54 protein-coding genes, 3 tRNA genes, 1 other RNA gene and 2 pseudogenes (2 of these 60 only partly in view) are annotated in these 54823 nt (G+C 62.8%); 15 read left to right on the top strand and 45 right to left on the bottom strand.

Annotation, left to right across the window (positions count from 1 at the left end; genetic code table 11):
* A protein-coding gene (gene prpR / locus ACCQ09_RS16165; RefSeq protein WP_011036230.1) for a propionate catabolism operon regulatory protein PrpR crosses the window boundary here: on the top strand, positions 1-1362 show its 3' portion. The gene continues 240 nt to the left of window position 1, outside the view; only the last 1362 of its 1602 coding nucleotides appear in the window; the start codon falls outside the window, past its left edge; its stop codon occupies positions 1360-1362.
* A 96-nt stretch (positions 1363-1458) separates the two neighbouring features.
* Here the strand turns inward: prpR and ACCQ09_RS16170 are convergent, their stop codons facing one another.
* From ACCQ09_RS16170 to ACCQ09_RS16245, 16 genes are all read right to left on the bottom strand, one after another.
* Positions 1459-1788: a hypothetical protein gene (locus ACCQ09_RS16170; RefSeq protein WP_014506900.1), complete on the bottom strand. Its 330-nt coding sequence runs from the start codon at positions 1786-1788 to the stop codon at positions 1459-1461.
* 209 nt (positions 1789-1997) lie between these two features.
* The gene (locus tag ACCQ09_RS16175) at positions 1998-2222 is read right to left on the bottom strand and encodes a hypothetical protein (protein ID WP_040940613.1); all 225 of its coding nucleotides are present in this window, start codon (positions 2220-2222) and stop codon (positions 1998-2000) included.
* A 399-nt stretch (positions 2223-2621) separates the two neighbouring features.
* Entirely contained in the window at positions 2622-3356 is a 735-nt protein-coding gene (locus tag ACCQ09_RS16180; RefSeq protein WP_228428143.1) for an HIRAN domain-containing protein, read from the bottom strand.
* A complete protein-coding gene (locus ACCQ09_RS16185; protein WP_194734220.1) occupies positions 3353-4228 on the bottom strand; it encodes a hypothetical protein in 876 nt (291 codons plus the stop codon). The genes ACCQ09_RS16180 and ACCQ09_RS16185 overlap by 4 nt, the downstream gene beginning before the upstream one ends.
* A gap of 92 nt (positions 4229-4320) precedes the next feature.
* A tRNA-Val gene (locus ACCQ09_RS16190) sits at positions 4321-4395 on the bottom strand.
* Between the two features lie 176 nt (positions 4396-4571).
* Positions 4572-4925 (bottom strand): PilZ domain-containing protein, encoded by a 354-nt coding sequence (locus ACCQ09_RS16195; protein ID WP_011036225.1) that lies wholly within the window; start codon positions 4923-4925, stop codon positions 4572-4574.
* A complete protein-coding gene (locus ACCQ09_RS16200) occupies positions 4922-5881 on the bottom strand; it encodes a DNA polymerase III subunit delta' (RefSeq protein ID WP_040940611.1) in 960 nt (319 codons plus the stop codon). Before ACCQ09_RS16200 ends, ACCQ09_RS16195 begins: the two co-directional genes overlap by 4 nt.
* A complete protein-coding gene (gene mltG, locus ACCQ09_RS16205) occupies positions 5878-6936 on the bottom strand; it encodes an endolytic transglycosylase MltG (RefSeq protein WP_040940610.1) in 1059 nt (352 codons plus the stop codon). The genes ACCQ09_RS16200 and mltG overlap by 4 nt, the downstream gene beginning before the upstream one ends.
* 60 nt (positions 6937-6996) lie before the next feature.
* Complete coding sequence (locus ACCQ09_RS16210; RefSeq protein WP_040940609.1) at positions 6997-8352, bottom strand: aminodeoxychorismate synthase component I; 1356 nt, start codon at positions 8350-8352, stop codon at positions 6997-6999.
* A 161-nt stretch (positions 8353-8513) separates the two neighbouring features.
* Positions 8514-9749, bottom strand: coding sequence for a beta-ketoacyl-ACP synthase II (gene fabF / locus ACCQ09_RS16215; RefSeq protein WP_014506895.1), 1236 nt, complete (start codon positions 9747-9749; stop codon positions 8514-8516).
* Between the two features lie 140 nt (positions 9750-9889).
* Entirely contained in the window at positions 9890-10129 is a 240-nt protein-coding gene (gene acpP, locus ACCQ09_RS16220; protein ID WP_002814322.1) for an acyl carrier protein, read from the bottom strand.
* 155 nt (positions 10130-10284) lie between these two features.
* Positions 10285-11028: a 3-oxoacyl-ACP reductase FabG gene (gene fabG / locus ACCQ09_RS16225; protein ID WP_076056292.1), complete on the bottom strand. Its 744-nt coding sequence runs from the start codon at positions 11026-11028 to the stop codon at positions 10285-10287.
* A gap of 78 nt (positions 11029-11106) precedes the next feature.
* Positions 11107-12051, bottom strand: a complete 945-nt coding sequence (gene fabD, locus ACCQ09_RS16230; protein ID WP_228428144.1) for an ACP S-malonyltransferase — start codon at positions 12049-12051, stop codon at positions 11107-11109.
* Positions 12052-12693: 642 nt separating this feature from the next.
* Positions 12694-13671 (bottom strand): beta-ketoacyl-ACP synthase III, encoded by a 978-nt coding sequence (locus ACCQ09_RS16235; protein WP_011036218.1) that lies wholly within the window; start codon positions 13669-13671, stop codon positions 12694-12696.
* An 89-nt stretch (positions 13672-13760) separates the two neighbouring features.
* A complete protein-coding gene (gene rpmF, locus ACCQ09_RS16240) occupies positions 13761-13955 on the bottom strand; it encodes a 50S ribosomal protein L32 (protein ID WP_040940608.1) in 195 nt (64 codons plus the stop codon).
* 96 nt (positions 13956-14051) lie between these two features.
* Complete coding sequence (locus tag ACCQ09_RS16245; protein ID WP_011036217.1) at positions 14052-14561, bottom strand: YceD family protein; 510 nt, start codon at positions 14559-14561, stop codon at positions 14052-14054.
* A 111-nt stretch (positions 14562-14672) separates the two neighbouring features.
* On the opposite strand from ACCQ09_RS16245, the gene ACCQ09_RS16250 reads away from it, so the two are divergent.
* Positions 14673-15251, top strand: coding sequence for a Maf family protein (locus ACCQ09_RS16250; RefSeq protein WP_040940607.1), 579 nt, complete (start codon positions 14673-14675; stop codon positions 15249-15251).
* A 7-nt stretch (positions 15252-15258) separates the two neighbouring features.
* Here the strand turns inward: ACCQ09_RS16250 and ACCQ09_RS16255 are convergent, their stop codons facing one another.
* The 3 genes and pseudogenes from ACCQ09_RS16255 to ACCQ09_RS16265 all read right to left on the bottom strand — a co-directional run bounded on the left by ACCQ09_RS16255 (position 15259) and on the right by ACCQ09_RS16265 (position 19932).
* Positions 15259-17088 carry a hypothetical protein gene (locus ACCQ09_RS16255; protein WP_228428147.1) on the bottom strand — a complete coding sequence of 610 codons (1830 nt, stop codon included), beginning with the start codon at positions 17086-17088 and terminating at the stop codon, positions 15259-15261.
* Positions 17088-18068 (bottom strand): annotated as a pseudogene (locus tag ACCQ09_RS16260) (glycosyltransferase). Before ACCQ09_RS16260 ends, ACCQ09_RS16255 begins: the two are co-directional and overlap by 1 nt.
* 19 nt (positions 18069-18087) lie before the next feature.
* The gene (locus ACCQ09_RS16265; protein WP_016944816.1) at positions 18088-19932 is read right to left on the bottom strand and encodes a glycosyltransferase family 39 protein; all 1845 of its coding nucleotides are present in this window, start codon (positions 19930-19932) and stop codon (positions 18088-18090) included.
* A 36-nt stretch (positions 19933-19968) separates the two neighbouring features.
* Here ACCQ09_RS16265 and ACCQ09_RS16270 point away from each other — a divergent pair, with 36 nt between their 5' ends.
* Genes ACCQ09_RS16270 through ACCQ09_RS16285 form a run of 4 tightly spaced genes read left to right on the top strand, consistent with a single transcriptional unit; the run spans position 19969 to position 24358 of the window.
* Positions 19969-20922, top strand: coding sequence for an AAA family ATPase (locus ACCQ09_RS16270; RefSeq protein ID WP_040940605.1), 954 nt, complete (start codon positions 19969-19971; stop codon positions 20920-20922).
* Between the two features lie 4 nt (positions 20923-20926).
* On the top strand, positions 20927-21883 hold the full coding sequence (locus ACCQ09_RS16275) for a DUF58 domain-containing protein (protein WP_040940604.1): 957 nt from the start codon (positions 20927-20929) through the stop codon (positions 21881-21883).
* Positions 21876-23825, top strand: coding sequence for a transglutaminase TgpA family protein (locus ACCQ09_RS16280; protein ID WP_228428151.1), 1950 nt, complete (start codon positions 21876-21878; stop codon positions 23823-23825). The genes ACCQ09_RS16275 and ACCQ09_RS16280 overlap by 8 nt, the downstream gene beginning before the upstream one ends.
* Complete coding sequence (locus ACCQ09_RS16285; protein ID WP_014506883.1) at positions 23822-24358, top strand: Slp family lipoprotein; 537 nt, start codon at positions 23822-23824, stop codon at positions 24356-24358. Before ACCQ09_RS16280 ends, ACCQ09_RS16285 begins: the two co-directional genes overlap by 4 nt.
* A gap of 102 nt (positions 24359-24460) precedes the next feature.
* On the opposite strand, the gene ACCQ09_RS16290 is transcribed toward ACCQ09_RS16285, so the two are convergent.
* The 13 genes from ACCQ09_RS16290 to ACCQ09_RS16350 all read right to left on the bottom strand — a co-directional run bounded on the left by ACCQ09_RS16290 (position 24461) and on the right by ACCQ09_RS16350 (position 32658).
* Entirely contained in the window at positions 24461-24811 is a 351-nt protein-coding gene (locus tag ACCQ09_RS16290; RefSeq protein ID WP_012439070.1) for a histidine triad nucleotide-binding protein, read from the bottom strand.
* Positions 24812-24916: 105 nt separating this feature from the next.
* On the bottom strand, positions 24917-25510 hold the full coding sequence (recR, locus tag ACCQ09_RS16295) for a recombination mediator RecR (RefSeq protein ID WP_011036206.1): 594 nt from the start codon (positions 25508-25510) through the stop codon (positions 24917-24919).
* Between the two features lie 96 nt (positions 25511-25606).
* Positions 25607-25927: a YbaB/EbfC family nucleoid-associated protein gene (locus ACCQ09_RS16300; protein WP_011036205.1), complete on the bottom strand. Its 321-nt coding sequence runs from the start codon at positions 25925-25927 to the stop codon at positions 25607-25609.
* A gap of 6 nt (positions 25928-25933) precedes the next feature.
* On the bottom strand, positions 25934-27895 hold the full coding sequence (dnaX, locus tag ACCQ09_RS16305; RefSeq protein ID WP_040940603.1) for a DNA polymerase III subunit gamma/tau: 1962 nt from the start codon (positions 27893-27895) through the stop codon (positions 25934-25936).
* Between the two features lie 178 nt (positions 27896-28073).
* An RNA gene (gene ffs, locus ACCQ09_RS16310) (signal recognition particle sRNA small type) lies at positions 28074-28170 on the bottom strand.
* Between the two features lie 81 nt (positions 28171-28251).
* Positions 28252-28344, bottom strand: a tRNA-Ser gene (locus tag ACCQ09_RS16315).
* A 200-nt stretch (positions 28345-28544) separates the two neighbouring features.
* Positions 28545-28982 (bottom strand): molybdenum cofactor biosynthesis protein MoaE, encoded by a 438-nt coding sequence (locus tag ACCQ09_RS16320; protein WP_080640146.1) that lies wholly within the window; start codon positions 28980-28982, stop codon positions 28545-28547.
* Between the two features lie 2 nt (positions 28983-28984).
* Positions 28985-29230 carry a MoaD/ThiS family protein gene (locus ACCQ09_RS16325; RefSeq protein ID WP_012439072.1) on the bottom strand — a complete coding sequence of 82 codons (246 nt, stop codon included), beginning with the start codon at positions 29228-29230 and terminating at the stop codon, positions 28985-28987.
* Positions 29227-29724 carry a cyclic pyranopterin monophosphate synthase MoaC gene (gene moaC, locus ACCQ09_RS16330; RefSeq protein WP_040940601.1) on the bottom strand — a complete coding sequence of 166 codons (498 nt, stop codon included), beginning with the start codon at positions 29722-29724 and terminating at the stop codon, positions 29227-29229. The genes ACCQ09_RS16325 and moaC overlap by 4 nt, the downstream gene beginning before the upstream one ends.
* Before the next feature lie 24 nt (positions 29725-29748).
* Positions 29749-30129 (bottom strand): nuclear transport factor 2 family protein, encoded by a 381-nt coding sequence (locus tag ACCQ09_RS16335; protein WP_040940600.1) that lies wholly within the window; start codon positions 30127-30129, stop codon positions 29749-29751.
* On the bottom strand, positions 30126-31157 hold the full coding sequence (gene moaA, locus ACCQ09_RS16340) for a GTP 3',8-cyclase MoaA (RefSeq protein WP_162275431.1): 1032 nt from the start codon (positions 31155-31157) through the stop codon (positions 30126-30128). Before moaA ends, ACCQ09_RS16335 begins: the two co-directional genes overlap by 4 nt.
* A complete protein-coding gene (locus ACCQ09_RS16345; RefSeq protein ID WP_012439076.1) occupies positions 31157-31909 on the bottom strand; it encodes an MBL fold metallo-hydrolase in 753 nt (250 codons plus the stop codon). Before ACCQ09_RS16345 ends, moaA begins: the two co-directional genes overlap by 1 nt.
* The gene (locus ACCQ09_RS16350) at positions 31909-32658 is read right to left on the bottom strand and encodes a 3-deoxy-D-manno-octulosonic acid kinase (RefSeq protein ID WP_011036197.1); all 750 of its coding nucleotides are present in this window, start codon (positions 32656-32658) and stop codon (positions 31909-31911) included. The genes ACCQ09_RS16345 and ACCQ09_RS16350 overlap by 1 nt, the downstream gene beginning before the upstream one ends.
* 20 nt (positions 32659-32678) lie before the next feature.
* Here ACCQ09_RS16350 and ACCQ09_RS16355 point away from each other — a divergent pair, with 20 nt between their 5' ends.
* Positions 32679-33725: a glycosyltransferase family 9 protein gene (locus ACCQ09_RS16355; RefSeq protein WP_040940598.1), complete on the top strand. Its 1047-nt coding sequence runs from the start codon at positions 32679-32681 to the stop codon at positions 33723-33725.
* Positions 33726-33777: 52 nt separating this feature from the next.
* Here ACCQ09_RS16355 and ACCQ09_RS16360 read toward each other — a convergent pair whose 3' ends face one another.
* Positions 33778-34182 (bottom strand): DUF6165 family protein, encoded by a 405-nt coding sequence (locus ACCQ09_RS16360; protein WP_011036195.1) that lies wholly within the window; start codon positions 34180-34182, stop codon positions 33778-33780.
* A gap of 929 nt (positions 34183-35111) precedes the next feature.
* On the opposite strand from ACCQ09_RS16360, the gene ACCQ09_RS16365 reads away from it, so the two are divergent.
* The gene (locus ACCQ09_RS16365; RefSeq protein WP_162866395.1) at positions 35112-36023 is read left to right on the top strand and encodes a CAAX protease; all 912 of its coding nucleotides are present in this window, start codon (positions 35112-35114) and stop codon (positions 36021-36023) included.
* Positions 36024-36137: 114 nt separating this feature from the next.
* Here the strand turns inward: ACCQ09_RS16365 and ACCQ09_RS16370 are convergent, their stop codons facing one another.
* From ACCQ09_RS16370 to ACCQ09_RS16380, 3 genes are read right to left on the bottom strand one after another with little or no spacing between them, the layout of a single operon-like run.
* On the bottom strand, positions 36138-36518 hold the full coding sequence (locus tag ACCQ09_RS16370) for a hypothetical protein (RefSeq protein WP_197708512.1): 381 nt from the start codon (positions 36516-36518) through the stop codon (positions 36138-36140).
* On the bottom strand, positions 36515-36829 hold the full coding sequence (locus ACCQ09_RS16375; protein WP_040940597.1) for a hypothetical protein: 315 nt from the start codon (positions 36827-36829) through the stop codon (positions 36515-36517). Before ACCQ09_RS16375 ends, ACCQ09_RS16370 begins: the two co-directional genes overlap by 4 nt.
* Positions 36830-36867: 38 nt before the next feature.
* Positions 36868-37629: a hypothetical protein gene (locus ACCQ09_RS16380; RefSeq protein ID WP_040940596.1), complete on the bottom strand. Its 762-nt coding sequence runs from the start codon at positions 37627-37629 to the stop codon at positions 36868-36870.
* 179 nt (positions 37630-37808) lie between these two features.
* Here ACCQ09_RS16380 and ACCQ09_RS16385 point away from each other — a divergent pair, with 179 nt between their 5' ends.
* Complete coding sequence (locus ACCQ09_RS16385) at positions 37809-38078, top strand: helix-turn-helix domain-containing protein (RefSeq protein WP_052844697.1); 270 nt, start codon at positions 37809-37811, stop codon at positions 38076-38078.
* 115 nt (positions 38079-38193) lie between these two features.
* On the opposite strand, the gene ACCQ09_RS16390 is transcribed toward ACCQ09_RS16385, so the two are convergent.
* The 5 genes from ACCQ09_RS16390 to ACCQ09_RS16410 form a co-directional block, all read right to left on the bottom strand.
* On the bottom strand, positions 38194-40047 hold the full coding sequence (locus ACCQ09_RS16390; RefSeq protein WP_040940595.1) for a UvrD-helicase domain-containing protein: 1854 nt from the start codon (positions 40045-40047) through the stop codon (positions 38194-38196).
* Positions 40044-42359, bottom strand: coding sequence for an AAA family ATPase (locus ACCQ09_RS16395; protein ID WP_040940594.1), 2316 nt, complete (start codon positions 42357-42359; stop codon positions 40044-40046). Before ACCQ09_RS16395 ends, ACCQ09_RS16390 begins: the two co-directional genes overlap by 4 nt.
* Before the next feature lie 185 nt (positions 42360-42544).
* Positions 42545-43945 carry a site-specific integrase gene (locus ACCQ09_RS16400; protein ID WP_040940593.1) on the bottom strand — a complete coding sequence of 467 codons (1401 nt, stop codon included), beginning with the start codon at positions 43943-43945 and terminating at the stop codon, positions 42545-42547.
* A gap of 748 nt (positions 43946-44693) precedes the next feature.
* A complete protein-coding gene (locus ACCQ09_RS16405; protein ID WP_080640147.1) occupies positions 44694-45290 on the bottom strand; it encodes a hypothetical protein in 597 nt (198 codons plus the stop codon).
* The gene (locus tag ACCQ09_RS16410; RefSeq protein WP_039516323.1) at positions 45290-45919 is read right to left on the bottom strand and encodes a hypothetical protein; all 630 of its coding nucleotides are present in this window, start codon (positions 45917-45919) and stop codon (positions 45290-45292) included. Before ACCQ09_RS16410 ends, ACCQ09_RS16405 begins: the two co-directional genes overlap by 1 nt.
* Before the next feature lie 993 nt (positions 45920-46912).
* On the opposite strand from ACCQ09_RS16410, the gene ACCQ09_RS16415 reads away from it, so the two are divergent.
* Complete coding sequence (locus ACCQ09_RS16415; RefSeq protein WP_228428153.1) at positions 46913-47635, top strand: hypothetical protein; 723 nt, start codon at positions 46913-46915, stop codon at positions 47633-47635.
* A 997-nt stretch (positions 47636-48632) separates the two neighbouring features.
* Positions 48633-49049 (top strand): annotated as a pseudogene (locus tag ACCQ09_RS16420) (XVIPCD domain-containing protein); the annotation flags it as partial.
* 27 nt (positions 49050-49076) lie between these two features.
* Here ACCQ09_RS16420 and ACCQ09_RS16425 read toward each other — a convergent pair.
* A complete protein-coding gene (locus ACCQ09_RS16425; RefSeq protein WP_040940591.1) occupies positions 49077-49331 on the bottom strand; it encodes a hypothetical protein in 255 nt (84 codons plus the stop codon).
* Between the two features lie 266 nt (positions 49332-49597).
* On the opposite strand from ACCQ09_RS16425, the gene ACCQ09_RS16430 reads away from it, so the two are divergent.
* Entirely contained in the window at positions 49598-51193 is a 1596-nt protein-coding gene (locus tag ACCQ09_RS16430; protein WP_040940590.1) for a MobA/MobL family protein, read from the top strand.
* 52 nt (positions 51194-51245) lie between these two features.
* On the opposite strand, the gene ACCQ09_RS16435 is transcribed toward ACCQ09_RS16430, so the two are convergent.
* Positions 51246-51587 carry a hypothetical protein gene (locus tag ACCQ09_RS16435; protein WP_040940589.1) on the bottom strand — a complete coding sequence of 114 codons (342 nt, stop codon included), beginning with the start codon at positions 51585-51587 and terminating at the stop codon, positions 51246-51248.
* 314 nt (positions 51588-51901) lie between these two features.
* On the opposite strand from ACCQ09_RS16435, the gene ACCQ09_RS16440 reads away from it, so the two are divergent.
* A complete protein-coding gene (locus ACCQ09_RS16440) occupies positions 51902-52201 on the top strand; it encodes a type II toxin-antitoxin system HigB family toxin (protein WP_040940588.1) in 300 nt (99 codons plus the stop codon).
* Positions 52202-52206: 5 nt separating this feature from the next.
* Positions 52207-52566 (top strand): helix-turn-helix domain-containing protein, encoded by a 360-nt coding sequence (locus ACCQ09_RS16445; RefSeq protein ID WP_040940587.1) that lies wholly within the window; start codon positions 52207-52209, stop codon positions 52564-52566.
* 151 nt (positions 52567-52717) lie between these two features.
* Here ACCQ09_RS16445 and ACCQ09_RS16450 read toward each other — a convergent pair whose 3' ends face one another.
* Positions 52718-54238, bottom strand: coding sequence for a site-specific integrase (locus ACCQ09_RS16450; protein ID WP_040940586.1), 1521 nt, complete (start codon positions 54236-54238; stop codon positions 52718-52720).
* An 85-nt stretch (positions 54239-54323) separates the two neighbouring features.
* A tRNA-Ser gene (locus ACCQ09_RS16455) sits at positions 54324-54414 on the bottom strand.
* A gap of 197 nt (positions 54415-54611) precedes the next feature.
* Here ACCQ09_RS16455 and ACCQ09_RS16460 point away from each other — a divergent pair.
* Positions 54612-54823 carry the beginning of a PP2C family protein-serine/threonine phosphatase gene (locus ACCQ09_RS16460; RefSeq protein ID WP_014506874.1) on the top strand. 493 nt of this gene lie beyond the right edge of the window, so the window shows 212 of its 705 coding nt (coding positions 1-212); its start codon is at positions 54612-54614; its stop codon lies beyond the right edge, outside the window.

The following is a 54823-nucleotide window of genomic DNA, read 5'->3' on the forward strand; positions in this document are numbered from 1 at the left end:
CGGCTACCGCTGCCGCTGGCGCCGATCCAGGCCACCGGCTTCGACCTGATGGAAGCACTGGCGCGCGCGCGCCGCATCGCACCGCGCATCGGCGTGGTGACCCATGCCACCGACGTGCCGTCATTTCAGCCGTTCCAGGACAGCTTCGCGCTGGACATCGCCCACCGCCGCTTCGTCACTGCCGAGGACGCCCGCGACTGCATCGCCGACCTGCGTGCCAGCGGCATCCAGGTGATCGTCGGGACCGGCATGGCGATCGACTTCGCCGAACAGGCCGGCCTGCCCGGCGTGTTGTTGTACTCGGCCGACTCGGTCCGCCTGGCGCTCGACCAGGCGATCGCCCTGGCCACCGCGCCCAGCAGCGCAGCCCCCGCTCTACGCAATGCCACACGCCGCACGCGCAACCAACCGGCCGCACTGCTCGGCGAAGACACCGCCATGGTGCAGGTGCGCGCACTGGTGCAGCTGTACGCGCCGCACGCCAGCACCGTGTTGATCAGCGGAGAGACCGGCACCGGCAAGGAGCTGGTTGCGCGGCAGCTGCACGCCGGCAGCCGCCGCCGGGGCCGGTTTGTGGCGATCAACTGCGGCGCGATCACCGAGTCGCTGCTGGAAGCGGAACTGTTCGGCTACAGCGATGGCGCCTTCACCGGCGCGCGGCGCGGCGGCCACACAGGGCTGATCGAAGCCGCGCAGGACGGCACCCTGTTTCTCGATGAAATCGGCGAGCTCCCACTGCCGCTGCAGACCCGCCTGCTGCGTGTACTGGAAGAACGCGAGGTGCTGCGCGTTGGCGCCACCGTGCCGGTACCGGTCGATGTGCGCGTGGTGGCGGCCAGCCTGCAGCCGCTGCAGACACTCGTCGACCAGGGGCGCTTCCGCCGCGACCTGTTCTATCGCCTGGCCGCGTTGCGCATCGACCTGCCGCCGCTGCGGAATCGCCCCGACGACATCGCCTTGTTACTCACGCACTACGCGCAACACGGCAGCGAGACGGCATTGCCACTCTCGCCCGCTGCGCTGCAGCGACTGCAACAGCACGCCTGGCCCGGCAACGTGCGTGAGCTACGTAACCTGGTCGAGCGTCTGTGCATTCATTGGAAGGCGCAAGCACAGGGCCAGGTGAGTCTGGCCCAGCTCGAGGCCTGGGCTCCGGAGCTGGCCGATGCCAGCACGCCAGCGGGCTACGATTCCACATCCGCCGACGCAGCCAGCTCGCGCGCGCACCTCACCGCGACATTGGTACGTGCGGCACTGGAACGTGCGCAGGGCAACCGCGCGTCCGCAGCCAAAGCGTTGGGCGTCTCGCGCACCACCCTCTGGCGCTGGATGCAGGCACAGGAGCTCGCTTCTTCGCAGTGACCGGCGCACGCACGCGCGCTTGAGTACTAGCGCTAGAACAGATCGCCGCGGCACGGCTTTTGCGACTGACGCTGCACCTGCGCCCGCAGGCACGCACTACTTGACCGGTGTGTACTCGGATTCGCCGGTGCTTAGGTTGCCGGTCGACTGATCGATGGCGTAGTTGATCGTGCCCACGCCATTGGAAACCTGCAGCACATCGCCACGCAGTACCGCCGGATAGTTCTTGGTCTTCACCCCGTTGCCGAACAGCTCGGGCCGGGTATCGCGAATGATGAAGCTTTCGCCGTTGTGCTCGATGCTCAGCACGTTCTTCGGCGCCTTGGCGTTGACCCACTTGCCCACGAATTCCTCGCCCATGTCCTTGGCGCAACCGGCCAGCAGGAGCAGGCTCGCAGCCAATGCAGTTCCAAGCAGCGTCTTCATCGCCACTCCTTCGTTGAATCCAGGGCCGAGCAGGATGGCGGTTCTCCCACGGGCCTGCAATAAGCAGACGCCACCGCAATCCCAGTGCGGCCGGTTGGGATTCATCGGCCTGGCAAAAAGGGGACGCACGCCGCAGTGCAAGCGTCGAACGCACAGCACACCGCTACAGCGACCGCACGGCGGCTGCCCCCCCCGAAGAAGGCGCAGCGTCAGCGCAACGCCAGCTGCAGATCGCCGGGCGCAGGCGACATCACCAGATCGGCCATGTCCGCCAGGCTCTGTGCCGAGGCGGCTGCAGCGGCCAGATCATCGAAGCACACGCCCAGCTCGCCGACGGTGTAATGGCGCGTCACTGCACCCTGCTCACTGACGCGCACCTCATACACCGGAAACCGGCGTGTTCCAGCCACCATCATTCGACTTTGCGTACGCATGGGTCTGTCTCCGTCGAGTAGCGCGTCAGGGTCGCTGCGCTGCGGCCGGACTGTCGGGGGCTGCCTGCAAGTGAACCGATCGTTCCCATCGCAGCGCCTCGTCCCCACCCCATCCGCACCGCCGCCGCATCTGCGCGCCACCTTCCGCGCACCACCGCTACCGGCAGGTGAAAAACCTCTTACACGCGGGTGTACGTTGCGCGTGCATGCAACGCGCCGACGCGACCACCACCGCGGCTCGCTGACTAAATTCCTGCAACGAACGCCTGAACGAACGCATGAGTCTTCGGAGATAGCTCATCGTTGCTACCCATCCCAGCCTCCGGACTTAATTCCGTAGACGAAATCTACTAAAGCCAAGGACACCATAAGCGCATAATCAGTAAAGGCTCAAACCATCTAAGACACCGGAGCTTTCGGCACTTCATCAAACACATGGGAGCCGAAAAAATCGAAGCCCGCCGGCCAAGGTGCCACGACCTTACAAAGCACCTTATAAGCAGCAGGAGCATTATTATTAAGCCGCTCAACTGTCACCAAAAGATCCTGAGGCGGGCAAAGTTGCGCTAAACGGGAAAGGTCGTGACTGTAGTACCTCGGAGCGTACCCAACTACTGACACCGGATCTCCAGTGCGCAAAAGCAATGCCGCGGAATCCTGCTCGTTCTGAAAGTCCTTCATGACAAAGAGGCGATCACCGATTTTCAAGTCGATATCAGCGGTTCCCGGAATGTAACTGATGCCACGCACAAAAAAGAAAGCCTCAAAGCTTCCGTCTTCTTTCCTCTCTGGCGCAGGAATCAGCTCGATTTGGTCTGTAGCACGAATACCGCCAGATCTCGCCAACTCGTCAAGTTCGTCATGCTCTTCTGGTGAGAGACCAAGCCATAAAATATAATTTTGATACTCAGGCCGCGACCGAGGCAAAGTCCGATTTTTCAAGATCGGAAAAATTTCCGCAGAGCGGTACTCTTGATACAGATCTTCCATGCGCGCAAATCCGCTGAAGCCCGGCACCTCCCATGCGCCCTTCGTATACACCAGACGATAGACACCTCCGTTCTTTGTAACCTTAGCTACAGGAGACCAGCGACGACTTTCATGTTGTTGAATGGCGAGGTAGAGGGATTTCATTTTTCGTCCAAAAGTCGGTCTCTGTTGACCTTGAGGAGCTCGGCAGCAAAGCGGCGGGCTGGATCTGTAATCCAACCTACAGGAATTCTATTTAGCAGTGCCAAGAAACTACTCGGATCCAGCTCATGGAGTCGATTTAGCCAGTAAGCTCCTTTGTCTGGGCATGATCTGGCAAATGCAAAAAAAGCTTCACCTGATTGCAATGGGCCCATGCCGTCGTAAATGGGCACCTTTGCTCTCCTTGCATATCCAAGAACACCATGATCAGGATGGTTTGCGTCCAACTTCTGTATTCGCCTTTGATCTGTCTCATTCCTACCTAGACTTGAAGCGTGATCAAACGTCGGCGCGAGGTAGATTGCACCGTGTGAGTTGATGAGGCCCCAGTTCTCCTCATGCCTATCCTGATTTGCGATCAAAGCATCGAGCAGAAGATATCCAGACATCACATCTGCCGCGTTGAAAAAGGACGTCGGTGAGACCCATCCGCTTGGAAGCGCAACCTGCGGTCTATTCAGGAGGCTGCTCAGGCGGCCAATGGTGTGTGCTTGGCCCCTAGTGTGCCTACTCACCGTCTCACGGGCTGCGAAGCCAATCAGCTCATTGCCAAGGATGAGCCGCGCGCCAGATGGAACAAAGGATTCGGTAACCACACCTCGTCGGCCTTCATACTCTGCCAAGCTATACGTAGCGTGCGGCAAACCGAGGAGGGCCGCTAGCTCGGCTGCAATCACCTCTGCCCAGTTTTCCCCAGTCCCAGGTCGCCCCTCCTTAAAGAGACGACGACTGTCGTCAAACCAGAACTTCGCTTTGGTTCCCATCTGCTCTGGCAAGTCAGCAGCACCACTTGGAACTTGCACGATCTGGAACATAGAACCCCCCCTGTCCATGGCCCACTGCACTTACCTCGCATTTACGAAAAAAACCGGCCATTGGCCGGTTTTTTTCGTAAACACTACAAATATGGTGGGCGGTACAGGGATCGAACCTGTGACCCTTGCCGTGTGAAGGCAATGCTCTACCGCTGAGCTAACCGCCCGGTGACGCGAGCCGCACATTATAGGGCAGCGGCGGAGATCGTCAACAGTTGTTTACCGCGTGGCGCAACGTACTGAAACCGCGGTGCCGCCGCCCCACGATCACCACGCGCATGCAGCGCACCTGCGGCCCAGTCTTGCGCTCGCCGCGCGCCATCGGCCGCGGCAATTGCCTGCCTTACATCGTGTGGGTCGGCTTGTCGGAGGTGGTCAAACCGGCCAGCAGCGTTTCGATCTTGTTGCGCACCGCCTCGCCTTCCGGGCCGTCCGGAAACTGCACGCCGATACCAGCCGCGCGGTTGCCCTGCGCGCCCGCAGGCGTGGTCCACACCACCTTGCCGGCCACCGGGAGACGCTCGCTTGAATCAGGCAGCGTCAACAGCAGAAACACCTCATCGCCCAGCATGTAGCGCTTGGGGGTCGGCACGAAGATGCCGCCACTTTTCACGAACGGCATGTAGGCGCTGTACAGCGCGGCCTTGTCCTTCAACGCCAGCGACAAAATGCCTTGGCGTGCATTCATTGCACTCATCGAGTTCCCCTAGAACGGGCCGGGCGCTCTCCCTCGCGCCAGGCCAGCAACAATTCCGCCACCGCCAGATCGGCGCGGACGGTGGTGCGCAACAAATCACGGGTGCGATTGGCGGCGTCGAACCAGGTCGCCAGCTTGTGCAACCGCGATGGATCGGTCAAGCCGGCCGATGCCTGTGCCAACGCCAGGTCGGCAGCATGCCGCAGACGCTGATCGGCCTGGCCATCGTTGGTCCAGCGCTGCGCCACGTCCACCGCGCCGACGCGGCCACTGGCGATCTGCTCCAGGTCCTGCGCCACGGCGCGGCGCACGGCCAGGCCGTCTTCGCGCAGCCACTGGGCGGCAAGCCCGGGATGGCCACGCGCGGCCTCCAGCGCCTCCTGCGCCGCACGTTCGCTGACGCCTTGGGTCAGCAGCCAGGCCAGCGCTTCGTGGGCTGGCGGCAGCTTGAATTCCAGGCGTTGGCAGCGGCTGCGGATGGTGGCCGGCAAGCGCGCCGGCTGCGCACTGATCAACCACAGGTAGCGGCCAGGCGAGGGTTCTTCCAGTGTCTTGAGCAAGGCATTGCAGGCGGCGCGGTTGATCGCATCGGCCGGGTCGACGATCACCACCTGCGCGATGCCGTACTGCGGCGTCAGCGACAGCTTCTGCGAGATCTCGCGCACCTGTTCGATGACGATCTCGGTGCGCAGCTTGTCGCCGGTGCGGTTGGCAACGAACGACACCAGCTGCAGATCCGGATGCGTGCCCGCGGCGATCAGCTGACGGGTGCGCTGCGCCACTGCCGGATCCGGCGCACTGGCCAGCACGTGCTCGGCCAGCGCCAGCGCCACCGCGCGCTTGCCCAGCCCGTCCGGGCCGCAGATCAGCAGGCCATGCCCGAGCCGGCCGGCATCCAGCGCGGCCAGGGTCTGGTCGTAGGCGCGTTGTTGCCAGGGTGAAAACGCAGGCGTCATGGCGTGGGCTCCGGCTGACGGCGGCGCTGCAGATAGCGCGCCACGGCTGCATTGTGTTCGTCCAAGGTGGCCGAAAACGCATGCGCACCGCTGCCATCGCCCACCGCGACGAAGTACAGCGCGTTGCCCGGCGCCGGGCGTACCGCGGCCAGCAGCGCTTCGCGGCCCGGCATGGCGATCGGCGTGGGCGTCAGGCCGGTACGGGTGTAGGTGTTGTACGGCGTGTCGGTGGTGAGATCGCGGCGACGGATATTGCCGTCGTAGCTGCTGCCGATGCCGTAGATCACGGTCGGGTCGGTCTGCAGCTTCATGCCCATCTGCAGGCGGCGCACGAACACGCCCGCGATCTGCGGCCGCTCGGTGCCCAGCGCGGTTTCCTTCTCGATGATGGAGGCCAGGATCAACGCCTGTTCGGGCGAGCTCAGCGGCAGTTGCGGGGCGCGCTGTTCCCAGGCCTGCGCCAGCGCCTTGTCCATTGCCGCATGCGCGCGCTTGAGCACGTCCAGGTCACTGTCGCCGCGCTGGTACAGATACGTTTCCGGTAGGAAGCGCCCTTCCGGATGCTGGCCGGCAACGCCCAGCCGCGCCATCAGTGCGGCATCGTCCAGGCCCGCGATGGTCTGCTGCAGCGGCGTGGCCGTGCCCAGGGCCGCGCGCAGCTGACGGAAGTTCCAGCCTTCCACCAGGGTAAAGCGGTACTGGATCACCCGGCCCTGGCGCATACGCAATAACAGCGCACGCGGCGACAACGCCGGCGTCAGCGCGTATTCGCCTACCTTGAGCTTGCCGGCCGCATCCACCTGGCGGGCCAGCAACTGCCATTCGAGATCACTGCCCTGCTGCACCCCGGCCTCGCGCAGCTTGCGCAGCGTGGCCTTGAGCGAATCGCCGGGCGCGATGACCACGCTGGGCGTGCTCGCAGTGACCGGCGTCTCGGCAAAATGCACGTAGTGCCGCCACGCCACCGCGGCCGCGATCGCCAGCAGCGCCGCAAGCAACAGCACCGTCCCCAGCACGGCCAGAAATCCGCGTTTGCCAGTTACCGCCACACCCACCTCGTCATTGCTCCAGCGCCGCGCAGGATACCGCGCGCCGGTGATGTGCCGTTGAAGTACTCATGCCGGGTCCAGCGCACGCAGCACCCCACGTGCCTTGGCACGGGTTTCGTCCAGTTCCCGCTGCGGGTCAGAGTCCACCACGATGCCGGCACCGGTGCGGAACTGCACCTGGCTGCCGGCCACTTCGGCGGTGCGGATCAGGATGTTCAGATCCATGTCGCCGTCGCGGTTGAGCCAACCGAACGCGCCGGTATAGGCGCCGCGCGCGGTCTGTTCCAGCTCGGCAATGATCTGCATGCAGCGCACCTTCGGGCAACCGGTGATGGTGCCGCCCGGGAATACCGCCGCGATCACCTCGCCAGGGGTGACGCCCTGCCGCAACCGGCCGCGGACATTGCTGACGATGTGATGCACGTGCGCATAGCTTTCCACGCCCATCAGTTCGTCCACCTCCACGCTGCCCGGCGCGCAGATGCGGCCCAGGTCGTTGCGCTCCAGATCGATCAACATCACGTGTTCGGCGCGCTCCTTCGGGTGACCGACCAGCTCGCGGATGCGCGCGGCATCATCGTCGCCCGCGAAGCGTGCACGAGTCCCGGCAATCGGCCGTGTCTGCACCACCTGCCCGTGCACCGACACCAACCGCTCCGGCGAAGAACTCACCACCGCGCGCCCGGCCGCCACGAACAGGCCGGAAAACGGCGCCGGATTGGCCGCACGCAGCCGCGCATGCAAGGCGGCGGGGTCGACGGGCCGATCGAACTGCGCCTGCCAGGCGCGCGAGATATTGGCCTGGAACACGTCGCCGGCACGCAGATAGTCCAGCACCCGCAGCACCGCATCGGTGAATTGCTCGGGCGGGTCTTCCTGCACCACCGTCGGCGCTGCCCAGGCAGGCAAGGCGGGCAGGCTGGCGCAGGCGGTGATGTCGTCGTCAATCTGCTGCAGCAGGTCTTCGCGCCCCGGCTCGGCCACGGCGAAGCAGCGCCCGTCCATGCGGTCGCGCAGCACTGCCGCCGGCGCCCGCAGGGCCAATGCCGCGGGCGCGGCGTCGCTGCGCATGGGCAGGCGCAGGATCGGCTCGACCTGTGCGGCCACCTCATAGTCCAGCAGCACCGCCCAGCCACCGCGAAACGGCCAAGAACTTTCACCCTCGTGCGGCAGGCGCTCGGCCTGCCAGGCCGCATCCAGGGCGTCGAGAAAGCCGCCTTCCAACAGCTGACCATCGCCATTGCGGGTGCAGCCGTCCGGGTCCAGACGCAGTTGCGCGCCCTGCGCCAGCAGCAACACATCCCAACGCCCGTGCGCGGTGCCCGACGCGCTGGATTCCAGCAACGCGGGATACCGCTGCGGTGCCAGGCGATGCAGCGCCAGCAGGTCGATGTCCGCGTGCAGTGGTCGGGTCAGCGTCATCGGCCTGGCTTGGCGTGGAGGGACGGATGCGGCGCTGCGCGCCGGTGACAACCAGCGCGCCGCACACCGCACGGTAAATCAGCAGAAGACACAACGGGCCGAACGCGCGACGCGTTGCAGCCCATCGCGACCCTGCGCCATTGCGGCGCAGGACCAATGGCTCAGATGCGCTTGAACACCAGGGTGCCGTTGGTGCCGCCAAAGCCGAAGCCGTTGGACATCACCGCATCCACCTGCACCTCGCGCGCCACGTTCGGCACGTAGTCCAGATCGCAGCCTTCGCTGGGCTCTTCCAGGTTGATGGTCGGCGGAATGATGCCGGTATGCAGCGCCATCACCGAGAAGATCGCTTCCACGCCGCCGGCCGCGCCGAGCAGGTGGCCGGTCATCGACTTGGTCGAGCTGACCATGGTCTTGTACGCGTGGTCGCCCAGCGCACGCTTCATCGCCATGGTTTCAGCCAGATCGCCCAGCGGCGTGGAGGTGCCGTGCGCGTTGAGGTAGCCGATCTGCTCGGGGTTGAGCTTGGCATCGCGCATCGCCGCGGCCATGCTGCGCGCCGCGCCTTCGCCGTCTTCGCTGGGCGCGGTCATGTGGAACGCATCCGAACTGGCACCGAAACCGACCAGCTCTGCATAGATGCGCGCGCCACGTGCTTTGGCATGTTCGTACTCTTCCAGTACCAGCACGCCGGCGCCGTCACCCAGCACGAACCCGTCGCGCTGCTTGTCCCACGGACGCGATGCAGCGGTGGGGTCGTCGTTGCGAGTGGACATCGCCTTCATCGCGCAGAACCCGCCCACCGAACTTGGGGACGAACCGCGCTCGGCGCCGCCGGCCAGCATCACGTCGGCATCGCCGTGCTGGATCATGCGCATCGCGGTGCCGATCGAATGGTTGGAGGTGGCGCAGGCCGACACAGCCGAGAACGTCGGGCCCTTCAGGCCTTTGATGAGGCTCACCTGGCCCGGCAGCATGTTGATGATGGTGCTGGGCACATAGAACGGCGAAATCTTGCGCGCGCCGCCCTCATGGAATTTGATGGTCTGCTCTTCGATGCCGAGCAGCCCGCCGATACCGGAGCCCAGAATGGCGCCAACGCGTTCGGCATTGCTTTCATCGATCTCCAGCCCGGAATCGTCCAACGCCATGAACGAGGCGCCGACACCGTAATGGATGAACGAATCCATCTTCTTGACGTCCTTGGCGGACACAAACTGGGTGGGATCGAAATTCTTGATCTCGCCCGCGATCTTGGTGGTGAACTGCGAGGCATCGATCTGCGTGATCGGGCCAATGCCCGAACGACCGTGGATGATCCCATCCCAACTGGTGGCCAGATCATTGCCCAGCGGCGACACCATGCCCATGCCGGTAACGACAACACGACGACTCATTGCAGATCTCCTCACCACACGACGGACGGTGCTTGCGGTTTACGGTTGACGCTCAAAAACACAGGGCCGCATCAGCGGCCCCATGGGATGTCTGACGCAGCAGCAGCCAAATGCCCGCCACCGCTGTCAGGAACAACGCATCAGCTCTTGACGTGAGCCTTGACGTAGTCGATCGCCTGCTGGACCGACGTGATCTTCTCAGCTTCTTCGTCCGGGATTTCGCACTCGAACTCTTCTTCCAGCGCCATCACCAGCTCGACGGTGTCCAGCGAGTCGGCACCCAGGTCATCGACGAACGATGCGCTGGTGGTGACTTCCTCTTCCTTGACGCCGAGTTGTTCGACGACGATTTTCTTGACGCGTTCTTCGATGGTGCTCATTGAGATATCGCTCCAGATGGAGTAGTGGTGGTACAAAAAAAACGCCATCGCCGCTGCGATGGCCGCGTTGGATAGTGTAGTGGAAGCGACCGGGCCTTGCATTGCATCACAAATCCCGGCCGATCAGCCACTTAGCGCCTCCCGGCGCCGCACGCTCACGGCATGTACATGCCGCCGTTGACGTGCAGGGTCTCACCAGTGATGTAACGGGCGGTTGGGCCAGCCAGGAAGGCCACCGCATTGGCGATGTCGTCCGGCTGCCCCAGATGGCCCAGCGCGATCTGCTGCAGCAACGCCGTCTTGGCATCCTCCGGCAGCGCCTTGGTCATGTCGGTATCGATGAAGCCGGGCGCGACCACATTGACAGTGATCCCGCGCGAGCCGATTTCCTTGGCCAGCGACTTGGAAAACGCAATGATGCCGGCCTTGGCCGCCGCGTAGTTGGTCTGGCCCGGATTACCGATCACACCCACCACCGAGGCGATGTTGATGATGCGACCCTTGCGCGCTTTCATCATGCCGCGCATCACCGCCTTGGAGGTGCGGAAGACACTGGTCAGGTTGGTGTCGATGATCGCCTGCCAATCGTCTTCCTTCATCCGCATCAGCAGGTTGTCGCGGGTGATGCCGGCGTTGTTGACCAGGATCGAGACCGCACCGAACTCCTTGCCGATCGCATCGATCAAGGCATCGACCGCGGCCGCATCGGTGACATTGAGCTCCCGGCCGTGGCCGCCGTTGGCAGCCAGGCGCTCGCCGATGGCAGCGGCCCCGGAGGCGGAGGTGGCCGTGCCGATGACCGTGGCACCCTGGGCGGCCAGCGTATCGGCGATGGCCGCGCCGATGCCGCGGCTGGCACCGGTGACCAGAGCGATCTCGCCCTGCAATGGCTTGCTCATGTTGCTGTTCCTCGAGAGGGGACGTCGCAACCGCAGTTACGAGCGTCGAGGGCCGGCATCACCGGCAAATCGGTCAACTCAGTGCGCCCACGCATCCAGCGCGCCGGCGTAATCGGCCGGGGTCGCGAGCGAACGGGCATCCAGGCTCTTGTCGATACGCTTGATCAGCCCGCTCAGCACCTTGCCCGGGCCGCATTCGGCGATCCGGGTGATGCCCTGCGCGGCCAGCGCCTGCACGCAGCCGGTCCACTGCACCGGCAGATACAGCTGCTCGACCAGGGCCTGGCGGATCGCTTCGTGGCCGGCGTGCACCTGCGCGTCGACGTTCTGCACCACCGGAATCTGCGGCGTGTGCCAGGTCAACCCGGCCATCGCCTCACCCAGCTGGTTGGCCGCCTCGCGCATCAGCGGGGTGTGCGACGGCACGCTCACCGCCAGCTTGACCGCCTTGCGCACGCCGCGCTCGGCCAGCAACGCCAGCGCGCGATCCACCGCCGCCGCATCGCCGCCGATCACGATCTGACCGGGCGAATTGAAGTTGGCCGGCACCACCACCTGGCTGCCCGAGGCCTCGACACAGACCTCGCGCACCAACGCATCCTCAGCGCCCAGCACCGCGGCCATCGCGCCGACACCGGCGGGCGCCGCTGCCTGCATGAACTGCCCGCGCAGCCGCACCAGGTGGGCACCGTCGTGCAGCGACAACGCACCGGCAGCGACCAGTGCGGTGTATTCGCCAAGGCTGTGGCCGGCCAGCACCGACGGTCGCTCGCCGCGCTGCGCGTTCCACAGGCGCCACACCGCCACACCGGCGGCCAGCAACGCCGGCTGGGTGTATTCGGTGCGGTTGAGCATCTCTTCCGGGCCGCCCTGCGACAAGGCCCACAGATCGACGCCGGCGCCATCGGAGGCCTCGACGAAGGTATCGCGGATCTGCGGATGCAGTTCGGCAAGTTCAGCCAGCATGCCCAGGGACTGCGAGCCCTGGCCGGGAAACACGAAAGCGAGCGTAGATTCGGTCACGCGTTGCTGCCTACAAAAATCGAGCCGGGATGATACGTGCGAAATCGCCCGGCCGTCTGTACTGACGCGTATGCAAGGCGCCAACGCCCGCATCGCACAGGCGTCTGCCGGCAGGGTCTGAGCAGGTCAATGTCGCCGTTGAGGAGCCAGTCCAGGCACGGCATCGACAGCTTCAACGCGGTGGTCGCGTAGATCGCCGGGCGCGCTCTGGCGCGTCAGCTGGGCGTGGAGGAGAGGCGGGTCAGATGCGCGAAACGCGCGGTTACTTGACCAGCGGGCGCAGGCAGTCCGCACACGAACGCGCTGTCGCTAAGCACCAGTGGCGTGCCCCTGACAACGCTCTACCGCGCCTGCCCGCAGGCCGTCACCCGCAACACCTTGACCGCCTGAGCCCGCAGCGCGCTGCGCCGGCTACATTCCTCGCAGGCACCGCATCACCGCCACGCCGCGGCGGTGGAGGCAGGACATCCAGGCCCCAGTGGCGTGCGAGAACGTTGCGTGTGTCGATCAAGACTGCGCGGCGGTGGCACTGCGCCAGGGAGACTCACTGACACATCAGCCCGCAATGGCAAGGTTCTTTGCACCAACAGAACCTCAAACGCAAAAACACACCGCCGGCAAACGCGGCAGTGCCTGCGCAGATCAGTAGCGCAGCAGCGCCGAGCCCCAGGTGAATCCGCCACCGAAGGCTTCCAGCAGCAGCAACTGGCCACGCTGCACGCGACCGGAGCGAACCGCTTCGTCCAGCGCGAGCGGCACCGAGGCCGACGAGGTATTGCCATGCCGGTCGACGGTGACCACCACCTGCTCCATCGGCAGATCCAGCCGCTTGGCGGTGGCTTCGATAATGCGCAGATTGGCCTGATGCGGGATCAGCCAGTCCAGGTCGTGCGTGTCCAGGCCATTGGCGGCGAGGGTTTCATCGACCACCGAGTCCAGCGCCTTGACGGCGTACTTGAACACGTCGTTGCCCTTCATCAGCAACGCGCCACCGCCGTTCTTGCCTTCGCCGAAGCCAACAGACACACCGACCGGATCCCACAGCAATTCCTTCTTGCTGCCGTCGGCATGCAGATGGGTGCTGAGGATGCCGGTATCTTCGTCGGCCTTGAGCACGACCGCGCCCGCACCGTCGCCAAACAGCACGCAGGTGGTGCGATCGGTCCAGTCGACGATCCGGGTCAGCGTTTCGGCGCCAACCACCAGCACGGTCTTGGCGTCGCCACTGCGAACGAACTTGTCGGCCACGCTGAGCGCGTAGACGAAGCCCGAGCAGGCCGCGTTGACGTCGAAGGCACCGCAGCCGACATTGCCCAGCCGCGCCTGCAACAGGCACGCAGTGGACGGGAAAATCAGGTCCGGGGTGGTGGTGCCGACAACGATCAGGTCGATCTCGTCGGCAGTGACACCGGCCGCTTCCATCGCCTTCAGCGAGGCGAAGTACGCCAGATCGCTGGTGGTCTGGTCGTCGGCAACGATGTGACGTTCACGGATGCCGGTACGCGAGCGGATCCATTCATCGCTGGTGTCGACGATCTTGGACATGTCGTCGTTGGTCAACACCTTTTCGGGCAAATAGCTACCCGTGCCCGCGATTCTGGAGTAGATCCGCTTGCTCATACTGTTCCTTGGTGCAAGAGCCGCGGTGATTGGCGGCTCCGGAAGTATCGAGGGTCACCCGCCTGCAAAACTGCGGCGGGTGCCACGGATCAATCTTCTTGGACGGCCGACGACTTGGTCTTGATCACCTTCTTGCCGCGGTAGTAACCGTCAGCGGTGATGTGGTGGCGCAGATGGATCTCGCCGCTGGTCGGGTCGGTCGACAGCTGCTTGGCGGTCAGGGCATCGTGCGAACGACGCTGGCCGCGGCGGGACGGGGTGACTCGGGATTTCTGCACAGCCATGGGATTGCTCCAAACTTAAGTTCGATAACTTTTCTGTTGAGTCGAACAGGACTGTACGCCCGCGCCGACCTGTGTTTCCGCCCTTAACAGCGGCGGTTACTGTTTCTTCAACGCCGCCAGCGCCGCGAACGGACTGGCCTTGTCTTGCTCTTCCTGGGTCGGAACCCACTCGGCCTCGACTGCCTCGCTCCCCGGCGCCATCGGCACCACGGGAACCGCCAGCACCAGCTCGTCCTCCACCAGGTCCACTGCCCGCAGCATGCCGTCGTCGGGCACCAGCAAGGCTTCGTAGTCGGGCGGCAACGCGGCCTCATCGGCCTCGTCGCGGATCAAGCCGAGTCGCTGCCTGATCTGCACCGGATACAGAAAACGCTGCAGGCTGCGCTGGCATTCCAGCGGCAGCGCGACATCGATGCTGAGTTCGACATAGGCGACCTTCAACAGATCGTCCTGATCGAACTGAAGCGAATAGACACATTCGCCTTCGGTATCAACCAGGCTTCCCTGAAGACGGGTCATCGCAGATAGCGGGATGCGGCCGTCGAAGCGCCTGCGCGCTGCGACCATCCGCCAAGCATCCAGCATTTCGGGCACGTTCGCGGACATAAGCCGCAGAATGTTAAAGACCCGCCGGGGCCATGTCAAATCTGCTGCCGCTGGGATTGTGGCCCAGCGCCAGGGCCGGCAGACTCCCCTGCCCTCCCTCGCGGTGCGCCCATGATGCCACGCCTGATCCTGGCCTCCACGTCTGCCTACCGCCGCGAGCTGCTGGGCCGCCTGCACCTGGACTTCGACACCGCCCGCCCCGAGGTGGACGAGCACGCCCTGCCCGGCGAAACGCCGCAGGCGCTTGCGACCCGGCTGGCCAGCGAGAAGGCACGCGCAGTGGCGGGGCGCTTCCCCGAGGCCTGGGTGATCGGCTCGGACCAGGTCGCCGACCTGGACGGCCAGGCGCTCGGCAAGCCGGGCACGCTGGAGCAGGCGCGCGCGCAGCTGACGCGCATGTCCGGCCGCATGGTGCGTTTCCAGACCGCGGTCAGCCTGATCGGCCCGGACGGGTTTGCCGCGCAAGCGCTGGACCTTACCGACGTCCAGGTGCGGCCCCTGCAGCCGCAGGAGATCGAACGCTACCTGGCTGCCGAACCGGCGCTGGAGTGTGCCGGCAGCTTCAAATGCGAGGGCCTGGGCATCACCTTGTTCGACGCAATCCGTAGCAACGACCCTACCGCCCTGGTCGGCCTGCCGCTGATCGCAGTGGCGCGGTTGCTGCGGCAGGCGGGGTTTTCGCTGCCTTGAAGCTACCTCAGCCCGCCTGGCGCAGCGTGCAGAATTGATACGGATAGACGGCTTGCCCGATGCGTGAGGGCAACGTGCGGCACTGCGCCGGGTCCAGCGTCAGCCCGTACGCACCCAGGCGCTGCTGCGCCGCGTCGCGAATGGCCTGATCGGCCGCTGCGATATCCAGCGCCCTGGCCTTGGGCACGACCAACAGGCAGCGGCCGGGCGTGGAAGCAGCCAGCTCGGCGCGCAGACCCCGGGCGATCAGCCAACGCAGGCGTGCGCAGTCTGGCTGCGCATCCCACCCGAACTGCTGCGCCCAGCGATTCATGCGATCCACCCGAGCCTGCTGCTTGTCGCGCGCCGCACCCAGCATCGCGTAAACCTGCGGGCGTTCGGCCACCAGGGTGCGCACGCGCGCCCGATACGCATCGGTCTTGCTGATGTTGGTTGCGACCCCGATGTAACGGGCCTGCTGCGGCAACAGGGTGACGCGCCATGACTGCGGCTCATCGCCGACCAGCAAGACCGTTGCCCGTGCCGGATCGATGATCTGCGGTTGCGTGACCTCAAACGCCGCGCGCGCCCAGGGCTCGTACCCCCAATCCTTCCAGCCGGCCACCGCCACCAGCGCGCACAGCCCGATCAACCACGCAGCCTTGTGATCGGCACGTTGCGCAAACGCATGCCGGCAACAGATCCACAGCACCACCGGCGCCAGCAATTCCAGCACGACCAGATAGCGGTGGATGCTGAAGATGGCCTGCCACAACACATAGGCCGTGGCCACGAACACCAGCACCACAGTGGCCGAGCGGTCCAGCCCAACCCCGGCAACCCGGCAACGCAGCACAGCGCGCGCCGCCACGATCAGTACCAATGCATACAGCAAGGCCCACAGTGACTGCACCAATCCCAGGTCGCCGATGCGTTGCGGCTTCAACGTAAACAGCAGCGGCCAGAGCAGGTGTTCGCCGAGATTGCGCGGCAGCCAGCGCGTGTCGGCGATCGACACCGGCGCAGCCAATGGGGATTTGAATAGCCCGTTGAACTGCGGGAACAACGGGTTGCCCAGGTGCTGCCAGACCTGCCAGTACCACGGCCCGGCCACCAGCACGAACACACCGCCCGCGACGACGATCACGATGCCCAGCGCCAGCAGCCGTGCCCGCAGGCGCGCGCCATCGCACATCAGCGCCGGCACCAGCGCGAGGGCGTAGAGCGCATTGGTCAACCTGAGCGCGACCGCCAGACCCAGCAACGCGCCTGCACGCCATAGATGGAGGGCGGTTTTGCCCTGCCGCGCACGTGCCTGTGCCTGCAGAACCAGCGCCAGGGCGCCCAACACGGGCAAGGCCGTGGAGGTATCGCCCATGGTGCCGCCGAGTTCGGACAGAAATACGGCGCTGCTCGATCCTGCGGCCACCAGCAGCGGTGTCCATTGCGCACGCCGCGGATGCGCCGAAAGCACCCGCCAGGCAACCGCGGCCACCGGCACGAACACCAGCGCATGCAGTGCACCGAGCAGCACGCCAACCAGTGGCGCGGGAAGGTGCAACATCAAGGCGGCATGCATCGCATCCAGCAGCGGGCTGAAATAGCTTTGCATCTGCGCCGGCGCGAGGTCGGTCGTCAGTCGCCCGTGCAGCCAGGCATCGCCGATATACAAGTGATAGTTGCGCAAGTCCCAGTTGGCGTCCTGGCCGAGGCCGAGCGACACCAGTGCACCGAGCAGCACGATGGCAAGTACGGCGGCGGCACTATGCCGCGGGGAATGGAAACCGAAGCGACGATCCGCCCAGGCGAGCAGGCGTTGGCGGCGCGTCGCTTTCGCTGTCGCTGCACTCGCCCGCATCACGTCCGCTCCTGCGCATGTCTGGATGTAAGCGCTGCCACGCTCGGTTCGGCGAGATAGGCCAGATGCTTGGCCTCGACGAGACCACGGGTCACCGTGTCCAGAATCAGCCCGCACGCCAGCAACAGGAAGCCGAGCAGCATCAGGGCTACGCACAGGATCGCGGTTGGAAAGCGCGGCACCAGGCCTGTTTCCAAGTAAGTCTGCAACAACGGTACGGCCAGCACGATCGACAGCGCGGCACTGAACAGGAAGCCGATCGAAAAGAACAGCAGCGGACGCTCGGCCTTGAACAACTTCACGATGGTGGTAAGGATCCGCCACCCGTCGCGCCAGGTATTCAACTTGCTCTGCGAGCCCTCCGGCCGCACACCGTAGACGGTGTCGACTTCGGCGACCGGCATGCGCAATTGCAACGCGTGCACCGCCAGTTCGGTTTCGGTTTCGAACCCATGCGCATGCGCGGCAAAGGATTTGACTTAGCGGCGCGAAAACACCCGGCAACCCGACAACATGTCTTCGAAACTGCGGCCGCACAGCAGGCCTGCGCAGCGTGTCAGCAGCACATTGCCCAGCCGATGTCCGGGCCGGTACGCGGCCTGCTGTTGATCGCGCCGCGCGCCGACCACCATGTCCAGTTGCTCGCTGAGCAACTTGCGCACCAGCGCGGGCGCGGCAGCCGCGTCGTACGTCGCGTCGCCATCGACCAGCACATAGATGTCGGCGTCCACATCGGCAAAACCGCGGCGCACCACATTGCCCTTGCCCTGCAGCGCCACGCGCCGCACCTGCGCGCCGGCCGCTACGGCGATCGCCGCGGTGGCATCGCTGGAGTTGTTGTCCAGCACATGGATGGCCGCCCGCGGCAACGCCACGGCAAAATCACCGACCACTGCGGCAATGGTGGCGGCCTCGTTGTGGCAGGGCAACAGCACGGCGATGCGGATCCCGGCAAAGGTGTCGGGACAATCGGTACTCATCACGTAGGCCAGTCTCCGGTCAGGGGACGGGAACGGTGAATGGCTGCTCCCACCAGTCCTCGACGCTGCCGTCGTGGCCGTGCAGGCGCAAGCCCAACCAATGCGTGCCGGGCGTCAGCGCGCGCGTGTCCAACGTGGCAGTAAAGCCGACGCGGGGATGTTGCGGGTCGTTAGAGATTTTCCAATACGGGCGCACGTCCAGGGTGGCACCGTAGTCGGCGCGTCCAGCGGGGCGACCATCGACCAGCAGCTCGACGCGCGACAGGCCCACGCCGTCCTTGAAGGCCCAGCCACGCACCTGCATGGTGGTCGTGGCGGCAACGCCAGGCAGCGGCGTATCGATCCACGCCATCGCAGGCGCGATGCAGGGGCCGGGCTGGCGTTGCGCCGGCAGCGCGAACAGCAGGAAGCGCTGATAGCCGTGGTCGGTGGAGACCACCTTGGGCGGCGGCAGCGGCCCGACCATGGCGCAGATGGCGTGGTAACGCGTGAGCAGATCGCGGTAGCGCTGATCGCTGGGCGAAAGCACCAACAGGCGCGGGCCGCTGCGCTCGCCATGGCTGAGCAGCCCCCACTGGGCCAATTGCGCCGAGCGGCCATGCTTGTCGTTCAGATCAGCCTGCAGCACTTCGATCTGTGCATCGTGCAATTGGAAGCCGAGCTCGGCGCCTACCTTGAAGTTTTCCGCCAGCACGCGGGTGCCGGGCGGCAGCTGCGCCAGTTCAGTCTTGACCGCGCGCGCCAGGTCTTTCCAGCCGGCGAAATTGCGCGGGTAGTATTTTTCGCCCGCCGCTTGCGCACGGATCGCCGGCACCGACACCGCCAGGTAATAACTGTAGGCGCCCAGCATGCCGAGCAGCGCGATCAGCCAGGTGGCACGCCGCAGCGGGCGCGGCCAGCGCATCAGGATCACCGGCGCGGCGACCAGCAGGGCGAGATAGCCAGGCAACGGCCAGTGGAAGCTGATCCGCTCGGCATCGCTGAAGAACCCCAGCACAAAGATCGCCAGTGTGGAGATGCCGCCCAGCAGGCCGAAGTAGCGCCACTGCGCACGCGAGCCGCCACTCCCGGCACGGGTGCCGGCCAGACTGACCTTGACCATCGCCCAGGCCAGCAGTGGCGTCACCAGCGCGGCCTGGATCAGCAAAAACCACAGCCCGGTGATCTGGAACGTCCACGGATGCCGGTCTACCAGCTGAAAGCGCAGGCCCGCCTCGTCATGGTCGGTGTTCCAGAACAGCAGCGGCAGCCAGCTCATGGCGCCTACCGTCAGCGCCATCCAGATGCGTGGGTCGCGCAAGACCGCACGCCCCTGCGGAATGCACAGCAAGGCAATGCAGCCCACCCCGATCACACCGACAAAGCGGTAGTGGCTCAGTGCACCAATGACCAGGCCGATGGCGAGCTCCAGCGCGCTGGTGGCATCGACCTCGCGCAACAGCCGCGCGCCCGCATCCATGCACAGCACCGCTGCCAATGCCATGGGCACATCGGGCACCGCCAGGATGCCAAGCGTGGCCGACAGCGGCATCAGCAAGGTCAGGCTGCCAGCCTGCCAACCCAGCGTGGAGCCGAACCAGCGCGTGGCGATGTGCGCAACCAGCCACGGCAGCAGCGCAGCGATGGCCAGAAACGGCAACCGCAGCGCCAGTAAATGGTGCCCGCCAAGTTCCACGCCCAGGCGCGTCAGCCACGCGGTCATGCCCGGCAGATCCGAATACGCCGCTGCCAGATGCTGGCCTTCCTGCCAGTAAAACGCCTCGTCCACGAACAGCGGCAGACGCGCGGCAATCAATAGCTTGACGGCCGTCGCCAGTGTCCACAGGATCACGAAGGTGCGATGTGCGCGTTGGTCCCCTGGCATTGCCCTGTGCACTCTTCTTCCACCTACGGATTTGTGATGTCGACACCGCTGCGTTCCACGGAAATGCTAACCGATGCGCTGCGCCAATCGCTGCGGCGCGCACAGGACCAGGTCAATTCGCTGTTGCTGGGCAAGGCGCAGGAAGTGCGCCTGGCGTTCGTGGCGCTGCTGTCCGGGGGACATCTGTTGATCGAGGACCTGCCCGGCCTGGGCAAGACCACCCTCGCCCACGCCATGGCGTCCAGCCTGGGCCTGGGGTTCCAGCGCGTGCAGTTCACCTCGGACCTATTGCCGGCCGATGTGCTGGGCGTGTCGGTCTACGACGCGGCCTCGCGCCAGTTCCAGTTCCATCCCGGCCCGGTGTTCACCAACGTGCTGCTGGCCGACGAGATCAACCGCGCGCCGCCACGCACGCAGAGTTCGCTACTGGAAGCGATGGCCGAGCAGCAGGTCACCCTGGACGGGGTGACACATGCGCTGCCGGAGCCGTTCTTCGTGATCGCCACGCAAAACCCGGTCGATCTGTCGGGCACCTTCCCGCTACCGGATTCGCAACTGGACCGCTTCCTGCTGCGGCTCAGCCTGGGCTACCCCAGTGCAGATGCCGAACGGGCGCTGCTGTCGGGCGTGGATCGCCGCGAGTTGATCGCCCAGGCCACACCGCAATTAAGCGATGCCGATGTCGTGACGTTGCGCGCGGGGGTCAACCACATCCACACCAGCGACGCCTTGATCACCTATGTGCAGGCGCTGCTGCTGCGTAGCAGGCAGCATGCCGGCGTGCGCGTGGGCCTGTCGCCGCGTGCGGGGATTGCGCTGTTGCGCGCAGCCAAGGCCTACGCCCTGCTGCTGGGGCGCGAGCATGTGCTGCCGGAAGACGTGCAGGCGTTGTTCGTGGCGGTCGCCGGGCACCGCCTGGTGCCGGAAGCCGAATCATCGTCCGGGCCGGCGCTGGCCAAGGCGTTGCTGCACAGCGTGCCGGTGGACTGAGCACGTGCGTGCGCACCTGCGTGGCATGGGCCGACGGCTCAGCCTGCTGGCCCGCCCGCGCGGGCCGGAAGCCTTGCCGATCGTGCTGGATCGGCGCCGGATCTATGTGCTGCCCACGCGATTTGGCCTGTTTCTGGCGGCCTTGCTGATGGCCATGCTGCTCGGCGCGCTGAACTACAACAACAACCCGGCGTTGTTGCTGGCGCTGCTGCTGGCCACCGCCGGCATCGCCAGCAGCATCGTGGCGCACCTGCAATTGTCGGCACTGCGGATCGAAGCGGTCTCCGCCGAACCGGTGGTGGCCGGCGAGCCGCTGCGCATGCGGGTGTCGTTGGCCCGCCGCGACACCCGCGCCCGCCGCGGATTGCGCCTGGATCATCTGGAGCACAGCGGTTTTTGCTCGCTCACCGACTACGACAACGCGGACGTGGATCTGCTGGTGCCCACCGTGCGTCGCGGCTGGCAGGACATCGAGCGCATTCGGCTGTCCAGCACCCAACCGCTGGGGCTGGTGCGCGCCTGGTCATGGGTCTGGCCGGAAACACCGCTGCTGGCCTACCCGGCCCCGGAAGCGCACGGCCCCGCGCTGCCCGATGGCGCCGGCTCGCCCAATCAGACCCGTCTGCATGCACAAGGCGAGGAGCTGCACCAACTGCGTCCGTACCGGGCCGGCGACGCACCGCGCACGATTTCGTGGAAGCACTCGGCGCGCCGCGATGCGCTGTTGGTGCGCGAATACGAGCAGCCGCTGGGCGTGGAAGTGACCCTCGACTGGCGCAGCCTCAGCGCACTGCCCTACGAACGCCGCATCGCGCGGCTGACGCGCTGGGTCAACCTTGCCGAACGCGATGGCCGCCGCTACCGGCTGCTGTTGCCGGGCCAGCCACCGCTCGGTCCTGCACAGGGCCCGTCGCACCATCATCTGTGCCTGCGTGCGCTGGCGCTGCTACCGCATGACTGAGCCTACCGCCCCGATCACCCAGGCCAGCCGCGGCTGGGTACTGGCCACCACCTGGCTGGCGCTGGCGCCGCTGCTGCTGCAGTTGCCCGGCCTGCTCGCCGGCACCATCGCCGTCGCCGCGCTGCTGGTCGGCGTGATGAGCTGGCGTGGCAGCCTGATGGCACCGGTCCGGTTGCTGTTGGTCATCGCGATGCTGGCCGCGGTGTACTGGCAGATCGGCATGCGCTTCGGGCGCGACACCGGCTGCGCGGTGCTGGCGGCGATGCTGGCGATCAAGGCCTCCGAATTACGCACCCTGCGCGATGCGCGCAGCCTGCTCGGCTTTGCGTTGTTCGCACCGTTTGCCGCATTCCTGCTGGACCAGGGTCCGGCCACCATGGGCCTGGCGTTGCTCGCGGTGCTGAGTGCGCTGTTGTGCATGCAGCGCCTGGCCGACGAGGAACACCGCACCGGCACGCCAGGGCTGCGCCTGCAATTGCGCAGCATCGGCAAGCTGGTGGCCATCGGCGTGCCGCTGGCCCTGGTCACGTTCTGGCTGCTGCCACGTTTGAGCTCGCCGCTGTGGGGCGTGCCGGAGCGGGCGCTGTCGCGGCCCGGACTGTCGGACAACATGTCGCCGGGCGAGTGGATCGACCTGATGGCCGATGACAGCCCCGCCCTGCGCGTGCAATTCACCGGCAAGGCGCCGCCACCGGAGCAGCGGTACTGGCGCGGCCCGGTGATGTGGGATTTCGATGGCCGCACCTGGCAGCGCGCGCGCTGGACCGGCCGCGGGCAACCGGCCGCCTTCGCCGCCGGGCCGGCAACGTATCGCTACCGCCTGGACTACGAGCCCACCGACCGCCGCCAGCTGGTTGCGCTGGATCTGCCGGTGCAAGGCGTCGCGAACGCCGAGCTGTCGCCCGATTACGAATTGTTCGCGCAGCGCCCGTTGAGTGCGCTCACCCGCTGGGACCTGCAGTCCGCACCACCGGCACGCTTCGACACCGATCTACCGGCGCCGCTGCGCGCACGCGCATTGGCGCTGCCACCCGGCTTCAATCCACGCACCATCGCCCTGGCCCGCCAGTGGCGTGCCGAAGCGGGTCGTGACGATGCCGAAGTGGTGCAACGCGCGCTGCAATGGATCACGCGCGAATTCGCCTACACGCTCGACACCCCGCTGCTCGGGCGCAACAGCGTCGATGAGTTTCTGTTCCAGCAGAAGGCCGGTTTCTGCGAACACTTCAGCTCGTCGTTTGTGGTGCTAATGCGCGCAGCCGGCATCCCTGCGCGCGTGGTCACCGGCTATGCCGGCGGCACCTACAACGGGCTGGGCAATTACTGGGTCGTGCGGCGCATGGACGCGCATGCGTGGAGCGAGGTGTGGCTGGCCGGCCGTGGCTGGGTGCGCGTGGATCCCACCGCCGCCGTGGCACCGGAACGCATCTACGACACGCTGGAGGATCGCCTGCAGGCAGGTGGCGGCGGTGGCGGCCAGCTGGGCACCTGGGACAGGCTGGGCGAGGTCAGCGACTGGCTGCGTCGCGGCTGGAACGAGCTGGTGCTGTCCTTCGACGCCGACCGCCAGCAGCGGCTGCTGCAACCGTTCGGCATCGACCGCCTGGACACCAACCAGCTCGCGGCCATCTTCGGCGTATTCGCGGTCAGCGCATTGGCCTGGATGGGGTGGCTGCTGGCGCGCGGCGAACGCGAACGCGACCCGCTGCTGCGCGCCTGGCACCGGCTCGGGCGCCGTTACCGCAAGCTCGGCCTGGCCCGCGAACCGCACGAACCGGCCACCACCTGGGCGCAACGTGTGGCACAGCACGATCCCCACACGACACTGTTGGCACTCAGCCAACGTTTCGCTGCGGCGCGCTACGCTGGAGCTGATTCGGACAGCGCCTCTCTCATCAAAGATCTGCAGCAGCATCGCCCGCGAACCGGAGCTTCCTCATGAGTACCCGTTTTCTTCTTCCAGTCATCGCTGTCCTCGGGCTCGCTGCCTGTGCCACGGCGCCCAAGCCGTTGCAGGGCCAGTTCCCCACGGTCAGCCCGAGCGACTCGACCGCCAGTGCACAGGTCGGCACCTCGGTGCGCTGGGGCGGCAAGATCATCCAGACCAAGCCCGTTCAGGGCCAGACCTGCTTCGAGCTGATCTCGCGCCCGCTCAACGCCAGCGGCCGCCCGGACCGTAGCGCGGTGGATGCCAGCGATGGCCGCTTCCTCGCCTGCCGCGCGGGCTTCTACGACCCGGCAGTGTTCGAGCCAGGCCGCGAAGTGACCTTCATCGGCAAGATCGAAGGCTACGAAACCACCAAGATCGGCGAGTACGACTACAAGCTGCCCAAAGTGGCCGCCGATGTCGTCTACCTGTGGCCGCAGGTGCGCGAGGTCGATGTGGTGCCGGCCTACCCGTACGGCCCCTGGGGCGACCCGTGGGGTCCGTGGGGCCCGCGCTGGGGTGGCGGTTGGGGCCGCGGTTGGTGGTAACCAGCCACTGCTGAGATGACACAAAAACGCCGCTCACAGGGAGCGGCGTTTTTGTATGTGGCGTCCGATGCAGCAGGATCCTCTGGGCCTAACCACATCTGATCACGGCGTGCCGAAACGCCCCAGCGGCGCACCGGCCAGCAGATGCAGATGGATATGGAACACCGTCTGCCCAGCATGCTCGCGGCAGTTCATGACAATGCGGTAACCGTCCTGCGCCAGCCCTTGTTCGCGCGCATATGCCGCGGCCGCCAGCGCCAACTTGCCGACCAGCAGCGCCTGCTCCGGCGGCACATCGTCCAGGGTCGGGATCGCATGCAACTTGGGAATGAAGAGCACATGCACCGGCGCCTGCGGTGCGATGTCCTCGAATCCCAGCACCTCGTCGTCTTCATAGACGATGGTGGCGGGAATTTCGCGACGAATGATCTTGCCGAAAATGGTGTCGGTCATAGGAGGGGAATCGAGAATCGGGATTGGGGAATCGCAAGAGCTTACCGCGCGGGCTTCTTACTTTGCTTCTCCGATTCCCCATTCACGACTTACGATTCCCGGCGCTTAAAGCACCTCACTACGCGTGCCGAACGCATGCGACAGCGTGCCGCGATCCACGTACTCCAGCTCGCCGCCCAGCGGCATGCCTTGTGCGAGCCGGCTGGGGCGCACGCTGTGTTGGCGGGCCAGTTGCGCCAGGTAATGCGCGGTGGCCTCGCCCTCGACGGTGGCGTTGGTGGCGATGATCATTTCGGTGACCTCGCCCGCTGCCAGACGCTCGGCCAGGCGGTCCAGCCCCAACTCACGCGGGCCGATACCATCCAGCGGCGACAAACGCCCCTGCAGGATGAAATACACCCCGCGGTAGCCGGTGGCGTGCTCGATCGCCAGGCGATCGGCGGGCGATTCCACCACGCACAGCTGCTGCCGATCACGGCCGGAATTGGCGCAGATCGCGCACACCTCCGACTCGGTGAAGTCGCGGCATTGCACGCAATGGCCCACCTTCTCCACCGCATTGGCCAACGCCGCCGCCAGCCGCCGCCCACCCTCGCGCTCACGCTCGAGCACGTGGTACGCCATGCGCTGCGCCGACTTCTGACCCACACCGGGCAGCACCCGGAAGGCTTCGATCAGTTGTTCTAGAAGGGAGGACATGTGCTCGGGAATCGGGAATGGGGATTGGGGAATCGCAAGAGCAAAGGTGCAGGTTGCTTCACGATTCCCGATTCCCTACTCCCGATTCCCAGCCTCTCAGAACGGCAGCTTCATGCCAGGCGGCAACTGCATGCCGGCCGTGGCCGAGCCCATGCGCTCCTTGGATTCGGCATCGATCTTGTTGGAGGCGTCGTTGAAGGCGGCGGCGATCAGATCCTCGGCCATCTCCTGGTCGGAGAGGATGCTCGGGTCGATGCGCACCTTGCGGCATTCCTTGGCACCGGTGAGCGTTACGCTGACCATGCCGCCGCCGGCGCTGCCGGTGACTTCCAGCTTGGCCAGTTCTTCCTGGGCGCGCTGCAGGTTTTCCTGCATCTTCTGCGCCTGCTGCATCAGTTGGGCAATATTTCCACGCATGCGGGGTTACTCGTCGTAAGGGCGGATGGAATCGGGAACGACCCGCGCGCCCTGCTGCTGAATCAGCTGCTGCACATTCGGGTCATTCATGAAGGCGGTTTCGGCCGCACTCTGGCGCTCGCCTTTCTGGCGATTGGCGCGCTCGTGCAGGGTCTCGACGTCGGCGCTGCCGGTCTCGATCACGATGCGCGGCGTGTTGCCCAACTCCGGCGCCAGCGCCTGCGCAAGATTGGCGATGGAACGTTCGGAGTTGAGATATTCAAAGCCCGGCGCGAGCGCCAGGCGCAGCACGCCTTCGCGATGGCCGATGAAGGCCGCATTGGCAGCGAGCTGGCGCGAGGGGCCATTCAAACCGCTGCGCGTGACCAGCTCCAGCCATTGCTCGGCATCGGCGATGTGTCCGTCGTCGAACGCAGCGGCCGGCGGTGTCACCGGCGCGGGCGCGGACGGCGGGGCCACAGGCACCACCGCATCCATGGCAGCAGGCGCCGCGTCGTCGGCCACGGTCGCAGGCGGCGCCATGGCCGCTTCCGGCGCCATCAACGGCACAGCAGCAGGCGCCTCGGCAGCGGCACGTTGCGGTGCAGCCTGTGCACGCACCGGTGCGTCGTCCACCGCCCACGGCGGTGTGTCATCCGTGCGCGCAGGCGGCGCTGACGGCGCAGGTTCGGCGGCAGGCGTGGGCAACACCACCACCGGCGATGGCGCGGCAGCGACGGGGGGCGCGGACACCACGGGGGCTGGGCTGATGTCGGCCGCCTTGGCCGATGTCGCCGCCCGTGCAGGTGCGGCGGCCGCAGGCGCCGCCTGCACGCCGGTGGCCGTTCCACGCGTGTTGCTGCCAGCGCTGGCGCCACGTCCATCGTCGCCGCTGCCTGCCGGCACCGCGGCAGCCGGCCGGAAGGCGAGCATGCGCAGCACGGCCATTTCAAACCCGGCGCGCGGACTCGGCGCCAGGTACAGATCGCGGCGCCCGTTAAGCGCCATCTGGTACCAGAGCTGCACCACTTCCGGCCGCAGCTGCGCGGCAAAGCCGGTCGGGTCGATGCCATCGCCCACGAACGCCACCGACGGCACCAGCTGCTGTACCTGGATGCGATGCAAGGCCTCCGCCAGCGCCTCCAGCACGCCGCTCCAGTCCGGCGAGAATTCCGCCAACGCGGCAACCACCTTCAACAACTGCGCGCCGTCCCCATCGGACAGCGCCTGCAACATCGCGCCGACCTGGGTGCGGTCGACCGTGCCCAGCATCGTGCGCACCACGTCTTCGCGCAGCGCACCGCCGGCATAGGCGATGGCCTGGTCGAGCAAGGACAGCCCGTCACGCAGCGAGCCATCGGCCGCCTTGGATAACTGCACGATCGCCGACGGGTCCGACTCGATTTCCTCGGCTGCCAGGATGCGGGTCATCTGACCCTGGATCTGGTCTTCGTCCAGCCGCTTGAGGTTGAACTGCAGGCAGCGCGACAGCACCGTCACCGGCAGCTTTTGCGGGTCGGTGGTGGCCAGCAGGAATTTCACGTGTTCCGGCGGCTCTTCCAGCGTCTTCAGCAGCGCATTGAACGCTGCCTTGGAGAGCATGTGCACCTCGTCGATCAGGTAGACCTTGAACTTGCCGCGCGAGGGCATGTACTGCGCGTTTTCAATCACTTCGCGCACATCGTCCACGCCGGTGTTGGATGCGGCGTCGATCTCCAGCAGGTCGATATAACGCCCGGCATCGATGTCCAGACAGGCCGGGCACGTGCCGCACGGATCGGCACTGGTGCCCGTCTCGCAGTTCAGCGATTTGGCGAAAATGCGCGCGATGGTGGTCTTGCCCACGCCGCGGGTGCCGGTGAACAGGAACGCGTGGTGCACGCGGCCACTGTCGAGCGCATTGCTGAGCGCGCGGACCACGTGTTCCTGGCCAACGAGTTCGGCAAAACGCTTCGGGCGCCACTTACGGGCGAGAACGAGATAGGACATCGGGAAACCAGCGAACGTTGAACCGATATTGTGCCACGCCGCGCACTCTTGATCGTTCAGCGAAGGGCCGTCGGCCGCAGACACGCACCGGTCGGATCGACAGCGGCACAGTGCCGGCAGCGTGACGCGCGCGCAGCGCCAGCTGTCGCTGCGGCATTTAGACCTGAAGGGGGTGGTGTCCCCGCCGGTTGACCTCGGCGCCCGCATCAATCGATACCGTTGCTGCCTTCCGGCCCTGGCGGGATTTTCGATCTAGCGTCGCGAGGGACCGACGGGGCCACCATAAGACGTGGGCCACCGGCGTGGCCCTGGATGTCGGCAACGTGCACAAGCGCGCAACGCAGACATCATGAAACTGGCGGAGAGAGGGGGATTCGAACCCCCGAAGCGCGGTTTAGACGCTTACACACTTTCCAGGCGTGCTCCTTCAACCACTCGGACACCTCTCCGTGCCTGTCGGGCGGCCTGGCCGTCGACAGAAGCGGAATTCTAGCTGCCGCGCGCGTCTTTAACAAGGTGAGTCTTGGCGCGGCCCGCAGAGGGCGCTAAAGAATTGCGGCGCCGCAGAGGAACCGACCCGCGCGGGCGCCTGTCGATTCAAACACCAGCCGTGCTCGCCTGGCAGCTGCACCGCAGGTGAGGCGTTGCCTTACTGCGACTCCGGATGCAGCCAGCCGGCATCGCCTTCCAGGTAGTGCTCGTGCTTCCAGATCGGCACGCGCGCCTTGACCTCGTCGATGATGAAGCGGCACGCCTCAAATGCGGCGCCACGGTGCGCCGCGCTAACGCCAACCCACACCGCCATTTCGCCGATGCCCAGCTCGCCCACGCGATGCACGCAGTGCGCCTGCAGGATGGAGAACCGCGTCATCGCCTCGTCGAGCACCCGCTGCCCTTCGGCCTGCGCGAGCGCGGCGTAGGCTTCGTAGCGCAGCCCGGCAACGCTGCGGCCATCGTTATGGTTGCGCACCCAACCCTCGAAGCTCGCAAACGCACCAGCGCGCGGGTGCTCCAGCGCCTGCCGCAGCGCTTCCACCTGCAGGGGCGCGTCTGACAGCGCGAAGCTTGGCCTGATCTGCTCATGCATGCTCAACCTCCAGAGACCGGCGGAATGAAGACCACTTCGCTGCCATCACGCAGCGGGTCGTCCCAACGCGCGAACGCGCCGTCCACTGCCACGCGTAACTGCGCCGGCGTCCAGCGCAGCCCATGCCGCGCATCCAGTTCCGCATACACGCCGCGCAAATCGGCTGCATCCGAGTGCACCTGCTCGCTGGCGATGCCGGCAGCCTCGCGCAAGCTGGCGAAGTACAACACGGTGATGGTGGCGCTCATCGCGCAGCTCCGATATCGCGCTTGCCGCCGCGTTTGGACAACAATTTGGTAGGGCCGATCCGCATGCTGTGCGAGAGCGCCTTGCACATGTCGTAGACCGTCAACGCCGCCACGCTGGCACCGGTCAGTGCTTCCATCTCCACGCCCGTGCGGTGTACGCAGCGCACCGTGCAGACGATCTGCAGCACCTGCGCGCCCGCCCAATCGATCTCGAAGCGGCAGCCATCGATGGGCAGCGGATGGCAGAACGGAATCAATTCATGCGTACGCTTGACCGCCATGGTGCCGGCGATCACCGCCGTCTCCACGATGCCGCCCTTGGCGCTGCGCAAGCCGTTGGCGCGCAGTTGCGCTGCCACGGCCGCTGGAAAGTGCACGCGGCTCTCTGCGGTGGCACTGCGTGCGGTGACCTGCTTGTCCGAGACGTCCACCATGGTGGGCAGCCCGGCGTCGTCCAGGTGGGTGAGACGTGCGGAAGGGGTCTTTGCTGGCATGGGAAACGACACGGGAACAGAACGTCAGGATGCGGGATTGTCGGTGAACGGGGTGGCTTGATGGAACAGCATCCGCCAGCGCGCACCATCCAGGCGCCATAGCGAACTGCGCAGGGCACACCGCACCACGCCGTCGGCGTGCACGCGGGTGCGGTAGCGCAGCTGCGCAAGCTGTGGGGCCAGCAGCACGCAGCTGAAGTCGTCGGTCACGTAATCGGCAGCCGCCGCACTGGTGGTCAATGCGGCGATGACCTCCCCGCGTGTGTAGCAGCGGCCCGACGCACCGAACTCGACGAACGCGGGATCCAGCAACGTCTCCAGTTCGGCCGCTGAGCCACGTACCTGTGGATCGAGCAGACGCAGCTCCAAGTCGCGCAACTGCGTCAGCAGCGCAGCGGCGCTCATCCGCCGATCAGGAACATCTCGACCGGCTTACGACGCCGGGACGTGGATGCGCGCACTTCGCTGTAGCGGTCCGCACGCACGCTCCAGCGCTGGCGCAGATGCGTGGCCAGGCCCTGCTCGCCCTCGGCCAGTGCCGGCTTGAGGTCATGCCCGTGGCTGGCGAAGAGGCAGGTGTACAGGTGCCCATCCGCAGAGACGCGCGCACGCTGGCAATCGCCACAAAACGGCACGCTGACCGAACTGACAAAGCCCACCTCGCCCAGCCCGTCGGCAAATGCGTGCCGCTGCGCCACTTCGCCGGTGTAGTTGGCATCCAGCGGCGCCAACGGCCACCGCGCATGGATCCGGTCGCGCAACTGCGCGGAGGTCACCACCGCCTCGGGCCGCCAACCATTGCAGCTGCCCACATCCATGAATTCAATGAAACGCAACACATGCCCGGTGCCACGGAAGTGCTCGACCAACGGCAGCACCTGGTCTTCGTTGACGTCGCGCTGCACGACGCAATTGATCTTCAGGCGCTTGAACCCGGCCTGCTCGGCCGCGGCAATGCCGGCCAGCACCTGGTCAATCTCGCCACGCCCGCCACTCATCTGGCGGAACAGCGCAGGCTCCAGGGCATCCATGCTCACGGTGATGCGGCGCAGCCCGGCCTGACGCAGGGCCACGGCCTGGCGGGCCAGCAGCGCTCCATTGGTGGTGAGCGCCAGGTCCTCGATGCCCTCGATCGCTGCCAGTCGCTGGATCAGCACCGGCAGGTTCTTGCGCAACAACGGCTCGCCGCCGGTCAGGCGCAGCTTGGTCACGCCCACCGCCACGAAGGCGCGCACCAGGGTTTCCAACTGGTCAAAGCTCAGCCGCTGGTCAGCGTCCAGCCCGTAATCGTCCGGCACGCGGTCGGCCGGCATGCAGTAGCCACAGCGAAAATTGCAGGCCTCGATCACCGACAAGCGCAGGTCGCGCAGCGGCCGGCCATAGCGGTCCTGCATCGGTGCGGCGCTCAGGTCCGGCAGCATCAGGGCACCCATCAGCGCGGCGCCATGGCGGCAGTGGGCGTTGCCAGCGCAAGCACCTGGCCAGGCACAGCCACGCGATGGCCACGTGCCCGCAGCACGTCGCCGTCGGCGTTGCTGGCGTAGTGATACAGCCACATGCGGCTCAACAGGTCCTGCGGGTATTCCCGCTCCAGGTCATCCACACCAGTATGCGACGGGTTGCCGTGAACGCCGCAGTCATGCGCGATGAGCTCGCTGTCATCGGCATAGCGCGCCAGCATCTCCGGGATCGGCCGGGTGTCGCCGGTCCAGACCAGCGCACCCTGCAGGCGCAGCCCGTAGGCGGTCTCCGGCCAGTGGTGGCGCACCGGGAACACTTCCAGGCGCACACCGTCATGCCAGAAGGCCTCGCCCACCGGCACCAGCTGAAATGCATCCCAGAAGTTCGCACCGCCCTCGGCCAGCACGTTCGGGTAGTCGGCCAGCCGCCGCTGCAGCAGCGGCACCACCGGCGCCGGCACGTACAGGCGGGTGCGGCCGCGGCGTTCGGAGAAATAGCTGTCCACGAACAAGCGCTCCAGCCCGCCCACGTGGTCCAGATGCACGTGGGTGATGAAGACCGCCTGTGGCATCTGGGCGTAATGGGCCTGATAGCTGGTGAGCCCTTCGCTGCCGCAGTCGATGGTCAGCCACGGCGCACCGCCACGCTCCAGCGTGGCCATCGGCGACCCCAGCGCCACGGCCGACGCATTGCCGACCCCCTGCACCCGCAAAGCCCACTCCATCAGTAGCCCCGGCCCCAGGCCAGCTCGTAGGCGCGGTGCAGGCGCTCGTAGTCCTTGTCCACGTCTTCGCGGGTGCGGTTGCCGCGCAGCTTCAGCAGCGAACGATGCAGGCGGGCCAGGTTGCGCTCGCGCCAGCGAGTGGCCGGAATACGCAGCACGCCGCGGTCGAAATCGATCAGCCAGCCATGCCCGCCGGCATCGAACAGGATGTTGTGCGCATTGAGATCGGCGTGATCCAGGCCGGCGCGGTGGAAACGCGCGATCAGCCGCCCGGTGTCTTCCCACGGCGCGCCGCGGCCAGCCACCTGTGCATGGTCGGCAAGCGACCGCACGTTCTCCAGCCGCTCCATCAACAACGCAGCGCGGTAGCCGAGGCCTTCGCGCAGATAGCAGGCCGCCAACGGGCGCGGCACCGGCAGCTTGCGCTTGAGCAGCTCACGCATCAGCCGGAATTCGGCAAAGCTGCGCGTGCGCCCGGCGCCTTTCCAGAGGTATTGGTCGCGACTCACGCGTGCGGCCATGCCGCCGCGCCGGTATTGGCGCAGCACGCTGTGGCCAAACGGGGCATCCACGAACCACGCGCCACCGCGCCCGCCCTCGTCCACCGGACGCGCCCTATCGCCCCAGCGCTGTGGCGAGAACAGCCCGGCGTCGGCTTGCCGCAGCCGTTCGCGGTCGAACAGAATGGCGCCGTACCCGCGGCCTTCGCGGTATGGCGTCAGCGCTTCAGTGGCGTCGAAAGAAACCATCCATCGAGTCTAACAACACCATGGCTTCTACGCCTGCTTCGTTATGCCTGCTGCGCCTGTCCGCCCTGGGCGACGTCACCCACGTGGTGCCGCTGGTGCACACCTTGCAGGCGGGCTTTCCGCAGGCGCAGCTGCACTGGATCATCGACAAGGCTGGGCTGAAACTGCTCGACGGCCTGCCCGGTGTGCACTTCCATGCCTACGACAAACGCAGCGGGTTGGCCGGCATGCGCGCAGTGCGCCAGGCGCTGGCCGCGCATGGCCACTTCGATGCCTTGCTGCAGATGCAGGTCGCGTTTCGTGCCAACGTGCTGTCGGCGTTCGTACCGGCGCGCCGGCGCATCGGCTACGACCGCAGCCGCTCGAAGGACCTGCACGGCCTGTTCGTCAACGAGCGCATCGCCGACCGCCCGTGCATCCATGTGCTGGACGCCATCGGCAGCTTCGCCGAGCCACTGGGCCTTCGGCAGACCGAGGTGCGCTGGAACCTGCCGGTGCCTGCCGACGCACATGCGTGGGCCCAGGCGCAGTGGCAAGACGATGGGCGCCCGGTGTTGATGATCTCGCCGTGTTCCAGCCACGTGCGGCGCAACTGGTACCCGGACCGGCACGCTGCGCTGGCCGACCATGCTGCCGCGCAGGGCTGGCGGGTGGTGCTGTGCGGCGGGCGTAGCGGGCTGGAGCGCAGCACTGCCGATGCCATCATCGCGGCGGCAAGAACGCCGGTACTGGATCTGGTCGGCAAGGACACGCTCAAGCAGCTGCCCGCCCTGCTCGCCCGTGCGGCGCTGGTGGTCACACCGGATTCGGGGCCGATGCATATCGCCAACGCGATGGGCACCAAGGTGCTCGGCCTGCATGCGGCCAGCAACCCGCGACGCAGCGGCCCGTATTCGGATGTGCGCTATTGCGTGGATCGCTACGACGACGCCGCACGCAAGCACCTGGGCAAGCCGGCCGCGCAGCTCAAGTGGGGTACCAAGATCGAGTTCGAAGACGTGATGACCTTGATCAGCGTCGACGATGCCATCGCCGCGTTCGAGCGCTATCGCGCAGATCACCACTGACCTATCGATCAGCGTCGGCGCGCCTGCAACACGCGCCGACGATCAGCCCGCATCAGGCGCCGCTGGCGCGGTAGTCCTGGTAGGACTTCTCTTCCACGTACGAAGACCCCAACGCCAGGTTGATCTCCTTCTTGATGCGCGCGCGCTCGTCGTTTTCGATATAGACACTGCGCGCCAGCTGCACGAAGGCATCGTCGAAGGACTGCGCCTGTTCCTTGAGGCGAATGTCGTCCTCGATCACCCACAACCGCTCGTTGACCGCTTTCAGCTCCGCGCGTAGGCGAACGATGTCGTGGCCAGCAGCCGGATGCGCCATCCAGCTGGTTTCCAGCGCCGACAGCTCATTGCGCACGTTGGCCAACTTGGCCGCGTCCTGCATGCGCTCGGACTTGATCTGCAGAATCGCGATCTTGTCGAGCAGCTCACCAAAGGACACCGGCACCAGGATCTCGGACATGACAGACCTCCAACGAAGAATCGGCAATTGTAGGCATCGCGCCGGCGGGCTGCGACCTGAAAACAAAAAGCCCCCTTGCGGGGGCTGATGTAGCGATGACGCAGAGTGCGCAGAAAACAGAGGCAGCATCGAAAACGCGTCACCACGATCCGGCGGAGAGGGGGGGATTCACTCGGCACTACGTGCCTTCGCCCTTTGGGCGGCTTCGCCGTGCAGACGGCGATGCCGTCTGTCGAACCCGGGGCTTCTCACCCCCCAATGACGCCGGCGAAACTCACGCGGCACTGGCACAACGCGTCACCACAATCTGGCGGAGAGGGGGGGATGTACTGATCCCCTTCAATGTCTCGACTCTCCTACAGCCACGCAAACCAGGAAAGTGTCCTGCTTTGTGGTCCGCCATTATAGCGTGTTAGGCGTTCCCGCCGCTAGCCTGAACAGTGGACCGCGAGGCGCCCTGTCTTTTCAAGCTTCAGATGAGATTGAGGGGTTGGGCAGTGCCAGGCTTCTGCCACATCAACGCCTCACTCCTGGAAGAAGCAAGCGTATCGGCATTCACGACTGGAGTTCCTACTGGGCATTGGACCCGGCAGACGGTCTTGGAGAAGTTCTACATCGACCTGTTGAGCCTGCCTGACAGGTTGGAAATTCTTGCGAGGCTCAGCCTCGTTCGTTTCTCTTCCGGAATACGGGGCCGAAGGTTAGCCCAAGCCTAAGCTCAAAGCGCTATTAGCAGCATTGAGTCGTTTGCCACCGAGGATTGTCAAATTCTCTTGGCCCAGAAACGAAAATCCCCGGCTCTAGTCCGGGGCGGGTGTTTCGCGGCCTCCAACAGGACAGTCCTGCTCCAGCCATGTGCGTCAAGCGTATCCCTTTTCTTCCCCCACGTCAAGCCTGTACTCTGAGCTTAAATATCGGGAGATGAGGCGATGCCAAGGACGATACCGTACCGACCGGTACTGATTGATGAACTCATAACAACAAGCCGTATTTATAGCTATGAAAACGTTTTCACATACAGGGACGATGCTGAGCTTGTAGGTGCATACCTCTGGAACGCAAATGCTTGTGCCGGGCTGTATCCGCTTGTTCAGATGGTGGAGGTTTCCCTTAGGAACGCAATCGATTCGGCTTTGTCATCGAACAATAACCGATTGTGGTGGGCTAGAGGGCGATTGAGATATGCAAGCTTTCAACCGGGCACCAGCGAACCTGTCAAGATAAGAAATATTAGATCTCACTTTGAAGGTGCCGCAAATAAAGTGCGGCAAGACAAGCAAGAGCGCTATGGAAGCAGAACCTATCCAACCCATGCTGAAATCGTGGCTAAAACTGATTTTGTAATGTGGGAATGGATGCTGGACCCTGAATTTTATGGAAATTCCCTATTTTGGCCGGGACACCTTAACGCAGTTTTTAGAGGGGACTGGCAAGGAAGGACGGATTTGGAGCAGCTCACTCATGCTCGTGATCAGATTCGCTCCATCAGGAAGTTCCGAAATCGTCTATTCCATCACGAGCCGGCCTGGAAGAAGTTTGGAGTAAATGGGGCTCATGACGCTGTAAATCATCTTCAGGAGCGGGTTGGCCAGTTGTCTGATTTTCTGAGCCTTATGCACCCGGATCTACAAGCTCTCGCCGTTAAAAGTCATCTCATCTCATTAGCTCAAATAGCGTGTTCTGCTGGTGAGCTTAGAAGATTTCAATACCAAGTTCGGGAGCACACGATTGGATCAAAGCGAGGGCTCAAAGAACTAGTCCGGAAGTGCGCATTGGCGCAAGAGGTGGCAGTTGCCAGAGCACGCGGGAACTGTCCTGGATTTTTGATTGTTCCATTGTGAATTTTATCTCGATTTTCTCCTCTGATCTTTTGCTAGCTAAAAAGCTGCTGGTGATGCCTGAGATGCAAAAGAAGGCTAGACATCCCTGCTATTGAGATGACAAACCAGGCCCGCTCACTGTGTAAGCTGCACCCACAACACCAGCATGACCATGGGGAGTCCGCTGAGCACCGAGCTGACCCAGAAAGCTCCCATGACGGTCAGCGGGGTCATGACCCACCACTGGGCAGCGGTAAACCCTTGGTCGCGCCGCCGAGCCGCGTCGGCCTGCTGCGGATAGAGCCGCTCCGCTTTCCGCAGTCCTCGCCGAGCCAAAAGTGGCCCGACGACGAAGCCGAAGGGGCCCAGGAAGAGCAGGCTGAGCGAGAACCACCAGAAGAATCGGTTGTGGGGCGTCATGATTTTCTTGGGAGCAGCGCGCTGCGCGCCGTCCCCATCAAGTCCTCCCGCAGCGCCGGCGGGCGTTCCTATCATCGAATTCGTTTGGGTCTTCATTTGGCGTAGGCCCTCCAAGTGCCGTCGGCCTTCGCATAGCGAAGATTCTTACTGACCGGGATGGGCACCTGCCGGCCCTCGATGTTGAGCACGGCCTGGCCGCGCGTGTCGCAGCGGTAGCCCTCCACGCCTTCCGCTTCCACGCAGCCGGTAAGTTCGAAGTTCTGGACGTCAGTGACCTGGCCGGCGCCGCTCTGTTGAAGCAGCCTGACGAACGCTTCCTTGGCGTTGTCAGACGAGGGCTTGCCGCCGCAGGCGGTCAGGCCCAGGGCCATGGTCAGGACGACCAAGGCGATCCGTGCGTTTTTCATGTCGTTCCTTTACTGATAAGTGATGGCGAGAGGGCGGATCATTTGTCGCGGTTCCCATCGGGCTTGAACCCTGCGATCCACATGCGGCTGTCCTTGAAGGGGGTCAGCATTCCCGAAGGGCCTGGGTGCAGGTCCGCGGTCTGGATGAATCCGGCCACCCAGGCGACGCGCAGCGACACGTCCACAGCGCGGTCGGCGACCCCAGGGCGGCTCACGTTGACGACGAAGGGCTGAGCCGGCGGGTTGGGGCCCGTGGACCGCTGAGTGCCGGTGTTCGGCTTGCTGGGCGGCACGCGAATGCCGTTGAGGGCGTCCCGGCCTTTCCACAGCGCCGCGTTGTTGAGCTCCGCGGTCTCGCCCAAGTCGTCGGTTTCCACCACCGCGGCATCGAAGCAGGTGCGGAAGGTTTCAACGCTTGAAGCGGTGGGGCTGGTCCAGATGCGGGCCTCTGTCGTCCAGCAGGGCAGCGAAGCACCCCACTCGGTGAACGTGAGCGCCACTCGCGGCCAGTCCAACTTCCCAAGCTGGGCCTGCTGGTGGTTGTCGCCCTTGAAGACATTGGGCAGTTTTCCGGCGCCACTGATGGGCGCGTAGATCGAGCCAGTTCCCTGGCTGCCGGCTTTGCTGCCCGAGTTCGGCTTGATGCCGACCATCTGCTTGCCCGTGTCGGCCAACCCCTTTCCTAGTTGACGGAAAAAGCTGGACTTCTGCTCCGGCACCTCTTGAGCGTGGGCGGTAAACGGCGAGACGAGCGTCAACGCCAAGAGCGCAGCGAACGCTCCTTGTACTGCGTGCTTCATCGAAAACCCCTGCAATACCGCCCGTTTGGCTGGTGTTTGCAAATAGGGCAAATGCAGCGCAGGATTGGAAGCGGCAGACTTGGGGGTCAATTCATCCTTCGTTGGTCTTCATGCCTGCTCCGCTGCCTCCCGCATCCACCTTTGGCCGTCGTCTTCGAGAGGCCAGGCTTGCGCGAGGCATGAACCAAGCCGCCTTAGGGGCTGTTCTCGGGCTGGAGGAACAGAACTCGGCAGCTCCCAGGATTTCGCGCTACGAGCGAGGGGACCGCATGCCTGACAACGAAAGCATGGCAAAGCTGGCGGAGGCGTTGGAGCTGCCCGTGGCCTATTTCCACGCTGTCAGCGACACGATGGCTGAGGCCATTTTGGTAATGGCGCAACTCCCTCCCGAGAAGCAGGGAGAACTAGTCAAGCTCATGAAAGATTTCAGCAGCTCTGAAAAAAGCTAAGTGGCTGAGATTACTCAGCGCGGACTTTCATCTCGGCCAACTGCTGTTGGCCGGTTCATTGAGTCAGTAGTAACGGCTCTGACAGATTTAGCAGCTAGCTACTTCAGATTCCCAGCTATTGAATAGCCGTGATCACCTCTTCATCGCAGAACCAGTCGTTGTCCAGCATGAACTTCCTGACGCGCATAACGTCTTCCGTATAGGCAACGAGCGCCAGGCTTTCCGTCGCGCGGCTAGCTGTTACGTAAAAAAGCCGCCTGGTTGCTTCTAGAGTTTTCCCTTCTGTCTTTCCCCCGAAGAGATCTTCATATTTGAACATGAAGCCCCGCGCGTCATGGTCATCCATGATCACCATGACGCGTTCAAACTCCAATCCTTTCACCCCTTGGTGTGTGTCAAAGCGCGCTTTTCGAGAAAGATACTCAGCCAGAGGACCCACTTGCGAAAATGGAGTGGCTAATAACTCTCCAATGCGTTTCTGACGCTCACTGTCGATGCTTTCCTCTTCTTGGCCCGGAGGCTTTTGGACGGGAAGAACGCCATCAGAAGGGGACACCCAAGCCAAAAGACGCTCAGGAATTTCGAGCAAGTGGCGATCGGAAACACACACGAGAACTTGTTGAAGCGAAGGGTCTTGACCATCCGCCCAAAGACCAAGCAGCTCGTCCACTGCCGACTGCGCATTTCTAAGGTTCGACTGACCAGGACAGCCTTTAAGCTTCTCCGCCGTCAACAGAGGTGAAAACGACTTCAGTAGCCGCATCACGGCAAATCTATCTTTGCGCTGGTGCGCATTGACCAGTGGCAGAACTTGGTCCGTAAAAAACGTGGCCAAAGGCTGGGTGCCATTTAGCAGGCTCGTTGAGTCAATTTCATACAGCGCGACGAACACTTCCAAGCATCCGAGCCTAGCGGCTGCCATCCTGTGCTCAAGAGTCAGCGTTTTTACCGCGTCGGGTCGCCGCCAGTTCGCATCTTCTGTCAAATTAGCCATCAAGTCCGCAATTCGTTCCTCTACCCCTGGCTTGTCTTGGACGGCGGAAGGAACTACGAAGAGTCTAACAACGCCTTCGCTAGCATCTGTTCTGGCTCGCTGCTGATGAGTGTCAACAGAACCTCGAACTTTGTTCAACAAACTTACGACGCGCTTCGGGCAGCGATGGTTCATGTGCTTGCCCGGCGTGGCCCAAGTGGGGGGCAGGTCGGTTCCCAAGCCCTCTTTCCCATCAGCATAAATCTGCTGCATCGTGTCACCAATTAAGCCCAGCGAGAATGAACCTGTCTGCTGCGCTTCCACTTCAAACAGTGCGTCAACCAGATTCTTATTCGTGTCTTGGCTCTCATCGACAAGAAGAATTGGGTAGCGCCCAGCAAAAATGCTTTGCATCCGCGGCTTGGACTGCAAGAAGTGAGCAGCAATGCGGATTACTTCGGCATGGTTCAGTGCATCGCGTGTCCGATTGGTTCCAGTCGGGCTGTAGATAAAGCGCTTTATCCCGGGGAGGGATTCTAGCCTTTTGGTGTTTGCTGCGATTCTTAACTTGCGATCATCTGAGGCCTTTCCAGCGCGGCCCTTGGCTTCTTTTTCACGTAGGTCAACAAGGTCATCAGCGATTTTTTCTCTTAGCCAATGTCGTATGTCTTGGTTAAGCCCTTCGATCAATGACCAAGCAAAGCTATGGATTGTGCGCACGTCGAAAAGGGAATCGAATTGAATCCTTCGCTTGATCTCATCGGATGCTGCATTGGTGAAGGTGATAACCCCAACTCGCTTGCCTTGGCGGCGCAGCTGCTCACCCCAGTTGACTTGGACGTGCTCCAATGCAGCCACGAGCGAGCGAGTTTTCCCGGACCCAGCACCAGCGAAAAGGAAGAAGCTTTTTGGGTTGGTTGGATCGAGACATTGAGCAATCAGGATGTCGGCCGGCTGATCAATATCGTTGTTGTCAGAGTGTTGAGCCTGCCTCATTGCTTCACCTCACTTGTTGCCGGTGCCGCATCGTCTGGAGAGGTTGGTGTAAGTGGCAATTTGCCAGCAACATCATCTTCTTTACGCTTGAGCTTAGCAATCAGCCATAGAAGGCCCTTGTCGATATAGTCTGGGAGAGCCACTTCGTCCAGATCGCTGCTCTCTAATAGGGTCATTGAGAACTCTGCCTTGTCGCCATTTTTCAGAGCCTTCTGGATGCTGCTAGAGAGCTCGGTGACGTCTTTCGAATCAGCAATTGACTGCCTGATTTGCTTAGCCAAACCTCCACCCTGCAAGGATTTGAAGAAGTCGATGTTTTGGTATACCAGCGCGTCCTCGAACGTATTAGCAATGGCCTCTGCATTTTTGGTTGCGCCAAAGTCGATCTTGACCGGCTGCTGGTAGGCGACTCGGAAGCCGAACCCACTGTCATGCATCTCAGTGAGGGATGTCTCTGGCATGTCTAGTAAGAGATCAATGGACTCTTCCTGAGGAGCCCACGTTTTTATCGTCTGATTCCGTGAAGACTGTCCTGATGATCGAGCCGGAACGGCTTTGGTTCCATCATCAGCCTTTGCGTCTAAGTCTGTGATGATTAGCGTATTGAGCCCAAGTTTGGTTAGAAGGGGACGTAAGCGATGCGCGTGGCTGCCCCCGATTTCTAGCCAGGTGATGTAACAATGCCTGAGATACGCGTAGGGCGCACGGCAGCGCACCATGTGCGGGACGACTATCCTCTCAGCAGGCCCTTCCACAAGGATCGCACCGTCAGCAAAGAAAAGGTCGCAGTGGGTTGCTTTTAAATAGCGCTTCACGAAGCGAGTAGTGTCGTTCTGGGTGCCAAATATCCTTGAAAGGTTGACAACCTGGGAGATGGGGACAGAGCCTTTTATAGCTTTGACCGGCATACGCCGGAAGTAGCGCAGGGACGTGAATTCAGCTTCGTGGGCAAGATGGCTTGAGTGGGTGCTAACAACCATCTGGGTGTGATAGCCGGCTAAGCTGCCTAGGCTTTCATGCTTTCTAAGCACCGCGTAGGCATGTGCGATAAAGACCTGTTGTACTTGAGCATGGAGATGTGCCTCCGGCTCTTCCACCAATACTAAGTGCAGCGGCGGAATATTGTCGTCTGCCCATATTTTCTTCGAGGCTTTCCCAACGCGCATCCATTTGTCGCGAAAGCTCATCAACGCAAAAACCATTGAGACCAGATTTTGATATCCAAGTCCGTTTGAGTCTTCGGGCAAGCGATTGGAAAAACCAACTTCTGCGAGGTGTGTCGGGACCTCGTAGTGAACGGCCGAACCATGGTTGAGGGCGTCAAGGGGGCGAAGATCAGCCGCGTGCTTGAGCTTTGGATCTGTCAAACCTGGGTAGCCAACGGTTTCCAGCTCTTTGAGCGCTGATTCAAATGAATCTGAAAGTTGCTTGCCGAATGCAACTCTTGCTTGATGTAGCGCTTGCAGCGCTTGGAGATCCTTCGCTTCTGGTTGGTCAAAAGGGTCGAGGTGTTGCGAGTAATACTTGCGAAGCTGACTGGATAGCTTCTTCCCCAGCTGCACGGTCTCGTCTTCTTGGTCTGCATTACTGGACGCGGCCAATCCAAGTCCACGCTGAGCGCTGATCTCGTCAATGCGTATCAGGCCCTTGAAGGGGTCGCCTTCGAGCGGTTCGCTATCAGTCGGTAGCGCCTGAGGATTTGCGAATCCATCTTCTGGGTCATCCAGCATTGCTGGATCCAGTAGATAGGCCTTGACCTCAAACACCGACCGGAGCCGTCGCGACAGGAACTCAATCATCGACTTTGGCCATAGAGAGAAGGGGTCTTCACTGCTCTCGTCCGGGTCCAAGGCTGATGCCATTACTTTTTTCGTCGCCAATCTCGCATTTAGATACTCACGCTTGAAGTCGTCGGGGCTTTTCGGCTCGTAACGGAGTCGCACGCCGATAGCACTGCCATCCCAGTCAAGTGTTGGAAGAATCTTTTGAACGTAATGCAACTGATTGTCAGGAACCTGCAACCAGACATCCAATGATGGTGATATTGAGCCCCAGTCGAAGTCTATGGGCTCACCGTCTTCAGACTCTGCTTCCCAATTACTCCCGAGCTCATTGATGACAGGCCAGTGGCTCAAAGTGAAGTCATTGATGGTGAAGTCACGCTGATCCAGAAGGAAGCGTCGTAAGGCAACCATCGCTGATGTCTTGCCGCTATTATTGGCGCCGACAAAGACCGTTGATTCCTTCGCAATATCTATCCTTGTGGCAAGTAGTTTCCGAAAGTTTGCTACTTCAATAAAGTCAATGTGCACTGTTCCTCCTTCAAGCAGTGCGGCACGAAAGGCGGCTAGACGGTTTTCAACCTAACAGTTGCAAAGCGTCCTAGCCGTGCGAGGGGTTCCACGCAACTTTACGGCGTGGTGTTCCCGGGCGGAAGAGGCGCCGGGACTTGTTGAATATATGCTTGAGCTTGCTTAATTCCCTTCCGGTGGGCTTTTTAAGGGTAAAACTTGCTCGGATCAGCCAAGCACTTTGCGAACTGCCCTCGCTCATAGCGAGGCAGTTTCACGGTGGGCTGATACAGCTCCAGTGCGCTGATTTGCTTGCTGCGCGTCACCCGCGATCGCTTATGTAGGTAGTGCTCGCGCAGCACCTTGACGTGCTCCCGAGAATCGGTGCTGTGGCCCGTGACCAAGGCAATCTGCTTCTCAGGGACATCGTTGACATCGAGCTCGGGTGCCAATGTATGGCGGAAGGCATGGAACCCGATTCCCTTTTCAAATCCGAGGGTCTTCAGGTAGCGCCCGAAGTCCACCACGAACTGCTGGCTGTAACGTGCATTCGTTTCGCCTGTCGTGCGGTTCACGCCGGCAGAGAGCAGCGGGAACAAGCGGGCATGGCCCGTGGCCTTCATGTCTTCCACGAAATCCAAGAAGCCGGCTTCCAGCAGCGGCTGAGCGATGGGGATGATGCGCATGCAGCCGGCCCCCTTCATGCTTTGCCTGCTGCGCCGCTTCTTCTTCGGGTCGGCAGCCAAGTCCTTGTCCAACGTTTTCTGGAAGGCGATGCACCAGATGCCGCGTTCCTCGATGATGTCGGTCAACTTCAACTGGCAGACTTCATTGACTCGCGCCCCCGTATAGAGGCCAATCATCGGCGCCCACCAATACTGCGGCTTCTTGGCCCAGGGCAGAAAGTTGGCCGGGTCAAAGATCGTTTGAAGGTCTTCGTCTTCGAACAGGCGGATGGCCTTTTCTGGATCGATGGTGTCGTCCTTCTTGGGCTTTCGGAATGCCTTCATCGGTGACACGTCGATGGCTTGTCCGTTGACCAAGTGGTTGAAGAAGGCGACCAAAAATCGGCGGTGTCGCTCCTCGGTGGCAGGCGCCAGCGGCGGCACGTCTTGCTCTTTACCCAGGGCGATTGCCTCGTCAAAGGAGAGGTCCTTCAGCAGCGGATCCGACACCAAGTTCCTCGGAGCCCAGCGCAGCAGCGTCCAGAGCGCTTGGATGTGGTAATAGTCGACTCGAGCTGCCGAGATGTTGCCGCAGGTGAGCAGCAGCAGTTTCAACGTGCGCTCTGTGGACTGCACAGTCTTCGGGTCGAGCTGCCGGCGGCGCATGTCTTCGAGGTGGTCCTCGATTTCCTTGGCCAGTGGGCGTGACGGTGTGCCCTTGGGCAGCTGCGCGGGGTAGCGTGTGTTGTTCTTCAGGCCGCTCTTCCGTCCGGTTTCGTCGAGCGCGGCGAGGATGCATTCTTGGAGATTGATGGCGGCTTCCCGGCCTCGGATAATAGCGAGGTCAATACGGTAGCGACCAATGTGGATGCCTTCCAAATGCAGGAGGCCGAAGGGCGAAGCAATGTAATCGTTGAGTGCTGCGGAGGGGTTGCTGGTCATGGGTCACTTCCATCGAAAGATGGAAGTAGGGATATGACAGGACGAAAATTCGTCAACGGGGGCGATACAAAAATCTGCGGTGGCGGCGCAGTCCTCAGGTGTTGGGGTGTTCCCTCTGGGGTGCTTCCCGGATCCGCCAATTCGTTATCCGGCGAGAAGCCTTGTAAACAAAGGGTTTCAGAGAATTTTGTGTCGATTTATCGCAGTCAATTGCGTACTGTTTGCAGTAAATAAGCTAACTAAATGAGCTTATCGCTCGATTTTTAAAATGAATTTAAGTTAAATGTTATCCTATTATTGTTAGTCTGAATTTATATTAAAAGCAGCGATATACCTGGATCGGAACTTTCTGACATTCGATAGGGCGCGACACCGATGGCGCGACGATTGCCAGGAATGCAGGGCAAAGACGAGGACCACGCGGAATTGGTATCGCTTATTCGTCAAGAACATCAGGTCCAGATCGCTCAATGTTTGGAGCAGCATCAAAGCCCAGCTGAGTCGCTCAAAGTCACGCTCGCCGATGCGCGATCATTGGTTGGGCCACGTGACTGGTCATCTGGTGAAGGGAGATGAAGTCCAAGTTTTGGAGGCGGCAGGGAAGTGGCGGTGCGTGCAGTCAGTCGATGAAGAAGGAGGATTCTTCGTTGGATGGATGCTCAATAAGCACCTACGTCACCTACCTGTTGAACCCTAATCTCTCAGTCCAAGATGTTGGAGAAGGTAAGCATTTCGGCTTGACAAAGGTCTACCGCGCTTTGCTGTCGGATTGAGGAAGGACAACGGAAACAGGCCGCTTGCCATCCGAGGCTCGGGATGCGCCAGGCCAAAAGGCGATAGCGCCAGCAGCACAGCTGCCTCTTTCGCATTGGACTTCGATTGCCCCGGAGTTGCCAGGGTGAATTGCTGCCGCAGCTGTTGCTACCGCCAAGCTTCCACCCAAATACCAGTAGAGATTCACCGACTGCTTCCTGGCGAGCAGCACAGACAGAGAAAAGAGAGCAGCAAAGAAGCCTGCTCCGAGAAGCGCTTTAAGCCAAGTGTCCAAGAAAAACGGCGCTCGCCCGAAACCAGAGAAAGCGTAGGCGGCAACGACTGAAAACGTCAGCCAAGCCGCCGCAGCGATGGCGAAGGCCGCACCTGCTTTTTTGTGTCCACGCCAAGCTAAATCCGCTTGCAGCACAAAAAATGCTAACAGCAGAATTGGGGCTACTGCGTAGCCAAGCAACCCAACCTGGTTTCGAGTCAACAGAAAGAGCGCCGAGCAAGTCAGCGTGCCAAGGAGCAGAACTGCTTCACGGGAGCGCAGGCTAAGCCTGCGCTCCTTGATACGGACTGTGCTCATTACTTGACTTGGACCACATCGCCGACAAGGACGGTTCCGCTACCTACGCTCACTGTGCCTCCAGAAATGGTCGCTGCGCCGCTTGATGTGAGCCAGTCTATCCCGCGCTGGTAGTCAGGTCGAGATGATGCGTCCGGGCTCTCGTAGGAACTGTAATCGACGTTGATAGGCTCGCTGCTAGAAGTCCCAATGAGATTGCCAGCGGAATCGTAGGCTTCAACGTAAACAATGGCTCGCTTGGCGGAATCGTAGGCGAAAATCGCCCTGCTTTTGTCGTTGAACGTGGTGTCGATGCGAATGCTGTAATCCTCCGAGCTCCTCCACTTGTAGGCGTTGGACAGAACCTGTTGGATGAAGAAAATGAAATTTTCACCGGTGTTAGGCACTTGCCAATCGTTTGCTTCAAGCCACTGTATGACCTGTTGACGCGTTGCACCTTCCCGACGCACGTCAAATGCACTGGCGAATGCTGCTGATTGGTCTGCTGCAGGTGCAGCCATCTTCCTGGCTGAGTTGGGTGTGACAGTTCCATTAGCTAGGTCGATCTTCACGTTGAGCGTGCCGATGTTTCCGTAGCTCCGATATACGGATGAGTAGATGGCGAACTGGTCGACATCTGCCTGTGCCACAGGTCGCTCTTGAATCCCGGGCGGGGCCACAGAGACGGGTCCGTTTACCGTATTGACCGTGTAGAGGTAGGGAACGCCAGTCATGCGGTCACCGATGTAGGCTTGACCGAGACCAGAAGTCAGCTGATTTGCAAGCGCTCCTCGCTGGGCCTGTGTGCAGGAATCACAGAAGTGGATCTCATTTGCAGTGGCTTGTCCAATAAATCCTGCGAGCATCAGGCTGCCGAACATCGCAATCGTCTTAATCATCAAAAACTCCTTTTCGGTCCCCTGCTATATCAGGGTCACACCCGTCACTTCCTGTCGTCAAACCTTAATCCAGTCGTGATTTCTGAAGGTAGAGCTCGGTCACACTTGACGGCTACTTTTTTTTTAGAAAGTTCTGGATTTGTCCGATCTTGGCATGTTCAAAAAATTTCCTTGAGTGTCCTATGTCAGAAGTTTCTGACACCCCAATGAGGGATGGGCCTAGGGCGAGAAATGTTCAGTTGTAATGCTACTTTGACGAACGCGGGGTCGAACGTCGCTCACCCCACGCGACGCTTTCGCAGCGTCATGCCAGCACCCACAAAAAATCCGAAGGTTGCTCATCCACGGGAATCCTGAAGCTCAACTCGGTGCCGGGATAAGGCTCAAAAACCCCATAGCAGAACTGTTTCCATGGCATGAGTTTCTTGGCTCTCCCCGGCTACTCGGAGTGGTAGCTTTCCGCCTTCCAGGCGCGTAAGAGGCAACACCTGGTCAGCGGTGATCCAAGGCGTGTTGGCGTCGGTGGCTGCTGAGTCGAGATTGCGGCTTGCTTGGGACATGAGCGCATCAATGGAAGCATTTCACTCAATGTAGCCCAGCGATCGAAACGTGGCCCACGAGCGCCTCGCTATACCGGGAGATTTGTCACACAACCATGGGGTGCGTCCGACAATTCTCACGTTTGACCTGCTGGGCCACTGTGCGGATAGACTGAGCCTCCCAACTCTTTACATGAGCTGGCTTATGGACTTCAGCCGCAACGGACGCCCCCTCTCCTGTGCCTTGGTCATGACATTGGCCGCAGGGGTTTTGACTTCGGGACTGGTGGCGTGCGCTCAACCTTCGGCCTTGCCCCAGGAGACCACTGTGCAAAACCCACCAAGCCAGGCCTCGATTGAGGCGGAGCAGAACAAAGCTGCTGCGGCATCCGATATCGCGGCGGATGCCGCGGCAAAGGTCACGCCTCGGCTTGTCGATGAAGACGACTACCCCGAGTTGCAGCCGGGGCCCACGTTGACTGCCCCCGCACTCATCAAGGTCATAGCTCAGTTGGCACAGGCTCTTCGCTCCCAAGCCGACACGGCCCCCGAAGCCGTTGAGCAGGCCACGGGATTGAAGTTGCCCCCCGATGCCAAGGGGCGACGCCATGGGGCTAGGGGCGCTTTGGAGAAGGCGGGCTACGAGGTAGCGGTTTGGAAGCCTTACGCCAAGCACCCTGGCTATTTGATAGAAGTGTCAGTCATTCCGCCTGGTTCATGCGAACTCACCATGGACGCGGTGCAAGCGCCGTTGTTGTCGGCAGGCTTTCGGATGACCAAGCCGGGTTTTGGTGACGACCATCGGATCATGTTCGACAAGCAGGCCGGTCAAAATCTTGGTGTCTACATCGCCGTCAAGACAGACAACCGCAATGACCCGCACTGTGTTTCGAGAGTGACTTTCGAGTTGGAGCCAATCGATGGTTGACCCACGTGTCGAACAGCTCCTTAGCGAGGTAGAGAAGCAAGCCGGGTTGCCGCCTTCGGCTGCTCGGGACTTTCGCGAGGCCGTCGAAACCTCTCCCTATCTTGCGTCTGCGATGGCCCAGGCCATCGAGAGCGGCAGCTTGCGCCACCTGTCGGTCTCAAACCGTCCGAACGAGGGTGGGCACTACGACGCGAGCACGGGCACGGTCAACGTCAGCTCGGATGTATTCCAAAGGACCAAGCAATCGGATCGCGTGGATTTGCTGACGGGCGTGTTAGGTCACGAGACCGGGCATGCACTGATGGCCAAGTCGGCGGAACAATCGCGATACAAGCTTGCCTACGGCATCGACCAAGCCCTCAAGGAGGGAGCCCAATACGGTGAGCCGGTGGTGGATGTCACTCCTATAGCCAAGGAGTATCTTGCCTCCGCTCGCCGGGACGAGGGCCTTGCAGAGTTGATGAGCATGAACTCTGTAGCAAGCCGGGTGGCCACGACCACTGGCGAGGTCAACCAAAAAGATTTGCTCCGCCGGCTAGACCCCACGACCGCTTGCGTCACCAACGAACAGTTGGAGCCCGGTGTCCGGCTAGATAAGCATGGATTGCAGCTTACGCAGGGCCGCATTGCTAGCCCTGCCGTGGAGGCGGTGGCCGAGTGCCATTTTGACAAGGGCGGCAACACCTTGGGACACAAGGGCACCTCGGCCTACCAGGCTTACTACACGGCTTACGCCATTGGTGCAGCTGCTGATATTTGGAAAGACCGTGCAGACGCCACGGCGCAGCCGATGCCTAAGTTGGGCTACAACCTGCAGGAGTTGGGGGTGAGTGCCCAGCAAGCCGAAGATGCGGGTATTGACCTGGGCGGGATTGGCAAGACGTTCGGGTTTGCGGATACCTCCCAGGGACAAGTGCGTCAAGTGGAGGTGCGGCAGTTAGGCGCCGGCAACAGCAATCGCCCTGAGTTGATGTCAGGAAATGATGTCCAGCCGCAGCGGATTTTGGCCGACAACCCGGCCCATGCCGACCATCAGACTTATGCCCGCATCCACGACTGGGTCAAAGGCACGGGCAACTGGAACGAAGAAGAGACCAGGAATGTCTCAGCTGCGCTTTATAAGCAGCAGGTGGACGACCCGTTGCTCAAGCGAGTGGACAGGGTCACGGGAGGCTTAGGAAACGATGGCGCTCAGAACGTCGTTGCGATCTATGCCCCGCACGGGTTGGACAAAGCGCCGCAGTTCCATGCCCACGTGGATGGGCGCGAGGCCTCGCAGGAGCCGGCCCAGCAGAACCTCCAGCAGGCTGAGGTCATCAAGCAGGACCAAGTGCGTCAGCAGCAGATGGAACAGACGCAGCAGCAAACAGCGCAGCAGGAACAGGGGCCGACGATGACCAGGGGCGGTCCCTGAAAAGTGCTCGCCGTGATGACGAGGGCTCTAGTGAAAAGAGCCAGCACGATTTCTCATGTGGCTGCTAAGCAACGTTTCCAGTTCTGCGTCGTCCAGCAGGTGCGCACCAGTGGAAACCACGAGGTCCGCCACGCGCTGCCGTCTTTTTATTTCTTCGCGCTTCGCCGTTTCCTGGGCCTTCGCTTCGCGGCGCTGGTTGGCTAAAAGCTCTCTTGCTTGCAGCTGGGCCAAGCGCTCGGTGGCGCGTTGGATTTGGTCTCGATAGTGATTCGTTGCGGTCATGCATTTCTCCTGCTTCGTGCAAATGAGTCAAGCAGGGAAAAGGCTCGCGTCAAGCACCGAGGTGGTCTCGAATTTCGTCCGCATTGAAAATCGAAAAGCTTGAAAAACAGGGCTTAAAAGAAAGAAGCAAGAGCGCACCTAGGTGTCACTGCGTGACACGTGCGCAAGGGTCTTCGCCCCTTGAACCCCAAGCGCCCAGGGCGCTTGCGAAAATCCAAAGCCGAGGCATAAACCAAGCAACCCCACTGCTTCGGAGTCGCCGCCTCATGGCCATCTACCACGCCAACGTCAAGACGTTTAGTCGCGCCAAAGGGCATTCGTCCATCGCAGCGGCCGCCTACCGTGCCGGCCTGCTGCTCGAGGACGCAATCACCGGCCTGCGCCACGACTACCGCCGCCGGGACGGCGTGGTCGAAACGCGCTGCATTGCTCCCGAAGACGCGCCCGACTGGGCCCTGGTCCCCGCCGAGCTCTGGCCGGCTGCGGAGGCCGCCGAGCGCCGCAAAGATTCGACCGTCGCGCGCGAGTTCGAGTTCGCGTTGCCACACGAACTCGATGACCTCCAGCGTTCCGACTTGGCCGTGGAAGTCACCCGTGCGCTCGTCGGACGCTATGGCTTTGCGGCCCAGGCCAGTATCCACAGCCCTGGCAGCAAGGACGGCTTGAACTGGCACGTCCACGTCCTGGCCACCACGCGTCGTATGGGGCCAGACGGTCTCACGGACAAAACCAAGGAACTGGACGGCGGCCCGTCGGGACGTGTCGAGGTGCAATGGGTGCGCGAACTCATCGCCTCCACCATCAACGCCCATCTTGAAAAGGCGGCGCTTGAGATTCGGGTGGACCATCGCCGCCTTGAGGTCCAAGCCGACGACGCTCTGGCGCGTGGCGACCTGGCCGCGGCTGCCGTGCTCTCACGGGAGCCCACCAAGCACGTCGGAAAAAATGGCACAGCGCTGGCCCGGCGGGGCCAGCCGTCAGAGCGTTCGGACGCAAACCGTCGAATCGAAGAGACCAACGAGGAGACCTTCCAAAAGCTCATCGCCGTGTTTGAGCAAGAAGGACGCGCCATGCCGGTGCCCGATGGTCATAGCCAGGCCCAGGCCGAGCGCGAGGCTCGCCGACCTTCTGATGTGCTGTCCCTGCAGCTCAGGCGCGGGGCTGGGCACATCGAGGTGTCCCCCAGCATGGCGACCATTGCCCGTGGGCTGGGACTGATGGAGGCAGAGGAGGCCAAGCCGCCCCGCGAGCCACGTTCGGTCGCCGAGCTTGCGGAGGAGGCCAGCGACGAATGGGGAGTGGCTGTTCAAGCGGATCCCCGCTTGGCTCAAACGCTCCAAGCAACCCTGGACTTGGTGCAGTGGATCAGGGAACGCGTGGCTGCCTTCGCCGACGAGGCCCGGCTGCGTCCGGACCTCAACGAGCTGCTGCGGCGGCTGCGGCGCTTCAAGGCAGCCGCCATGAGGTTCGCCCGGCGACTATTGGCGGTGCGCCGAGCGGAGAAGCTGCATCACATGGCCGAAAACTCATGGAATGATTTTGTTGCGAACAGTCCCGAGCCCGGTCCGTCGTGGATGCAGGGGGGATGGAAGCAGCGGCGTGGTCGTCGACTGAGCACCCTCGAAGCCCGGTCCGCAGAGTTGGCCGATGCAAGGGCCAGAGTGACCCCGGAGGAACAAGTGCTCTGCGAGAAAGAGGCGTCGGCAAGCGCAACGCATCTGGAGGTGTGGAGCCGAGACATGCTCCAGCGGTATCCCCTCCAGCTCGACATGGCGAATGAACTCGATGAGCCTCGTCCAAACCCTGCTATTTCCGCTCCTCCCGCAACTGCCTACGTTCCCCGGCCGCCACGCTTCCACTGAAACCAAAGAGCCCCGCAGTGCGGGGCTCAATGTTTGCGGGCTCTCTGCCGGCTCAGTGAAGGGTCGGACGCTTCTTGTTGCGCACTGGATCCAACTGTGCGTCCCTGTTCTTACGCCCCGCTCGCCATTCCTCAACCGACGGAAACTCTCGCACGATGACGGCCTCGCGGGTGCGCACCGGTTGGGAGGGCTGGGGAGGAGCATGGTCCAAAGATTGGGCGGCGTTGCCCCCACCTGGCGGTTTCTTCTGGCTGTAAATGATCAGCTCGCCAGCGGAAGACCAGGCGTTGCAAACATTTCGCTGGCGCACTAGGGGCTCGTCAGAAAGCGTCTGACTCATCAGAGCTGCGAGCAATTGGCTAGCGAGTTCGAACTGTTGGGGTGTGGTGGTCATGGAAACTCCTGTGTGTGGGGAAGTCCTCATCCAACCAAGAATTCGCGACTGCGCAAGAGCTCGCTTAGAGCGCTGTTTCACAAATTTGAATACGGGTCAAAATTTGATGACTGCTATGTCATAAGGAAGCAGTTAAGCCGAGTCGGGCAATTCGGGCTTGTGTGTGCTTCAACCGTCGGTTTCCCTCTGCTGTGACAGGCGATTCTGTCAAAGTAGCTTAGCTCAAGGTGACTTCGTCGGATGAATCAGAGAAAGGGGGGAACACCAATCCCTATCTTGCTTGACAAGTCCCAAAATGGGACTATGATTGCGGCATGAGAGTCATCGCCATTGCCACGCTTAGGGACTACTGGGAGGCGAACCCCCCAGCCGAACAACCCTTGAAGGCGTGGTATGACGAAGCGAAGGCGGCCACTTGGAAGTCACCGCAGGACATCAAAAACGCTTACCGAAATGCAAGCATCATTGCCAACAACCGAGTGGTGTTCAACATCAAAGGCAATGATTACCGATTGATCGTGGCGGTGGCTTATCGAGTTGGCATTGTTTACGTGAAGTTTATCGGCACGCATGCCGAATACGATCAGATAGACGCCGCAACCATAGAGGTTTGACTGACATGAACATCACTCCCATTCGCACCCCCTCTCACTACAAAGCTGCACTGGAGTCGATTTCCAAGCTTGTGGAGGCTGATCCCGCGCCCGATAGTCCGGAGGGCGAATACCTGGACGTGATGGCCACGCTCATTGAGGCCTATGAAGCCAAGCAGTTCCCCATAGAAGCGCCAGATCCGATCCAGGCAATCAAGTTCAGGATGGAACAGGCCGGGCTGGAGCCCAAGGATCTTGCCGCATCGATTGGCAAGCCAAACCGCGTGTATGAGGTGCTCAACGGGAAGCGGGGCTTGTCCATTGAGATGATCCGCAACCTTCGTAAAAACCTTGGCATCCCTGCCGAAAGTTTAATCGGCGCTTAGCCCCTCGACCCCGCCCCAGCGGGGTTTCTTTTGAACTATTGGCGACGAACCAGGCTACCGTCCGCTCGGCCTTTCTCACGTTGTTGATCGGGTGGTATCGCAATCGGCCAATACGGCCACTCAAGATTTGTGTGTGCAAGTCCAGTAGTGCTCATGCGGGTTGTTTCCTTGTTCTGGTTGGCTTCTTGCTGGGGGATGACTCTTCGAGCAGAGGAAGCAGCGCGTCGAGACTGAGGCTGTAGGCGAGCACGGACAGCCCCGGCGAGACGCTCCCTAGACCATTGAGCTTCTCCTGAGCTGTGAACGCCCGGCTGTAAGTGACGTGGTGCTCGTCGTCCAATTCGTGACCGACCAACTGAGCCCGGAGCTCGGACACCACGCCGGCGCCTTGCAACTCTTGGATCAGGGTTTTGCGCAGCGAGTGGAAACCGCGCTTGGCCTTGGGCCAGTTCTTGCCCACCTCGGCCAGGTGCCGGCTGAAGGCTTTGGAAATCCAGTTGCCCTGCCCGTTCTTGGCATCGGCTTTGGCCGCCGGGAACAAGCGCTCCTGGCCCTCGGCTCGCGTCCGCTCGACCCAGTCCAGGAACCCGAGGGCAAGCAGGTCGGGGTGGACCGGCACCGTCCTCAAGCTCACATCCGTCTTCACCTTCTGATACTCGCCTTCATCCGAAATCTGGATACAAGGAATACCGCCGTCCTCAATCACGTTGGCGCTCAGCAGTTGGCCGACCTCCGAGGCGCGGGCGCCGGTATACAGACCAATGAGGGAAGCCCATCGCGCGGCCAGCGGCAAGGCTTCGAAGGCCGCCGGCGCAAACAAGGCCTGGACCTGGTGGGCGTCGTAGGCTTTGAAGCCGAACTTGCGGCGGGCGCGCTTTTCCCGGGTGGAGTAGCTCACGTGCCCGGAAGCGGGATTGTCTCCACGGGGATAGTGGCCCGAGGCCTGGGCCCATTCGAAGAAGCCGCCTTTGCCACCGATGTAGGATTGCTTGTTGGCCAGCGTGGGCGTCGAAGCCCCCTTGTCACGCATGTCCTGATACCACCGGGCCAGGTCCGAGCGGGTGACCGTGTGCAGCTTGGTCTTCTCACCCAGGAAGCCGGTCAACAGCTCGATGGCGGTCCGCTTGATGGTCCAGGTCTTGGGCAAAGTGCTGCCCTTGAGGCTGTTCAGCCAGGCGTCTCGGGCCTTGCCCAGGGCAATCGTCTCAACGGCGGGTTTGGTCGTTCGCCGTGGCGTCGGGAGAGGCGGCACGTGCTGATGAATCAGCTCCCCCAACGCACTGGGCTGCGGGGCGGTGAGCGCCATCAGTTGCTGGAAGAGCGTGACGTCCTCTGGGGTGTCGATCTGCCATTGCTCGGTGATCGACCCATCCGGCGAGCACGTCCGATTCAAGGTCAGCTCCTGAGGGCGTTGGGTGCCGGTCAGGCGCGCCAGGAGCGCGTCCAGGTCGTCGTCTTGGCTTTGCATGCGTCGGTCCCTCAACACAGTGAAGACCTGAGCATAGCGGGCGGCCAGGGTCAGCGCGCGCAATCTCGCCTCCCGCATGTCGTAGGTGTGCAGGGTGCGTTTGAAGGTCTGGCGACCCACGGCGGGCTGCAAATCGACCGGAACGCGCTGGCGATACGACCAGAGGCCGGAGGGGGCTCGAACGAGATGATGAGGGATGCGCATGGGCGTCGTGTGTCCCGACTTGCGCAGCTGTAGCCAGTTTTTACGCTAACAAAAAGCCCCTGATTTCTCAGGGGCTTGCGCAATCTGGCGGAGAGGGGGGGATTCGAACCCCCGAGGCGCTATAAACGCCTGCCTGATTTCGAGTCAGGTACATTCAACCGCTCTGCCACCTCTCCAGATGGTCCCCGGTGTCCCGGGGTCGTGCATCATACGGGCACACGCGGTTTGCCACAAGCGGGCGCGGCCTCCCGCAGAGACCGCAGTGGCAGGGCCGGCGTGAACATCCGCCGCGGCCATTGCGCCCCATCGGTTGCCCGCCGCCTGCGGGGCCGCGATGATGGTGCGGCACCTCTCATCCTGGCGACCCCGCACCATGCTCGAATTCGGACACCTCACCCACGTGGGCCTGCGCCGTGACCTCAACGAGGATACGTACTATGGCGACAGCGAGCTGGGGCTGTGGCTGGTGGCAGACGGCATGGGCGGCCACGCCTGCGGCGAGGTGGCCAGTGCGTTGGCGCGCGAAACCATCGTGCGCGAAGTGCGTGCCGGTACGCCGCTGGCCCAGGCGGTGCGCATCGCCGA

The sequence above is a fragment of the Xanthomonas sp. NCPPB 2586 genome, assembly GCF_041475775.2.
In the GTDB taxonomy this organism is placed as follows: domain Bacteria; phylum Pseudomonadota; class Gammaproteobacteria; order Xanthomonadales; family Xanthomonadaceae; genus Xanthomonas; species Xanthomonas campestris.

Bases quoted from the DNA above. Each gene is read 5' to 3' on its own strand.
- moaC (WP_040940601.1), bottom strand. From the start codon at position 29,724: ATGCCAGCAAAGACCCCTTCCGCACGTCTCACCCACCTGGACGACGCC.
- ACCQ09_RS16355 (WP_040940598.1), top strand. From the start codon at position 32,679: ATGGCTTCTACGCCTGCTTCGTTATGCCTGCTGCGCCTGTCCGCCCTG.
- ACCQ09_RS16445 (WP_040940587.1), top strand. From the start codon at position 52,207: ATGAACATCACTCCCATTCGCACCCCCTCTCACTACAAAGCTGCACTG.
- ACCQ09_RS16390 (WP_040940595.1), bottom strand. From the start codon at position 40,047: ATGAGGCAGGCTCAACACTCTGACAACAACGATATTGATCAGCCGGCC.
- ACCQ09_RS16400 (WP_040940593.1), bottom strand. From the start codon at position 43,945: ATGACCAGCAACCCCTCCGCAGCACTCAACGATTACATTGCTTCGCCC.
- ACCQ09_RS16195 (WP_011036225.1), bottom strand. From the start codon at position 4,925: ATGAGTGCAATGAATGCACGCCAAGGCATTTTGTCGCTGGCGTTGAAG.
- ACCQ09_RS16380 (WP_040940596.1), bottom strand. From the start codon at position 37,629: ATGAAGCACGCAGTACAAGGAGCGTTCGCTGCGCTCTTGGCGTTGACG.
- ACCQ09_RS16245 (WP_011036217.1), bottom strand. From the start codon at position 14,561: ATGTCCGCGAACGTGCCCGAAATGCTGGATGCTTGGCGGATGGTCGCA.
- ACCQ09_RS16300 (WP_011036205.1), bottom strand. From the start codon at position 25,927: ATGCGTGGAAATATTGCCCAACTGATGCAGCAGGCGCAGAAGATGCAG.
- ACCQ09_RS16375 (WP_040940597.1), bottom strand. From the start codon at position 36,829: ATGAAAAACGCACGGATCGCCTTGGTCGTCCTGACCATGGCCCTGGGC.
- ACCQ09_RS16335 (WP_040940600.1), bottom strand. From the start codon at position 30,129: ATGAGCGCCGCTGCGCTGCTGACGCAGTTGCGCGACTTGGAGCTGCGT.
- ACCQ09_RS16370 (WP_197708512.1), bottom strand. From the start codon at position 36,518: ATGAAGACCCAAACGAATTCGATGATAGGAACGCCCGCCGGCGCTGCG.
- ACCQ09_RS16440 (WP_040940588.1), top strand. From the start codon at position 51,902: ATGAGAGTCATCGCCATTGCCACGCTTAGGGACTACTGGGAGGCGAAC.
- ACCQ09_RS16265 (WP_016944816.1), bottom strand. From the start codon at position 19,932: ATGCCAGGGGACCAACGCGCACATCGCACCTTCGTGATCCTGTGGACA.
- ACCQ09_RS16425 (WP_040940591.1), bottom strand. From the start codon at position 49,331: ATGACCGCAACGAATCACTATCGAGACCAAATCCAACGCGCCACCGAG.
- ACCQ09_RS16360 (WP_011036195.1), bottom strand. From the start codon at position 34,182: ATGTCCGAGATCCTGGTGCCGGTGTCCTTTGGTGAGCTGCTCGACAAG.
- ACCQ09_RS16415 (WP_228428153.1), top strand. From the start codon at position 46,913: ATGGACTTCAGCCGCAACGGACGCCCCCTCTCCTGTGCCTTGGTCATG.
- ACCQ09_RS16385 (WP_052844697.1), top strand. From the start codon at position 37,809: ATGAACCAAGCCGCCTTAGGGGCTGTTCTCGGGCTGGAGGAACAGAAC.
- ACCQ09_RS16170 (WP_014506900.1), bottom strand. From the start codon at position 1,788: ATGAAGACGCTGCTTGGAACTGCATTGGCTGCGAGCCTGCTCCTGCTG.
- ACCQ09_RS16430 (WP_040940590.1), top strand. From the start codon at position 49,598: ATGGCCATCTACCACGCCAACGTCAAGACGTTTAGTCGCGCCAAAGGG.
- ACCQ09_RS16450 (WP_040940586.1), bottom strand. From the start codon at position 54,238: ATGCGCATCCCTCATCATCTCGTTCGAGCCCCCTCCGGCCTCTGGTCG.
- ACCQ09_RS16320 (WP_080640146.1), bottom strand. From the start codon at position 28,982: ATGCATGAGCAGATCAGGCCAAGCTTCGCGCTGTCAGACGCGCCCCTG.
- ACCQ09_RS16325 (WP_012439072.1), bottom strand. From the start codon at position 29,230: ATGAGCGCCACCATCACCGTGTTGTACTTCGCCAGCTTGCGCGAGGCT.
- ACCQ09_RS16405 (WP_080640147.1), bottom strand. From the start codon at position 45,290: ATGAGCACAGTCCGTATCAAGGAGCGCAGGCTTAGCCTGCGCTCCCGT.
- ACCQ09_RS16210 (WP_040940609.1), bottom strand. From the start codon at position 8,352: ATGACGCTGACCCGACCACTGCACGCGGACATCGACCTGCTGGCGCTG.
- ACCQ09_RS16250 (WP_040940607.1), top strand. From the start codon at position 14,673: ATGATGCCACGCCTGATCCTGGCCTCCACGTCTGCCTACCGCCGCGAG.
- dnaX (WP_040940603.1), bottom strand. From the start codon at position 27,895: ATGTCCTATCTCGTTCTCGCCCGTAAGTGGCGCCCGAAGCGTTTTGCC.
- ACCQ09_RS16200 (WP_040940611.1), bottom strand. From the start codon at position 5,881: ATGACGCCTGCGTTTTCACCCTGGCAACAACGCGCCTACGACCAGACC.
- ACCQ09_RS16235 (WP_011036218.1), bottom strand. From the start codon at position 13,671: ATGAGCAAGCGGATCTACTCCAGAATCGCGGGCACGGGTAGCTATTTG.
- ACCQ09_RS16185 (WP_194734220.1), bottom strand. From the start codon at position 4,228: ATGTTCCAGATCGTGCAAGTTCCAAGTGGTGCTGCTGACTTGCCAGAG.
- rpmF (WP_040940608.1), bottom strand. From the start codon at position 13,955: ATGGCTGTGCAGAAATCCCGAGTCACCCCGTCCCGCCGCGGCCAGCGT.
- ACCQ09_RS16175 (WP_040940613.1), bottom strand. From the start codon at position 2,222: ATGCGTACGCAAAGTCGAATGATGGTGGCTGGAACACGCCGGTTTCCG.
- ACCQ09_RS16435 (WP_040940589.1), bottom strand. From the start codon at position 51,587: ATGACCACCACACCCCAACAGTTCGAACTCGCTAGCCAATTGCTCGCA.
- ACCQ09_RS16255 (WP_228428147.1), bottom strand. From the start codon at position 17,088: ATGCGGGCGAGTGCAGCGACAGCGAAAGCGACGCGCCGCCAACGCCTG.
- ACCQ09_RS16180 (WP_228428143.1), bottom strand. From the start codon at position 3,356: ATGAAATCCCTCTACCTCGCCATTCAACAACATGAAAGTCGTCGCTGG.
- ACCQ09_RS16280 (WP_228428151.1), top strand. From the start codon at position 21,876: ATGACTGAGCCTACCGCCCCGATCACCCAGGCCAGCCGCGGCTGGGTA.
- ACCQ09_RS16345 (WP_012439076.1), bottom strand. From the start codon at position 31,909: ATGGAGTGGGCTTTGCGGGTGCAGGGGGTCGGCAATGCGTCGGCCGTG.
- acpP (WP_002814322.1), bottom strand. From the start codon at position 10,129: ATGAGCACCATCGAAGAACGCGTCAAGAAAATCGTCGTCGAACAACTC.
- ACCQ09_RS16365 (WP_162866395.1), top strand. From the start codon at position 35,112: ATGCCAAGGACGATACCGTACCGACCGGTACTGATTGATGAACTCATA.
- recR (WP_011036206.1), bottom strand. From the start codon at position 25,510: ATGTCCTCCCTTCTAGAACAACTGATCGAAGCCTTCCGGGTGCTGCCC.
- ACCQ09_RS16290 (WP_012439070.1), bottom strand. From the start codon at position 24,811: ATGACCGACACCATTTTCGGCAAGATCATTCGTCGCGAAATTCCCGCC.
- ACCQ09_RS16285 (WP_014506883.1), top strand. From the start codon at position 23,822: ATGAGTACCCGTTTTCTTCTTCCAGTCATCGCTGTCCTCGGGCTCGCT.
- moaA (WP_162275431.1), bottom strand. From the start codon at position 31,157: ATGGGTGCCCTGATGCTGCCGGACCTGAGCGCCGCACCGATGCAGGAC.
- ACCQ09_RS16270 (WP_040940605.1), top strand. From the start codon at position 19,969: ATGTCGACACCGCTGCGTTCCACGGAAATGCTAACCGATGCGCTGCGC.
- fabF (WP_014506895.1), bottom strand. From the start codon at position 9,749: ATGAGTCGTCGTGTTGTCGTTACCGGCATGGGCATGGTGTCGCCGCTG.
- fabG (WP_076056292.1), bottom strand. From the start codon at position 11,028: ATGAGCAAGCCATTGCAGGGCGAGATCGCTCTGGTCACCGGTGCCAGC.
- ACCQ09_RS16350 (WP_011036197.1), bottom strand. From the start codon at position 32,658: ATGGTTTCTTTCGACGCCACTGAAGCGCTGACGCCATACCGCGAAGGC.